Consider the following 57,373-nt stretch of genomic DNA (forward strand, 5'->3'; position numbering starts at 1 on the left):
CGAGAGAAAGCTGGTCGTCCGGCACCACGACCTCGACCCGACTGCGTTCCTCGTCCAGAACAACCTTGGTGACTTCTGCGGGCTGAAGGGCGTTAACAATAAAACCGGCCACATCCGGCGACCAGGGGATGATGTCGATTTTCTCGCCCTGCAATTCATTGACGACCGCCTGAACGCGGCTGCCCCGCATTCCGACACAGGCCCCGACCGGGTCAATCGAGGGGTCATTCGAAATTACGGCAATCTTGGCCCGGCTGCCGGGATCACGCGCCACGGCACGGATTTCGATAATACCGTCGTATATTTCCGGCACTTCCTGCGCGAACAGGGCCGCCATATATTCAGGCTTGGTCCGCGACATGAAAATCTGCGGCCCCCGGTTTTCACGGCGCACATCGTAGATATAGCCGCGAATACGCTCATTCTGGCGGATATGCTCGCGCGGGATGACCTGATCGCGACGCATGATCGATTCCGCCCGGCCAAGATCAACGATCACATTGCCGTATTCGACACGCTTGACCAGTCCGGTCACGACTTCGCCCAGGCGATCCTTGTATTCTTCATACTGGCGCTCGCGCTCGGCATCGCGCACCTTCTGCACAATCACCTGTTTGGCGGTCTGGGCGGCAATGCGTCCGAAGTCCATCGGCGGCAGGGGCGCCGCAAGATAATCGTCGATCACGGCATCGGGCTTGTCATGCCGCGCATCGGCAAGGCTGATTTCCGTTGCCGGGTCTTCGACATCTTCGACCACATGCAAAACACGGAACAAACGGATATCCCCGGTCGTTCGGTCAATCTGCGCACGGATTTCGTTTTCGGCGCCATAACGGGACCGTGCCGCTTTCTGGATCGCGTCTTCCATCGCCTCAAGAACGATATCTTTATCGATTGCCTTTTCGCGCGCGACCAGTTCAGCGATCTGCAGCAGCTCCAAACGGTTTGCACTGACAGCAGCCATATTTTCACTCCGTTATTCGCGGAACAGGCCGATAGCACCCGTTCCGTATCCGTCGATTCACCTGACCATTCACCCTTGTGGCAGGCTTTTCTTACCATTCTTCCAAGGCGAAAATCAGACAGACCCGCCCCGGAAACCTCATCATCCCAGGCCCGTCAATCCATGCCGGGCCATTTCGGAGTGCGCCTTTGCACTCATGCCTCGCTATTCTCACCGGACCGCTGCCCCCCGGATACGGCGCCAGCATTCAGCGGACGCCCCTCCTGTGCCTGCGCGACAGCCACCAGATCGTCGGTCAAGACCAGCTTGGCCTTTATCACGTCCGCATAAGGCAAAACCGCCTCGCCCTCTTCGGTCTCCAGTGTCAAATCATCGTCTGCGAGCGAGACGATCCTGCCACGGAAACGCCGCCGTCCGTCGATCTGTTCGCGCAGCTCGACTTTCGCCTGAAAACCGGCCCAGCGCTCGAAATCCTTGCGGCGGGTCAGGGGGCGGTCGATACCGGGGGAACTGACCTCCAGCATATATTCGCCGTCAATCGGATCTTCCACATCCAGCAGGACGGACAACTCCCGTGACAATCTAGCACAGTCATCGACATTCATCGTGCCATCGGGACGTTCGGCCATAACCTGCAAGGTCGGACGCCGGCCGCCGCCATAGGTCACGCGCACCAACTCAAAGCCAAGTCCTTCAACACTCGGCCCGATCAAGTCCGTTATCCGTGTCGCAACGTCACTCATTCAACCATTCCGCACATCCGCTCCCCACAGCCTGACAGAGGCAGCAACAAAAAAAGCGGGCCAAGACCCACTCCCCAATCAAGCCACCAATAATTAGGAGAACGCGGAGCCTATATACTCCTTTGCACTGCGGTCCGCAAGGCTGAAATCATATGGTTTTCGCCATGTTCGCAGGGGTCGCGGTCGCCGCCGCACACCTGCGGCAGCGACGCCTGTAACGGAAATAGGTTGCCCCGCCCTCAAGCGCCTTTACCTCATATCGTGTCTCGGGCCAGTCCACGGGGCGCGTGCGCCAGTCGTCGGGGCCCTCGGCCAGCCATTCGAAATCGGGATGCGCCGCCATGTGTACCGACGTCCACCGACGATAGACAGGATGATCCGTACCGATGCGAAGCTCGGCCCCGTCCGCCATGACCCGGGCCAGCAGATCAAGATTGTCCGGCCTGACAAAACGCCGCGCGGCATGGCGATTTTTGGGCCATGGGTCGGGATGCAAAAGAAAAACACGGGCAAGACACGCATCCGGAAACCGCCACAACAGATGCCGTGCGTCATCCGCATAGGCCCGGACATTGCCAAGCCCCTTATCCTGTATCTTGTCCAGAAGGCCGACATATCCGTTCAGATACGGTTCGCAGCCGATCAGACCGACATCGGGATTCCGCGCCGCCTGCCAGGCCAGATGCTCTCCCTTGCCGAAACCGATTTCGAACCAGATGTCCGCGCCACCCTCAAGACCGGCAAACAGATCGCGCGGCTCGAGGGCGCCGGGATATTCACCGGATGACACGCCGATGCCGATACGTCTCCCCACCCCGGCAAGCAGGCTCTGCTGGCGGGCGGACAGGGAAGGCCCCTTGCGGCGCCCGAAAAAGCGCCGGGCCGGATCCTTGTGTCCGTCCCGCTCGCCCGGCGGGGCCGCAACCGGTTTTCCGCCGACCGCGATATGGTCTGAACCGTTCATGCCGCCCCTATAGCCCAAAGAACGGTCGCCACAAAGCCAATCATTGACCGGAAATGCATGGGACGAAAGATGGTATGGTGCGCCAGGAACGGGTCCCGCCCCTGACCGACAAGGCGCAAGGGATGCCCCGGAAGACCGTCAGTTCGTATCCACAGCCCCGAGGACGCGCATCAGAGCGAGCAACTGGCCGCGCACGTCGTTACTGTCGATACGGGAAAAAACACGCACCAGTTCGAGTGTTTCACGGCGGGCGTAATTGAGATCCGGCACAGCGCCGTGATTCCGGCCTGCCCCCTTGCCCGCAATCTCTTCCGGCATATCGTCGAAAAAATAGGACGGGTGGACATCCAGTGCACTGGCAATACGCATCAGACGCCCGGCACCGATACGGTTCGTACCCCGTTCATATTTCTGGATCTGTTGAAAGGTCAGACTGAGAGCCTGGCCCAGAGATTGTTGCGACAATCCCATCAGGGTCCGACGCAATCGCACCCGCGACCCCACATGTATATCAATAGGATCTGGCATACCCCACCATTCACCCAAGTAAAAAACTATGTTTCTATACTATTTACTTACGATGAAATGTGACTGGAAACAACACTTTATAATAAAGCACCCTAAGGTAAGAAAATAAATATCATTGATTGTTTTTATTTATTGTTTTTTCCATTAATAATTGTTTAAGAGGTAGTATAATGATTAAAATACTTAAAAGTGCAATTACAAGAATCTTGGTATCCGTTTGAACGGCGGGCGCCGGCAGACTTTGCGGCAGCGGACTTTCCAACACACCGGCCCGGTCCAGTCCAAGGGATGTCACGGTGCGACCCACGGGATCAATCACGGCACTGATCCCGGTGCTTGCACTGCGCACCATGGGCAGCCCTTCCTCAATGGCCCGCATACGGGCCAGCGCAAGATGCTGGTGCGGCCCTTTTGTCAATCCGAACCATCCGTCATTGGTCACATTCAAAAGCCATTCCGGGCGGTTTTCGGTATCCGCCACCGTGCCGGGGAAAATCGCCTCGTAACAGATCAGTGGCGAAAAGGGCGGCACCCCGGGCAAGCTGACCGTCGCAGCCCGGCGCGGCCCCGATGAAAAAGACGCCCCGGTGGCGAGGTGGCGCACCCCCATGGCATGGAACAGATCGGCAAACGGCAGAAACTCGCCAAACGGCACAAGACGGCGTTTATCGTAACGGGCATAGAGATCGCCGCGCGCATTGATCGCGAACAGACTGTTATAATAGTCAAGCTGTCCCGGCATCTGCTCATATCGCGGACCGCCGGTGATGGCGAAGGCCCCGAACTCAAGCAAACGGCTCATACGCCAGCGTGGAATCGACCCCTCGCGGTCGAATGTTTCCCGCTGAACGGACGCCTCGGGCCAGATCAGAAGCTTGACCCCTGTTGCCTTGCCATCGGGATCGCCATTGCGCGACAAACGCAGATGTTTGTCGAAATGATCTTCGATCAGATAGGGGATCCATTTTTCCCGTTGCGCCACATTGGCCTGCACCAGACGCATGGTCATACCCAGATGAAAACGCGTCTCGGTCCTGTCCAGGCGCCAGGCGCCATAGCCGGTCATGAGAATTGCCACAAGCACCGCGCAAACCGCCGCCGTCAGACCGCGCCAATCCCGCCGCCCCGACAGAAGCGGCGTCAGCAGGCCGGCCCCCAAAACGGTTACAAATCCAAGACCGTAAACAGTCAGCCAGTGGGCATTTTGCGCCATGGGCAACCAGTTGGACCAGACAGAGCCGAGAACATGCCATGGAAAGCCTGTGAAAAGGACCCCCCGCGCCAGCTCGAAAAGGGTCCAGATGGCCGCAAAAATCACGATACGCCATAGGCTGTCGCACCACAGAAGACGCGACAGCCAAAACCCAAGCCCGGTGTAAAACGCCAGAAGCCCGGCGAGCGACACAATGGCCGCCGGGGCCAGATAAGGCGACACCGCGCTTTGCTGGGTAAAGGCGACCCCGACCCAGCTCAGACCGACCAGAAAAAACCCGAACCCCAGCCACCATCCCCAGCGAAAGGCCTGTGACGGACTGGTCGCACGGTCCAGCATAAGCACCATCGCCGGCACGCCGAGCAGGATCAGAATAAAGACATCATAAGGGGCAAAGCTGTAGGACAGGGCGATTCCGAGGAAAAAGGCAAAGCCGACCATGACATAACCGCCTCTGGCGACAAGGCGGTCCATCAGCGAGGCCAGGCTTGTCGTTTGTACAGGATCGACCGCCGGTGGGCTCACGCCATGTCCTCCCCGTTTGCGTCAGCGCGCGCGCGCCTGCCCTCTACCGCCCCCCTGATGGGCAGGTCGGTTTCGGGCTCATGGATGCGCAGCTTGTGGATACGGCGCGGATCGGCATCCACCACCTCGAAACGGTAGCCATTGTCATGGGCGATAACCTCGCCGATTTCCGGTACCCTGCCGGCCAGGGTAAAGACAAGGCCGCCGAGGGTGTCGGCATCTTCTTCGCGGTCCTCGGGCAACAGGTCCACATCCAAAACGGATTCCAGATCCTCAATCTCGACGCGCGCATCGGCATCATAGGTTCCATTGCCAAGGGCCTCGAAATGCGGATCCGAATCCGCGGCGTCATGCTCATCCTCGATCTCACCGACGATCTCTTCCACCAGGTCTTCAATCGTCAGCAGCCCGTCAGTGCCCCCATATTCATCCACGACAACTGCCATATGCGTACGGCTGGTGCGCATGCGTGCCAGCAAATCCATCACCTTCATCGACGGCGGGACAAAAAGTACCGGGCGCTGAAGATGCTCAATACGAAAATCGCCGGGCGCTGCCCCTTTGGCCAGGAAAGCCAGCACATCCTTCACATGGACCATGCCAAGGACGTCATCCAGACCGGTTCGATAAACCGGCAGGCGCGAATGCGCGGCATCCGCCATCAGGTTCAAAAGGCCCTGCAGTCCCGTGTCCAGGGCAACGGCGACGATATCGGCTCTCGGTACCATGACATCGCCAACGCGCAGGTCGCCATATTCCAGAATATTGAACAGCATGGTGCGTTCATCGGCGCTGATGGCGGCGCTGCCGCCGGCCTCTTCATGTTCAACGATCGCCTCGGCCACACTGTCCTTCAGGCTTGCGACGGACCCACGGCCGAAAAGCTCGCGCAGATACGCCATGAAACCACCCCGTGACGAGAGCCTGGCCGGGTCGGTCTCGCCGGTTTCATGTCTGTACTGTTCCCGGCTCATGCCATCCGGCTCCCTTCATACGGATTGCCAATGCCGAGAGTGCCCAGAACACGGACCTCAAGCGCTTCCATCCGCTCCGCTTCCACATCGTCCATATGATCATATCCCAGAAGATGCAGCACACCGTGTACCACCAGATGACCCAGATGATCCTCCGGGGTTTTCCCCATGGCTTCGGCTTCGCGCGCCAAGACCCCGCTGGCCAGCACAAGATCGCCCATAAGCACAGGCGGTCCCCCCTTGGCCGCATGGTCCACGGCAACCGGAAGGTCATCGGCGGCGCAGGACGGAAAGGAAAGGATATTTGTCGCCTTGTCCTTGCCGCGATACGTTCTGTTCAACACCCGCACCTCTGCATCGTCCGTCAGACGAACAGACACCTCGAGGGCGGGCATCTCCCCGGAGATTCCCCCGGATACTCCCTCAGACGACACCTCGGGCGCCGCGACAAGCGCCGCAAGGACAGCCGCGGTGACTTTCATATGGTATGACGGCACCAGTTCGGACCAGCTTGCATCCGCAAGCGTGATGTCGACGGCCGGTCCGGCGTCACCGCCAGACCCATCCGTTTTTGTAGTGACCGCAGCCGGGTGGGAGACTTCGGGCCGGCAGGAGGCAGAATTGCCGCTCATGATCCGTTACTCGTCAGCCTTGTCATAAGCATCGACAATTCGGCCGACCAGCGGATGACGGACCACATCCTCGCTTGAAAAGCGGGCAACGGAAATGCCGTCCACAGGTTCCAGAATGTCAAGCGCATGGCTCAGACCCGACTTAGTGCCGCGGGGCAGGTCCACCTGGCTCGGATCACCGCAGATTGCCATGCGGCTGTTTTCTCCGAAACGGGTCAAAAACATCTTCATCTGCATCGGGGTCGTATTCTGTGCCTCATCGAGAATGACAAAGGCATGCGCCAGCGTCCGCCCGCGCATATAGGCCAGTGGCGCGATTTCAATCTGATTGCTGGCCAGCCTGCGCTCCACCTGTTCCGGCGGCAACATGTCATACAGCGCGTCATAAAGCGGCCTCAGATAGGGGTCGACCTTTTCCTTCAGATCACCGGGCAGAAAACCCAGATTCTCCCCTGCCTCGACAGCGGGGCGCGACAGCACGATCCTGTCAATCTCACCCGCCATCATACGGGACACGGCCATGGCGACCGCAAGATAGGTCTTGCCCGTGCCGGCGGGGCCGATGGCAAAAACCATCTCATGGTCCGTCAGTTGGCGGATATAATCAGCCTGCCCCCTGGACCGGGGCAGGATGACGCGGTTACGGGTGGTAATGCGCAACCCGGCCGGACCGGACGCTCCCTTGCCCCTGGCCGCCGCCTCCGGGGCCGACATGGTATCCGCGCCATTCTCCGACAGGCGAATGGCGCCGTCCACTTCGCCGATGGAAATGCTGTGCCCCTTTTTGGCCAGGTCATACAGATGCCGCAAAACCGCGCTGGCTCTGTCCTGCATGCCCTCGCCTTCAACGGCCACCTTGTTGCCGCGATTGATCAGAACCACGCCAAGACTTTGCTCGATCCGGGCAAGATTGCGGTCATGCTGGCCAAAAACCGTGGCCAGAACGCGATTGTCCTCGAATTCAAGGACAAGGCGGCGGCTCTTCGGGCGATCCATGTCGTCCATACGGCTAGGCACCCGGGTAAAGGAAATGGTGGCTTGCGGAGATCACTGCCGTCGGTTCCGGCAACACAATAACAGGGCTGGCCTTGGCTCGTTCGGTCAAAGGATTTTCTGCTCCTGCGGGCTCAGGGGTCCGCAACCGCCCGCCGCATCATGTCCTGCGCTGCACAGAGCCACGACCGCGATTAAGACGGAAGACCCGTCAGTTCGCCTTCAAGGCTGTTTGGACCGGCCGAGGTAATACGGACCGGCACCAGTGTGCCCATCAGACCGTTGTCACTGTTTTCAGTGTATGGACTCGCGCCCATGCCGTCCAGCGTGTAATCGCCTCTCGTGACATCCACATGAACAGCCTGCAAATAGGGACTGCGGCCGACAAGCTGTCGGGCACGCTTGCCCCTGCGTTCGAACAAAACATCGAACACCCGGCCGACAGAAGCGTCATTGAAGGCTTTTTGCTGTGTATTCAGCAAGGCCTGGAGGGCGGCAAGGCGTTCTGTCTTGACCGTCTCATCCACCTGGACTTCCATATCGGCCGCGGGGGTGCCGGGACGGGGGCTGTATTTGAAACTGTACGCCTGCGCATAAGCGACATCCCGCACAAGCCGCATCGTATCTTCAAAATCGGCATCCGTTTCACCGGGAAAGCCGACAATGAAATCCGATGACAGGGCAATATCGGGGCGTGCCGCCCGCAAATCGTCGATGATACGCCGGTACAGATCAGCCGTATGGCGGCGGTTCATGGCATCGAGTATCCGGTCCGATCCGCTTTGCACCGGCAAATGGAGATAGGGCATGCATTGCGGCACATCCCTGTGGGCGGCGATCAACTCGGCATCCATGTCGCGCGGGTGCGAGGTGGTATAGCGGATACGCGCTATGCCGTCGATGTCGCCCAAACGGCGGATCAGGCTGCCAAGGCTGGCGGTGCCGCCATTCAGGTCATCGCCGTGGTAGGCATTCACATTCTGCCCCAAAAGGGTGATATCGCGCACGCCTGCCGCGGACAGGCGCCGTGCTTCCGTCAGGATATCCCTGACAGGGCGGCTGAATTCGGCACCGCGCGTATAGGGCACGACACAGAATGTGCAGAATTTATCGCATCCTTCCTGCACGGTCAGAAACGCGGCGGGGCCCTGCGGGCCCTGCTCTTCCGGCAAGAAGTCAAATTTGCTTTCCACCGGAAAATCCGTGTCGAGCACACGCGGGCGCTGACCTTTCAGCCGGCGGTCATCGACTTCGCGCAGCATATCGGGAAGACGGTGATAGGTTTGCGGCCCCAGAACCAGATCGATCGCGGGCGCGCGGCGCATCATCTCCGGCCCTTCGGCCTGACCGACGCATCCGGCGATGGCGATGGTCATATCTTCTCCGGTATCGGTTTTGCGCGCGTCTTTCAGCTGGCGCAGGCGCCCCACCTCGGAATAGACTTTCTCAGCCGCCTTCTCACGAATATGACACGTGTTGAGAATGACCAGGTCGGCGCTTTCGGGACTGTCCACGGCGTCATACCCGTGCGGCTTCAGCACATCGGCCATACGATTGGAATCATAGACATTCATCTGACATCCATATGTCTTGATGAACAGTTTCTTCGACACGGTCACAAAACTCCTTCAGGCACCGCCGGTCGGCACGGGTCGGATCATGGGGCAAACGCGCGCATCGCCCCTAGCGGCCACACCGGGCGACATCCGCCGTCTGCAAAGGCGGGCGGAGCCTATCACCGGCGATCCGCCTGTCAAGTGTACCTGTCACGGGGAACATGCATTACGGATGCAGCCATGTACCCTTGTTGGCGCGCTCAAGACCAAGGCGAATCCGGTTTTCGCAGTAACGCGCCAGGGCTTTGCGGTCTTCAAAATCGCCCAGACTGACCGGCGGGTGATATTCAATGGTCACCCGCAAACGTGCCTTGGAAAGAAGGTGCCCGACATGGGACACCAGTTCCACATCGCCGAGCCATGCCGCCCACGGTTTCAGCGCCCTGAGCCAGGGCATGCCGTTCACCTCCGTAAAGGCAAGGGTAATGGGCTGAATGGTCAGGGGCTTGCCGCTCAGCGCCTCTTCCCTTTCCGCCACGGAAAACAGGGCCGATTTGAAACGGCCGACACGCATACCGTCAGTGGACGTCCCTTCCGGAAACATGATCAGGCTGTCGCCGCCGGTCAGCCGGTCATGGAGGGCATCCCGCTGACGGGCGCTGTCCAGACGCCGTTCACGGTTCACGAAAACCGTCCGCTGCATCTTTGCCAGAAGGCCCAGCACACCCCATTCCGATATTTCGGCCTTGGCGACGAAACTGGACCTTTTCAGCACCGCGCCCAACACAAGGATATCCAGCCAGGAAATATGGTTGGCCACATACAGGACGCCCTTGTTGCGTACCCTCTTGCCGTGTTCCGTGACCTGTACGCCAAGAATGCGACAGGACAGTCTGTGCCACAGCCCCGGAATGGTCCACCAGACACGTGGCACCCAGACAAGGGAAATCTGCAGGGCCGCCAAGGGCAGCGCTGACAGCAATATTGTCAAAAGACGGGTACGGGACCGCATGGTCCAGGTTTCATGGCGCAGACTGCCATGAAGCCCACCGTATTCCACCGTGCTGTCAGGGTTTCCCGGCTCATCCGCGACAGCGGCCTCGACAGACTGGGTGGCCGCGTCGCTCATGGTCTAGTGATCGCCCTTATCGTCACCACGCCTTTTCAGGGGAACGCCATACAGCTCCATACGATGATCGACCAGTCTGAAACCCAGCTCGCTGGCAATGATTTCCTGAAGGCGCTCGATTTCCGGGTTGTGGAATTCGAGCACCTCACCGGTTTCCAGATTGATCAGGTGATCGTGATGCTCATCCGTCACGGGTTCATAGCGCGACCGCCCGTCGCGAAAATCGTGCCGTTCCAGAATACCGGCTTCCTCAAAAAGCCGCACGGTTCTGTATACGGTGGCGATACTGATCCCTGCATCGACCTGTGTTGACCGGCGATAAACCTCTTCAACATCGGGATGATCGGTCGCGTCTGTCAGAACGCGCGCGATCACGCGACGCTGATCCGTCATGCGCATACCTTTTTCCAGGCACAGCGCTTCAATATCGGGATTGCTGTTCGGCATGTCCTCACCAAAACTCTTGATTTGCGGGGTTTCTGCACGCCTTCGCGTACATCCCGGCACACTAACTGTTTATGAACTTGCCGGTATCACCGACACGGCTACGGACCATCGCACAGGCATGACCTAAAGGGCAAGCCGGATGGATATTGATCCCGGCAAACCCCGCATGTGGTCCTGCGGTTTTCACGAACAGACTGTTTGGAGAAGGCCCATCAAGAGAAAGGGCTGCACCAGCGGCGAAACGGGCAGGCCAAAGTCATGGCAAGACAAAAGGGCTCACGGCGAAAATGCTGCGCCGTCCGCTCAGGGAAGCCTGCAGGGTACGGCACCATGCAGGTCTTTATCTTTTGAATCGGTCACAAACGGTACGACCATTGTCCGGGAAACGTTTTTCAACGCTTGCCGCGCCCCAGACCGATTTTCTTCGCCAGATCGCGTCTCTGCTTGGCATAATTGGGCGCAACCATCGGATAATCAGCCGGCAGACCCCAACGTTCGCGATACTCGTCGGGTGTCATGTCATACCGTGTTTTCAAGTGCCGCTTCAGCATCTTCAGTTTTTTGCCATCCTCTAGGCAGATGATAAAATCAGGCGTCACTGAACGGCGAATCGGAACGGCCGGCTTCGGCCGCTCTTCCTTGACAGGTTCCTCACCATCAAGACCGTTAAGCGTCTTGAAAACCTGCTCAATCAATGTAGGCAGATCACCAACGGCAACCGTATTGTTCGCCACATGCGATGACACGATATCTGCTGTCAGCGTCAACAGTTCTTGCACTTTGTTACTTTTGTCTTCCATATCTTATGTCCGGCATTATCAGCAGTCGCTGAACCGTAACTCCTCGTCTTTTTCATAAAGTGAGTAGCATTTGCCTCTAGGCACACCACAAGACCGCAACCTACCTCAGACACTCTCTACCCTGATGGGCCGTCCACTCTCCGGCTGAGGAATATTGAATGTCATACTCCTATCTCGATCTGCGCGGTGCCATATGCCCGATGGCCTTTGTCAAAACCCGTCTCTTTCTGGACGGTCTGAATACTGAAAGCACGGCAAAGATTCTTTATGAAGCAACGCCGGGCAATGCCCCTTTTGAACGTTCCGTCGCCGCGCTTGGACATGTCATCCTGGCACGACGCCTTGTATCTGCACCGACGGATGAGACTTGGGATCTTTCCACATCCCCGACCGCTCTGACGGCTTCGGTAGACCTAATCGAATTGCTAATACAAGTAAAGAACTAAACCAAACATTATAATATAATGTCTGTCTTTATGTGAGACTGTTCAAGCACAGGGAAAATTGCAGCGCATCTTCACGCTTCCCGTTTTGAAGCTTATAATAGTCTTTCCGTCGTCCGATCATTTGGAAACCGGCTGACATATACAGCCGGCAGGCTGCATGGTTGTTACTACGGGTTTCCAGAAAAAGCGTTTTTACCCCGGCTGACACTAGATCGTCTGCAATATTCGCAATGAAATAGCGCGCCAGTCCCTTCCTGCGGTAACGCGGCAGGATACCGAATGTCACAAGATCGGCCTGATCACAGCCCCATTGGACAAGCGCAAGCCCGGCCGGCGTTCCGGCCGCGCTGAGAATGGAGGCATATCGCCCCGGCTGTTCGAAAAAGACGGCAAAGGAATCCTCGGACCAGGCGTGTTCGCCGTCCTCGCATGCGAAAATATCATGGTGCAGTCTTGCCAGGATAACGGAGGCGTCGGTCCCTTCCGCCCGCTGGCATGTCAGAACAGTGTCGCTGTCCTCCACCGGCCGGGATATGGCAGAAGGCCGCTGTCTCGGGCCTGTCACGATTCCACCGTCACCGGCAGGGGTGGCTTGGCCCTGGCGGCATCGGCCGGGCGCAAATATGCGGGCTCCGGCCTCTGGACAACGGGGTCCAAATCCGCGGCCAGGCGGCCAAGAAGAACCGGATCAAGCGTCGATACCACCGCATCAAACCCCAGAATCTCAGCACCGCTGCCGCAAACCAGTCCGCCATGACGGGCGATCAGCGCACGCGCGACCGACCCGTCCAGACATGCCGCCTCGGTTCTGGCGCGGGGCAGAACCATGGACGGCAGCACATCGAAAGCCTGATGGAAAACCTGGCCGCCGCGTCCTGCCACAACGGCATGAACGCGACCCTCGGCGCCGCCGGCAATGGCCGCCTGAACCGCCAGAACCGGCAGGCTCATGACCCCGATACAGGGTACCGACAGGGCCAGCGCGAGGCCGCGTGCCACGGAAAGCCCCACCCGGACCCCGGTAAAGCTGCCCGGCCCCGTTGTCACGGCAATGCGGGATACATCGGCATAAGCGGTGCAGGCGTCCCGGTGAAGGCTGTCGATCATCGGCAGCAGATGCTCCGCATGTCCCCGGCCGATGGTGTCGCTGCGGGTGGCACGCACAGCCCCGTCCTCGGCAAGGATGGCCGCCGAACAGGTTGCCTCACAGGTGTCTATGGCGAGAAAGGACATGTTTCAGGGCCGTAGCCTAAAATCAAAGCACGGTCGCCGCGTCGTCAAAGTCCAACCGGGGACTGCGCGGAAAAATCCGTTCATCGGAGCCATGCCCCAGGGCACAGAGGAAGTTTGATCTGATATTGGTGCCGGCGAAGAACTCCCTGTCGACACCATCCCTGTCAAAACCGGACATCGGGCCACAGTCAAGGCCGAGGCTGCGCGCCGCCAGCATCAGATACGCCCCCTGCAGGGTCCCGTTGCGGAATGCGGTATCCTCGGCGACGGCAGGGTCCGCGAACCAGTTCGGCGCATCCGGATCATGGGGAAACAATTCGCCCAGACGAGAAGCAAAATCCCTGTCATACCCGATAATAGCCGTTGCCGGTGCGCCCATGACCTTGGCGACATTTCCCGCCATGAGATGCGGCTTCAGGCGGTTTTTGGCCTCATCGCTCATAATGAAAATCAGCCGTGCCGGTGAACAGTTGGCGCTGGTCGGCCCCATTTTCATCAAATCATAAAGGGCACGGATCTTATCTTCGCCCACGGCACGGTCCGTCCAGACATTGATCGACCGGGCAGTCCGGAAAAGCTGATCCAGACTTGCATCATCAAGCGCTTGGCCCATTTCATCGCTCCTTGAATATCTTAAGATTTCGACTTTGCTTTAAGACCCTGAACTAAGATCCCAGAAGGCCCTCAACTAAGATCCCAGAGTATGCGGATGTGCCCATCTTTTAATCGAGCCTGGGACGCTTGACCAGCGGACAACGCATGCGGGATGTGGCAAACGTCGGCATCGCCGCCGCCGACCCAGCGGCCTTTCCGGATAGCCCCCGGCTTTCATGATTTCCTGACGGGGCGAGGACACAGCCCATAGACCCCGGCCAGACCGCACCGCACCCGGCAGATGCAGAACAGGCCCCGTCTTTTGCCCCCCGCTTCACCGATACATCAGGCACCGATATATCAGGGCGCTCTTTTAGGTAAGAGAGCCCCTTGTCAGAAACCGGGCGCCACGCCACACTGCCCGCATGCAAAAATACCGCCCCCGCACCATCCGCCGTCTTGTCCGGACCATTGCCCTTGCAACCGCACTTCTGGCGGCGTTCACACCGGCCTCGGTCATGGCGGACCAGTCCGCCGTGATCCTGATGTATCACCGATTCGGTGAAGATACCTATCCGTCCACCAATATCAGACTTGAACAGTTTGACGCCCATCTGGAGCAATTGCGCCGGGGCGGATATCACGTCATGCCACTGCATGAGGTGATACGCCGTATCCGCACCCGGACGGATCTGCCGGAACGGTCCGTCGCCATCACTGTTGACGATGCATACGCCTCCGTCATGACCGAAGCCTGGCCACGGCTCAAAGCGGCCGGCATGCCCATGACCCTGTTCGTTGCGGCCGATGCGGTGGATTCCGGGTCATCCAATTACATGCGTTGGGATGATATCAGGCGCCTGCGTGACGAGGGGGTCACCATTGCAAATCACGGCGCCGGCCATCTGCATATGCTGTCCGTGCCCACGGCGGACGCCATTGCCGATATTCAGCGCGGCAACAGACGCCTGGAAGAGGAAGTGGGCGCCCCGGCAAAACTGTTTGCCTATCCTTACGGCGAATATGATGAAACGCTCGCGGCGGAAATCGCCACACTGGGATATGAAGCCGCTTTTGCCCAGTATTCCGCACCCGTCGGCTTCGACATGTCTCTGTTTTCCCTGCCACGGTTCGCTTTGAACGAACGGTACGGAACGTCAGACCGCTTCCGTCTCATCAGCCAGACATTGCCGCTGCCGGTCAGCGACCAGGTTCCACGCAACCCTGTGCTGGACGTCAAAGGCAATCCTCCGGCCATAGGGTTCACCGTTGAAGTCGAAGCCGGAAATCTTGCCGGGCTGGCGTGTTATCCAAGCCATCTGGGCAGGGCGGCGGATCTTGTCCAGCTGGGCCGGCGGGTCGAGGTGCGCTTTGACAGGCCCTTTCCGGCAGGCCGCAACCGGCTGAACTGCACCCTGCGCTCGCCCGACGGACGCTGGTACTGGTACGGCAAGATGTTCTATGTACCCGGCGGCATCCTTGACTGATCGGGGCTCACACTCGCGGGCTTCCGCCAATCGGTCAGGCATGAAGGACCGGGAGAAGGCTTAAACGGGACGGACGTCCACCACCTCCGGCACATAATATTTCAGCAAATTCTCGATACCGTGTTTCAACGTCATCGTCGAACTGGGGCAGCCGGAACAGGCGCCCTGCATCTGCAGATAGACAATGCCTTCCCTGAAACCACGGTAAACGATATCACCGCCATCCTGCGCCACGGCAGGCCGCACTTTTTCATCCAGAAGAACCTTGATCTGCTCGATGATGTCGGCGTCGGCCTCGTCTTCTTCAACCGCGACCTCGTCCTCGACTTCAGCGGTTATGACAGGGGCACCTGATGCGAAAAAGGCCATCAGGGCCGCCAGGATTTCAGGCTTCAGGCCGGTCCAGTCGGCGTCGGATGCCTTGGAGACGGACACATAGTCGCTGCCCAGAAACACGCCCGCGACGCCCTCTACACCGAACAGGGCCTGCGCCAACGGCGAATCCTCCGCCCCGTCCGGGCCGGAGAAATGGGCCGATCCGCTCGCCATCACCACCTGCCCGGGTAGGAATTTCAGCGTTTCGGGGTTCGGGGTTGTCTCGGTTTCAATAAACATGACCAAATCCTTCCGGTTTCTTCCCGTCATTTGGGGCATTCCCGCCGCAAGGTCAAGCGTAACAGGCGAAACAAATCCCGAATTTTTGGACTGCCGGCGGCTATGACCAGCGATGACGCAACATATCCAGGGCCTGCTCAAGCGGGCCACGGCCGCCTTCAAGGCGGCAGCGCACCAGGGCACCCTGTATATGATCCAGGGCGGCACGGGCCTCATCCTGCGCGTCACCGGCGGCGAAACGGGTCTCGGCCAGGGCGGCGGCCAGCCCCTGCCGCCAGACTGCCACAGCCGTGCGAATCTGGGGACCGAACAGAAAGGCCCCCTCCCCGAACATGAGGGCATTCATCAGGCAGACCGGCACATGGCCGCCATAATACAGCGCCGTCCCGTCGAGGCTGTTGCGCAGCCGCGCGCCGGCATCTTCCTCTCCATGCAAGGGCGCAAGAACAAGCGTGCGCAGCCGTCCGCCGGCATGGGCCAGAACCTGCCGGGCCATCGTCTTTTTGCCGCCGGGGAAGTGATGATACAATGTCGCCTTCCTCAGGCCGGCGGCCTCGGCCAGTGCGGACAGACTGGCCCCGTCATATCCCCGTGCGGAAAAAACATCGTGAAAGGCCTGCGTCAGGTCCGCCCGGCTCAGGCGCGCGACACGCGGCATCGCTTTCTCCCAAATAACCAATCGATCGGTTGGTTATAATAACCCGCCACAGCGATCGTGTCAGCCTGAAAACACCGCGCCGGTCAGGGTCCGGCCTTGCCGTGGGCCTTGGCATTGCCATATTTGCCGCGCAAAACCCTTAGCGGATACACATACCGGTTAAGGGTTTGCGCATCACTTGACGCTATCCTTGCCAAAATCGTTTCCAAAAACAGTTTCCGGGACATGGCCGCAAACCGACGTACAAAAAAAACATCCGCTCCGGCCAAGGCCCCGAAAACCGGCCCGGCCGTACCGTCCAGGCGCCGTGACAAGGGGGTTCTGGCCCGGCTTATGTACGGGCTGGCGGTGGTTGGGGTTTGGGGTGCGTTCGCCGGTGTTGTCGGGCTTGCCTACCTGGCCCACGATCTGCCCGATCTCGGCAATCTGGCGCCGCCCGGCACAGGCGAACGTGCCATTCTGATCAAAGCCGCCGATGGCTCCACACTGGTCCGCAGTGGCCCCATTTACGGAGACTGGATTGACTTCGAGGCCATGCCGGACACGCTTATCCGCGCCTTTCTGGCCGTGGAAGACCGCAGTTTTTTTGAACATGGTGGTGTGGACGGCAAAGGGCTGGCCCGCGCGGCTTTCACCAACATCAGAGAAGGGCGCGTTCTGTCCGGCGGGTCGACAATCACCCAGCAGCTTGCCAAAAATCTGTTTTTGACCAGCGACCGCACCATCCGGCGCAAAGCACAGGAATTGCTGCTGGCCTTCTGGCTGGAGCAGAAATTCCGCAAGGATCAGATCCTGACCCTGTATCTGAACCGGGTTTATTTCGGTGGGGGCGCCTACGGTATCGATGCGGCCGCGCGCAAATATTTCGGTCACAGCGCGCGCCGTCTGACCATTGGCGAGGCCGCGCTGCTGGCCGGTCTGGTCAAGGCACCGTCACGGCTGGCCCCCCATATCAATCCGGAAGGCGCCTGGGAGCGCGCGCGCGTGGTGCTGAGCGCCATGGTCGATGGCGGCGTCCTGAGCCTGAAGGCGGCGGCGGCGATTTCGGACAAGCCGCCCGCGATCATACCGGACCGGGCAGGGGTGCATGTCCGCTATTTCACCGACTGGATCGAAACGGAATCCATGCGGCTTCTGGGCAAACGGGCCATGGGCCAATCGATGATCATATACACCACGCTGGACCCGGACACCCAACTGAAGGCGGCCCATGCCCTTGAAAGCAGCCTTGCCGATGAAGGCAAAACCCATAACGCAAACCAGGGCGCCCTTGTCGCGACGGACCATGACGGCGCGGTGCGGGCCATGGTGGGCGGGCGGCATTACGGCAGCAGCCAGTTCAATCGCGCGGTCCAGGCACAGCGCCAGCCCGGATCCGCCTTCAAGCTGTTTTCCTATCTTGCGGCCATGGAAATGGGGGTCCGTCCGAGCGATGTCTACCGCGACGAACCTATCCGTGTGGGCACATGGAGCCCCAAGAATTACACAGGACGTTTCGACGGCGAAATGACGGTGCGCGAAGCCTTTGCCCGTTCCATCAACACCATCGCGGTCAAGGTGGCGGAGGAGACCGGCCGCAAGCGGGTGGCCGCCATGGCGAAACGTCTCGGCATCTCAACACCGGTGGAACCGCTGGCCAGCCTGCCCCTGGGGACGGAGGAAGTACGCCTGATCGACCTGACCAGCGCCTATGCGACCGTCGCCAATGGCGGCCATGCCGCCGACCCTTACGGCATTGTCGAGATCACGACGCTGTCCGGCGAAGTGCTGTACCGTTTGCCGCCACGACGTCCCATCACCGTTCTGGCCCGCCCTCTGGCGCGCGACATGGCCGAAATGCTCACAGCGGTCATTGGCTGGGGGTCGGGCAAACAGGCAAAAATAGGCCGCCCCGCCGCCGGAAAATCAGGCACGTCACAAGATAGCCGCGATGCCGTTTTCGTCGGCTTCACCAGCGATCTGACAGCCGCCGTATGGGTGGGCAATGACGACAGCACTGCCATGAAGGGGGTCACAGGCGGCAGTCTGCCCGCCCGCATCTGGGGCCGCTTCATGACAGCGGCGCATCAGGGCCTGCCGCCCCGTCCCCTCCTGATCGACGCGGAGCTGTTCGAGGCCGGCGCACGCGGACAGGATAGACGCGGCCGTGCCACCGCCGGCACCCTGCCCTGATACCAGGCCACCTGTCATATGCCATATGGCGGTCGGTGCGGGTAACCGCCTGCGGGTCACACCGCGGCTAGGCGGACCGCCATCAGCGCACCGCCGTGATGTGTCAGCCAGGACCGGTGCTGGCGCCACTCGGCGCACAGGCGCGCCACATGCGCCCAGAACCGGGGGGAATGGTTCAGTTCCAGAAGGTGCGCCACTTCATGCGCCACCAGATACCGGACCACCGGGGGCGGGGCGAGCATGATACGCCAGTTGAAACGCAGGGTGCCCCTGCTGGAACAACTGCCCCAGCGGGTCCGCATGTCGCCGATGCTGATTCGCGACGGCGCCACATTCAGCCTGTCGCCATATCCGCGCGCAATCGGCGCAATGTGCGCCCGCGCCGATGCCCTCAGCCAGCGCTGCAGGCGGGCCGGCGCCTGATCGGCGGGGCCGCCGACAGTCAGACAGTCTTCTTCCAGCCGGATGGTACGGGGAGATATGTCCGTATAGGCGATCCGGCGCCCGATCCCCAGATACGGCAACATGTCGCCGGGGCCGAGCGGGTGCGGATGACGCGCCCGTTCGTTCAGCATCCAGTCCCTGTGGTCGCGTACGAAGCGTTCCGCCGTACGGGCGCTGACCCCTGCCGGCAGACTGACGCGGAATTCATCGCTGGCCGGATCGTATCTGAGAACCAGACGGCGGGCCTGGGCGTGACGGCGGAAACGGACAGCCATACCGTCCATCTGCAGCAGCGCGACCGTCATGCCGGCCAGTCCACGATATGGTCTTCCAGATCGCCGGCATCGCGCTCGTCCACCACCCTGCCCCGCACGCTGATTCCGGCCGTGTGCACGCTGTCCGGATCCCCGCTGACAAGCGGGTGCCACTCCGGCAGGTCCCTGCCTTCGGCCAGCAGGCGGTAAGCACAGGTGCCGGGCATCCAGCGCATGGTCTCCTCAAGGTCGGGGCTGAGGCGGACACAGGTCGCCACATAGCGGCGTCTCTCGGCATACCGGCGGCAGCGGACGCGGTCCAGGTCCAGCATGCGGCAGGCCACATTGGTATAATGAACCGCACCCGTGTCGGCGTCTTCCAGCTTGTGCAAACAGCATTTCCCGCATCCGTCGCACAGGGATTCCCATTCCGCTTCCGTCATTTCGGAAAGTGATTTTTCCCGCCAGAAAGCCATCGGCCCGGTTCCGGATAAACGGCTCAGGACGCCAGAAGCGGTCTCAGGACGTCCGCCATCGAGGCGGGCGTATCCTTCGATGTGAAGACACGCTCGAACGAGCCGTCCGGCCCCATCAGGAAATCGACCCATAAATGATTGATCAGATAGCCGTCATAGCTGGGGTCTTCGACAACTTCGCGGTACACGCGGTAGGCCTTGACCACGGCATCGACGTCCGCCTCGCTTCCGGTCAGCCCGATCAGGCGCGGATGATACTGGCCGACAAAATCGGCCAGCATTTCCGGCGTGTCGCGCGCCGGATCAAGGGTGATGAACAGGGGCTGCACCGGTGTTGTGTCCAGTCCTTCCTCTTCCAGCAGGTTAAGCGTGGCGGTGATTTTTTCCATCTCGATCGGACAGATGTCGGGGCACAGGGAATAGCCGAAAAAAATCAGCATGTAGCGCCCGCGAAAATCAACGTCCCGCATCCTTTCGCCGGTGTGCGCCGTCAGTTCAAACGGACCGCCGGGGCCGTTCGCCACACTGATGTCATCCCCGCCGTCCGTCGTCACACCGCCCGGCTGTGGCGCGTCCGAAAAAAAGCGGATCGCCACCAGACCGACGGCCACAACCACGACAAGAGCCCAGGCGATCACTCGAACAGCACGCATTTTCATTCTCCATGACGGCGGCACATGCGCACACCCCTTGACGTTTCCACGCCGAAGAGGCACGGCTGGCGTAACGGCCTTGTGATATGGCCGCCATTATACAAATATACAAGGCTACCGTAACAAATACCGGGACCTTATATAAACGCACCCGGCAAGCTCGGCCACCATCCGGGGGCTGGCAAAATGTCGCGGAAAAACGGAGTTTCTGGGAACGGATCATGAGCGTCTTTTATCGTTTTCTTTTCGGCCTTTTCATTCTAGTCGGCATCTCGGGCCTGCCGCTGGCGATGACGGGACCGGCGTCCGCCCAGTCGCCGCAATTCGATCTGCTTCAGGCCATCGACAATGAAGACCTGCAGAAGGTGACGGATCTTCTGTCCAAGGGCGTTTCCGCCAATACGCGGCAAAGGTCGAGCGGCAAGCCCGCCCTGATCATCGCCGCCGAAAAGGGCAACATGGCCATGGTGGAGAAATTGCTCGAATATCGTGCCAGCCCGAATGTCGCCGACCCGGAACGGGGGACGACGGCCCTGATGCTGCGGGCCATCGCCGGCGACGTCGAGATGATCAACCTTCTGGTCACCAAGGGGGCGGACCTGAACAAGGCCGATGTGGGCCTGGAAACCGCCCTGATCAAGGCGGTGCGCGCCCGCAAATTCAGCGCGGTCAGGGCCCTTCTGGATGCCGGCGCCGACCCCAATGTTCAGGATTTGACCGGAAAAACCGCCCTGGAATATGCCCGACTGAACCGGAACCGGCGGGTACAGCGCCTGCTGGAAGAGGCGGGGGCGACCTATTAGGGGCGGGCCTTCAGTCCGCCGCGAAGACGGCCGTCATCAGGGCACGGCATAGCATGGCGGTGCCCTGGTTTTTTCCCATGCTGTCGCTGGCCGGCGCGTCACCGGACCTTGCCGGCGATGTCCCCGTCACCTTCCTGGCGACCTCCCTGACGGTGTCGGAGACGCCGCTTTCCATCCGTCTGGGCCTGATCGTTCTCGCCGTCCTGGTGGACGCGCTGCTGTGCAATCGCAAGCTGGTCAACCGCATTACCAGCCCGGACAGTCTGTTTTACGGCGCCCTTCATTGGCTGTCGGGCAGACTGAACCGCGCGGAGCGATCCCCTGTCACCCGCTTTGTGCGCGGGCTGCTGCTGCTTGTGATCTTTATACCGGCCGCCTACTGGGTCGGGTCACTGCTTGACGAAGTCCTCTTGGGACCGACGGTCGGCCTGGCCGGCGGCGCCCTGGCCCTGATGATCGCCATCCTGTGTTTCGGGCAAAGAGCCAGCTGGGACCTGGCGAATGACATCGCCCAGGCCGTCAATATGACAAACAACCGGGCGCAAACCGCCTATCCCCGGCCGGACCTGCCCCAAAACGGAGGGATCGCGGACGCCCAGCGCCGCGACCCGTTTCATACCGGCCGCCTGACGGTGGAGCGTATGGCCCTGAGATTTTCAGACGGCCTCATCACAAATGCACTGTTGTTCGCCCTCGGCGGGTTTGCCCTGCTTCTGGCCTATCGTCTTGCGGCGATGCAGGTCGCCATTGCGGTGCCCACCGGCCTTGCCCGCCCGGACAGCCCCTATTTTATGCCGGCCGTTATCCTTCAGGAGAGCATCGGCATGATTGGCAGCCTGGTCGGCTCGGCCTTTCTGATCCTGGCCCTGCTTTTCATACCCGGCACATCCGCGGCAAGGGCGGTCCGGGCGTTTGGCACCGCCGTCACGGCGCGGACGTCGGGATACCGCCCCGACCATGCCTGCCTGTACAGCCGCCGTCTGCCCTTGACGGTGATGGCATACGGCCTCGGCCTGTCCTTTCAGATCGCAACAGGGGCCGGCTCCGACAGCGCGGCGAAGGGTCTGGACAACTGGATCGGCGACGAGACCGCGCGCGCCCGTCTGACAGCGGCCGACATAAGGCGGGCGATCGCGGTGGCCTTCACCGCCAATCTTCTGGCTTTGCTTGCGCTTGTCGCTGCCATGGCCGCACTGTTGACCCCATGACCGGCAACACGGCAAGCGATGAACCGTGACCGGATTGCCGGCGCGCTGTTTTGTCATCCGAACAGGCACAGCCACACCCTGGCAAACGATGGAGAAAGTCATGGAAACCGACAACGGGGCAGGTGACACGGCTCCACCGATAGCCGCGCGGCACAGCCTGGACATGCCGTCCTTCACCGGCGAGGCCGGCGGCGTCCGGCTGGGCACCCTGGTCGCCATCCGCTGGATGGCGGTCGCCGGACAGGCCGGCTGTCTGCTTCTGGTGGAAATTCTGTTCGGATTTGAAGTGCGGCCCGGTATCACCCTGCCTGTCGTCATGGTGTCGGCAGCCTTGAACCTGTGGCTGGCACTGACGCGGAACGCCAATCTCAGGCTGACGGACAGACAGGCCACCATACAGCTAGCCTTTGATCTGGTGCATCTGGCCAGTCTGCTGTTCCTCACCGGTGGGCTCGCCAACCCCTTTTCCGTTCTGATGCTGGCCCCCACATGCGTTTCTGCCTCCATCCTGGGCCGGCGCAGCACCTATTTTCTGATCCTGATATCGGTTCTGTCGGTCAGCGCGCTTGCCTTCACGCCATTCAGTCTGCCCTGGCAGGGCCCACCACCGGACTTCAGCCCGCTGTATCTGGCGGGACTGTGGGCGGCCCTGACATTCACGCTGGCCTTTCTGGCCCTGTACATGGCCCGTGTCGGACGGGAGGGGCGCGCCCGCGCCCGCGCGCTGGCGGCCACGCAGATCGCGCTGGAACGGGAGCAACGCCTTGCCGCACTGGGCGGCCTGGCGGCGGCCGCCGCCCATGAACTGGGCACACCGCTCGGCACCATTCTGCTGGCGGTCCGCGAAAGACTGGCGGAAACCAGGCGGCAAAAAGACGCACCCGCCGACCTGATCACCGATCTGGAGCTGATCGCGGATGAAACGGACCGCTGCCGCGCCATTCTGGCCCGGCTGGGCGAACACCGGCAGGCCGGCCCCGAACATCCCTTTGCCGACAGCCGTTTGGAAGCCCTTGTGCGCGAGGCCGCCGCCCCGCACGAGGACCGCAAGGTCCCGATCCGCTATCATGCCTCGGCCGGATTGCAGCCGGTACTGAACCGCACCCCGGAAGCGATCCACGCCATCCGAAACATCGTAGAAAATGCTGTAGGATACGCCAGGGACGCTGTAGATATTCATCTGGCGTGGGATGATGCCTATGTCAGCGTCGCCGTTGACGATGACGGACCCGGCTTCGACCCCCATGTGGAAAGACACTTGGGCGAACCCTATGTGACCACGCGCCAGCCGTCCGCCGGACGGGACGGCGGTCTCGGGCTCGGCCTGTTTATCGCCAAAACGCTTCTTGAGCGGACGGGCGCCGACATCCGCTTCGGGCGGGCGCCGACGGGCGGTGCCAGGGTGCGCATCCGCTGGCCACGCGGGCTTTTGCCGCGCACACCGGACGCAGCGCGCTAGGGTCGCGGCATCATAAAACCCTTGGGGCAAAAATATTCGGGGCAAACAGGATGAACGATAACATCGACAATCAGCCACACGATGAAGGAGGCGCCGGCGCAATCGCACTGGAGGCGGACGACAGCACATTGCTGATCGTCGAGGATGATCGCGCCTTCCGGCAACGTCTGCGCGTCACTCTGGAACGCCGGGGGTTTCAGGTGGTGGAAGCGGAAAGCCTGGAACAGGCCGGCCATCTTTCCGCCATGCACAAGCCCCGTTTCGCCATTGTTGACATGCGCCTTGGCGACGGCAACGGTCTTGATCTGGTGCCGACCCTGCGCCAGGTGCGCGAGGACATGCGGATCGTCATCCTGACCGGATACGGCAATATCGCCAGCGCCGTCTCCGCCGTGAAGGCCGGCGCAGTGGATTATCTGGCAAAGCCGGCCGATGCGGATGAAATCGCCGCCGTACTGCTGACCCCGGAAGGGGCAAGCCCGCCGCCGCCCGACAACCCCATGTCCGCCGACCGCGTCAAATGGGAGCATATCCAGCGCGTATACGAAATGTGTGACCGCAATGTCTCGGAGACGGCCCGGCGTCTGAACATGCACCGGCGCACCCTGCAGCGCATTCTGGCCAAACGGTCACCGCACTAGAAACCGGCCAAGCATCAAGGCTTTGCACGCTGCGGCGTCATCGGGGCACGATACCCGCCTGTCCTGTACGACGCACGGCCCGGCCCCGGCCCTGCGCCAGGACCGCAGCCGTGAACAATGTCAAAACCGGCTGAAACGGCGGACCTGGTGCAGCCACCAGTGGCTTTCATTGATAGAGTACACCGGCCTGTAATGCAGGATCCGCCCGTGGGGCAGAACCGCATCCACCTGATTGTCGAGAATGTAAATCTCGCCGTCCAGCTCAATGGATAAAATGGCGTGGGCCGCCTTCAGATTCTCATCCTGAAGGATGACCAGCCGCATGCTGTCCGGGGCAAAACCGATGCGTTTCAGGGTCACATATTTGCTGATGGCATAATCCTCGCAGTCCCCGTCCCGCAGGAAAAATTCATCCGGCGTCGCCCAGTAATCCGGCATGCCCCAGTTCACCGGATCGACGATATAGGGCGACCGGTTCATATACCGGTTGACCGCGCGCAGGATATCCAGCGGCGGCGTGCCCGCCTGGCTTTCGATCAGGGCATCCCATTCGGCGCGGGCGCAACTCAGCCGTTCCTGCGGGGTGCAGTCCCGGCCGAAGGCGGAGCGTCCCGGTCTTGCCAGGCGGGCGGGCGCCACGGTTTCGGTCCGGGGCAGGGTGTTCCGCCGCCACAAATCGGCCCATTTGGCGAACTTGCTCATATCGCTGGACATGATCTCACGGCTGCCGAACAGACCGTCCGCGCCTTTCTTCTTCCTCTGTCCGCGCCTGTTTTCCTGCGCTGCGGGCAGGCGGACAGACGGCAGGGCCATACAGGCGATGCCGCCGGCCGCAACGGACAGCAGGCGCCGCCGCGAAACCCCGTTCATACCTGTGCGATGCCGTCCGGCGTGTTTCATAAACCGTTTTCCAAAATCCCTGAGCCCATGCAAACCCTGCCCCCGACCCCGGCACGCCCAGGCGGCGCCGGCTGTGGGTCTTGTCCACTTCGGACAGCCAGGGCAGACCGCGCGACAAGAGTGTTGAGCCGGCGTGCAAACTCCGCCAACATGTGTCGCAGTGAAAAATAAAGCCATGGCGTGCGAAAATCGTCCGGGTAGAGACTATCGCCGTCATTTGCGGGTTCCAAGCCACCGTTCCATTCTCACGAAAATTCGCTCGCGAATTGAGCAAAATGAAAACATGCGGGAACGGATCGGGTTAAGACGTTTGCCGGCGGCTAAGGAACGTATCGCAGGCGTGGGGAGACCGGGGTATGACGATGAACAAAGGCACGCTCGCGGCAATCGCCGTGGGCATCGGCGTGATAGCGGCAGGTCTTTTTGCCCTGATCAACGATTTTGCCGCGACAGAAGCCGACCAGCAGCTGGCCCGCTGGCGGGACCGTCTGAAAATTGTCGCCGACAGCCGTGCCATGGATACATCCTCCTGGCTGAACCGGCATCTCGGCGTTGTCGAACAGCTGTCCCGCGATGCGTCGCTGCAACTGTACAGCAGTCTGGCCCTGAGCGGCGATCCGGAAACGGTCGATGCCCAGCGCAGCTTCATCTTCTCGCTGCTGTCGGCGGTGGCGGAACGCCAGGGGTTTCATGAACAGCGCCCCCTGGATACGGTGGCCGCCAACATCACCAGACCGCAGCGGGCCGGGCTGGCCGTCGTCATCGCCGACGGTCCGCCGGTGGCGGTCACGTCCGGCATGCCGCCGCTGGACGGCCCCCATTTGCCGCACAGCGACGACAAAACCCCCTTCATCCGTCTCGGCCCCCGGCTCAGCGACGGGACACCGCTGGCCATTTTCGCCGCCCCGCTCAGCGCCGCCGAGGGCATGATGGACACACATGCCAACACGGCCTGGATCATCGGTGCCCGGCCGCTGGACGGCGCCTTTCTCGACACACTGGTTCAGCCGGGGGCCCTGTCCCGGTCCGCTGAAACCTATCTGGTACGGGTCGACGCGGAGGGACGGGCCCAGGCCCTGACCCCCCTTGCCGGCGGCGGGCGCCCGGAGGCCTGGCGCATCGACCCGGCCGCGCTTTTTGCCGCCACGACGCCGAACGCCATCGCGCAGCAGGCTGACTATGCCGGCAAACAGGTTCTGGTGACCGGGCGGCAACTGTCCGCCCCGGTCGACTGGACACTGGTCCGCACCATCGCGGCCGAGGAAGCCCTGGCGGACGCCCGCGCCAAACGCCAGGGTCTTACGGTCACCCTGTCCCTGGCCGCGCTGGCGGCCCTGATTCTGCTGGTGCTGGCCTGGCGCCACGGTGTGTCCATCCGCCTGCGGCAGGCCTATGAAACCCAGGCCGCCCTCAAGGCCGAAGCCGAAGCCCTCAGCCATTTTCTCGAAACCGTCAGCGACAGCCAGCCGACCGCCATTGCCGTGCTGAACGCCGACCGCAAGATCACCTTCGCCAATGAAGGCATGGCCCGGCTGACACAGCAAAGTGTCGCTTCCCTCAAGGATCAGACGGTGGACGGGGTGTTCCCGCAGGACGCGGCCAGTCTGCTCAAGGCCGGCGTGGATTCCGCCCGTGCCGGGGAAAAAGCCATTCTGACTGTCCGCCCCGATGCCCCCCCGGCTGCCGCCCCCGCTGCCGATGGCGGCGACGGGCCGGCGGACCGCGATCACAGACAGCGCGTCATGCGCGCCCGTCTGGTGCCGATGCGGACGGAAACCGGGCACGGTACATCGGCCCTGCTGGTGATGGAGGATATCAGCGATCTGGTCGCCGCCCGCGACCGCAGCGAGGCCCTCCTGCGTCAGATGATCACGGCCCTGACGCAGATCATCGACGCCCGCGATCCGTGGAGCAAACACCATTCCGCCCGCGTCGCGGAAGTCAGCGTCGCCATCGCCCGCGAACTGCGCTTCAACACCACCATGGTCGAGGCCACGCGGATCGCCGGCCTGCTCGTCAATCTGGGCAAAATTTTCGTGCCGCGCGCGATCCTGACCAAGCAAAGCCCATTGAGCGGGGATGAACTGCAACTGGTCCGGGCCAGCATGCGCAAGGCCGCCTCTCTCCTCGACGGGCTGCATTTCGACGGCCCGGTCAGCGCGGCGCTGGCACAATTGGGCGCGCGCTGGGACGGCAGCGGCGAACCCGCCCTCAAGGGCGCGGATATCGAACCCGTCGCCCGGGTGCTGGCTGTCGCCAATGCCTTTGTCGCCATGGTGTCGGCGCGCGCGCACCGGGCCGGCCTCGGCTTTGACACCGCCATGGAGCATCTGCAGGACGACGCCGGCGGCCGCTTTGAAAAACGGGCCGTCGTGGCGCTGGCGAACATTCTTGAAAACAAGACGGGGCGGCAACGCTGGGCCGGCTTTGCCCTGCCGCCGGAAGACGACGGCACCATCCCCGCATCCTAGGCCGGCACCAAATCCTTTTTTGTCCCGGTGCGGATCAGCCGTCAGCGCGCGCGGTCCCGATACGGGCCGCCGCCAGTCGCAGCGCCCCCTGCCGGGCCATGGACCGGATCACGGTCCGGCGCCGGTTGCCGTTCATGCCGCGCTGCGGAGCCGGGCGGACGATATCGGCGCCGTAGGCATCGGCGACAATGATCCCCACCGTCTCCGGGCGGGTGTCCGGCATATCCAGAACCCCCATGGGAAAGCCGGTATCCACGGCGAAAAAGAAGCGGTCGCAAAAAGGCAGATAGTCGGGCCATTTGCTGTCGGCACGAAAGTCCGCCAGACCGGATTTGATCTCGACCGCCAGCACCCCGCCCTTGTCGTCCACCGCGAGCACATCGGCGCGCCGGCCATTGCCAAGCGCCACCTCCGTCAGCGGCGCATACCCCATATCCACCAGAAGGGCGAGCACGCTGGTGGTGATGCGCTGCGTCAGCACGGGCCGTCCGGCCCCGTCGGCACCGCCGGCGTGGGCGCGGCCCGCAAGGTCCGCGCGGTGTCTATGACCCGTCCTGTTCCGCATTGCCGTATGACTATGCCCCACACGGAACAAAGACGGAACAAGAAACTGTCGCGCCTGAAAGATGTCGTGCCAGGAAATTGCGGTGTCTGAAAAATGCGGTGCCAGAACGTTTTGGCACCTGTCTGGAAAGGCGGCCCCGCACAGGGCGTCAGGCGTGAATGGCGTCGCCGACCAGCTGTTTCAGCCGCGCGATCACCGCCTGCCCCTTCTCGCCGCCCAGGCCGCGTATGTCATTGTCGATCACCACCTCGAACGCCTTCAGGTGCGATGTCACCAGATCCCCGTCATAGGACGTTCCATCCGGCCTTTTCTTCAGATACAGGCACAGCGACGCACCGATTTCGGTCATCAGGCCATAATCGAAACTGGCCCCCATGCCCTTGATGTTGTGGGACAGCCCGTAAAGGGAATCGATCATATCGGCGGGCAGGGCATCCGACGGCTCCGTGGCGATCAGCATCTCATTGATATCGCGCATTTCCACCAGCGCATTTTTCGTCCAGGCGACATATTGTCCCGCCAGTTCGGCATCGTCTCCAAAATCGGTCATCTACTCAGCCCCGCTTCCGGCCCGTATCAGGATCATCACACATCGGCATTGCCGTTCTTTTTATCAACCCGCCATGCCCCTTTTCGCGCGTTTGGAGACACGGCACCCCGGACGGTAGCAAAGGCACCCGCGTCACGCAAAAAAATTGCCGCCTTTTCCGCCCCGTCCGGCAAAGCTTGCGCAGGTCCGACCGGATTGGTTAAACCCTTGGACGGGGACAGCCGCACCATATATGACACATGAACCGGACCAGTCATCCGGGCAGGCGCCCGGATCAGGACAGGCGGATCAAAACGTGCGGGCCAAAAACGGCAGGCCAAAACGACGGGCCTTGCCGGTGAACAGGGAGAACTTCGCGTATGCGTGATATCGAAATCGCCAGATTGCAGAAATATCTGCGTGCAAAATTCGACAACAACCGCATCAAACTGGCCAAACGCCCGAAAACCGACGATTCCGTCGAAGTGCTGCTGGATGACGAATTTCTCGCGGTCGTCTACCGCGACGATGACGAGGGCGAGATTTCCTATCAGATCCACATGTGCGTCATCGAGGAAGACCTGCCGGAAATCTGATACAACCCGAAATCTGATCCAAGCTGAAATCCGACCCGACCGAAAATCCGATTCAGCCGGCAGAAAGGGGACGGCCGCCCGTCCCTCTTCGAGGTCCCCATACCTGACCCCCGGACCTGATCCTCAGGCCTCCCCCCGACTTACATTCAGACCTACAGGGCTGCAATGTGGGCGGGGCTGATCTCCGCCACGGACCGGCATCCAAGCAGGGCCAGGTCCCGTTCCAGTTCGGCGCGGAACAGGCCCAGCATCCGCTCGACCCCGGCCTGCCCGCCGGCGGCCAGCGCATAGAGATAGGGCCGCCCGAACGAACAGGCCGTCGCCCCGAGGCCGAGGGCCTTCAGAACATCGGTGCCCCGCCGCACACCGCCGTCCACGATCAGTTCCAGTTTGTTGCCGATGGCGTCGCGCATGGGCCGGATACAGTCGACCGGCGCCGGCGCGCTGTCGAGCTGGCGCCCTCCGTGATTGGAAATCATGACGGCGGTGGCGCCGATCTCGACCGCCCGCTTGGCATCGTCGGCCGACTGCAACCCCTTGATGACGAAGGGTCCGTCCCACTGTTCGGCCAGCCATGCGGCATCGTCCCACGTGACCGTGCGGTCGAACTGGCTGTTCACATAATCGATCAGCCCCATGGCCCCGCCGCCCAGGGCATCGACACGGTGCATCACATTCGCCAGCCGGAAATCGGGATCGCGCAGGAAATGGAGCGACCAGTGGGGATGCGCCAGAAAGCTCGCCAGGCTTTTCAGGGTCAGGCGCGGCGGCATGACCATGCCGGTGCGGTGGTCCCGTTCCCGGTTGCCGGCCAGCGGCGTGTCGACCGTCAGACACAACGCCTGAAACCCCGCCGCCCTGGACCGTGTGACGAATTCTTTCGTCAGCTCGCGGTCTTTCAGGATGTAAACCTGAAACATCTTCGGCGCCGCCGTCGCCGCCGCGATGTCCTCAATGCTGCTGGTCCCGATTGTCGACAGGCTGTACAAAATATCGAACCGCTGCGCCGCCCTGGCGACGGCGATTTCCTTTTCATGGTGAAACAGGCGCGACATGCCGGTCGGCGACAGGAAAACCGGCATGGATATGCGCGTCCCCAGAAGGGATGTGGACAGGTCGATCTCGTCCACATCAACGAGATAGCGCGGCATCAGCTCGTATTTGGCAAAGGCGGACGCGTTGTTCGCCTTTGTCCATTCGTCGTCCGCCGCCCCGTCGATATAATGGAACAGCGGCGCGGGCAGACGCCGCTGTGCCAGGGCGCGCAAATCCATGACATTGTGACACTGGCCGAGCTTCATATCGCCTCCCCCATATCCGGGCGCCTGACTTGAGGCGCCGCCCATCCCGCATCACACGGGCCGGGCGCGCCAATGCAGGCTCGAGTATGGACGCCGGCACCACCGCGCGGCAAGGGGCTGCGAATAGCTGCGGATAACTGCCGATGACGGCCCACGGCAGCCCCGCAAATCGACCGCCCAGGTCAGGCGGCCAGGTCAGCCGGTCAGATCAGGCGCTCAGGTCACCTGCCGGGATCAGCCGTCAGCGCCGGTGCCGGTCCGGCGGAAATCCACATCGCTGTTGGCGACCATCCACAACAAAACGGCATAGGCGGCCACATTCTGGTCCAGCACCGCCGGATCGATCTTGTCCAGCGTATCGTCCGGCGTGTGATGCAGATCGAAATAATCGGTGCCGTCCTGAACCAGACGCAGCACCGGCATGCCCGCCCGGTTCAGCGGGATCAGGTCGGGGCCGCCGCTTGTGGCATTCTCCGGCCCCGGCGCGATGCCGAGCGGCGCCAGCAGACGGGCAATCCGCGCGGTCAGGGCGCGGCCCTCGTCCGACACAGGTCCGGTGTGCAGTTTCCATATCCGTTCGGCGCCGAAATCGCTTTCCGATCCGGTGACATGATTGGCGATCTCGTCCGCATGCGCCCTGGCATAGGCCTGGGCGCCCAGAAGACCGACTTCCTCCGCTCCCCACAGCACCAGTCGGATGGTCCGTTTCGGGGTCAGCCCAGCATCCCGGATCAGCTTGACCGCGGCCGTGGTGATAGCCACCCCGGCACCGTCGTCCACAGCGCCCGTCCCCAGATCCCAACTGTCCAGGTGGCCGCCGGTGATGACAATCTCGTCCGGGCGCTCGCTGCCTTTCAGGTCGACGATGACATTGCCGGACAGGGTCGTGCCCGCCACACGCGGTGTCAGGGTCAGCGAAACCGTCACCGGCGTGCCCCCGTCGGCGGCCAGCGCCACGATCCGCTCGATCTGGTCGGCATCGGGGTTGGACACGGCGGCCGCCGGGATGGGCGTCTGGCCGTCATTGAACCGGGTGCCGCCGGTGTGGGGAAAGCGCCGGCTGTCCGTCCCGATGGACCGGATCAGAATGGCCGCCGCCCCCTTTGCCGTCGCCATGGCCGGCCCCCGACGGCGCACATTGCCGAAAAAGCCGTAGGACGACCCGTCCTGCGTCTTGTCCATGGCATGGCCGACATAGACAATCTTGCCCGCGACGCTCTCGGCCGGCGCCTCGGCAAAATCCGCCAGCGTGGCGAAGGGAACAAGCGTCCCGGTGATCCCGTCAGGCCCGGTGGCCCCGGAATTGCCCAGCGCCGTCAGCAGCAGCGGCTGGGGATAGGGGCTGACGATGGCGCCCGTCTCCAGCCCGCGCACCCATGTCGTCATCTCAAAGGGCTCCACCCGCACATCGTCAAAGCCGAGCGCCCGCAGTTTCGCCACCGCCCAGTCACGGGCGCGCGCTTCGTCGGGCGTCCCGGCCAGGCGCGGCCCCACTTCCGTCGTCAGGCTCTCGACGATGGCATAGGCCGCACTGCCCTCAAGCGCCCTGTCCCGCAGCAGGGCCGCCTGCCGCTCGGTCTCGGCCAAAGATGTCCGATCAGGCGCGGCCTGATCGTCGGCATTGCCGCCGGTGGCCAACAGAACAGCCGCCGCGATGACGGTAAACAGACGCATGATACTTCTCCCCCAACATTAAATTATTTTCTGCAGTCAGCTCGTTATGGCCGCGCGCACGCTAGCGGGCCGGCGGTACTGACCGCAAGCCCTGTTTTCACGGGGCAAAGGCAGCGCCATGGAACCGGCGCCTCAACAGGAAGCCTGGCTTTGGGCTATCTGACGCTGGACGTTTTACCCTCGACGGCACACTCCGGACACATGGTCTATGGTGTAACGACACGCGATCGTCCCGCTTTTTTTACTGCGTATCCAGTACCACCTGCCTGGACGCGCCCGGCATGCGAAAATCATAAAATGTGATGATATGAACCGGTTTGCCCGGTGCCGCCGCCAGGGGAAAATCGATCGCCGTGGCCTTGACCGTCTGCCCCGTGCTCAGCAGCAGCAGCCCCCGGTTCAACGCCATGGTATTGCCGAGAACGATCTTGCGGATATGTTCCGCCTGGCTGTCGGGCGACACGTCGATCATGTCACCGAATCGCACGCCGCGTTTCAACTGGCCACGATAGAGGAAGGCCACGTCCTCGCCGACAATGCGGGCGATCATGTCGCTGCAGTCGGGCAACACCTCGGCCAGGGTCAGTTTGGCATGCCAGCCCCGCAAATCCTTGAAATCTATATCGTCTTTCCTCGGCGCCGGCGTTCGGGAAATCAGGCCGCGCCACCAGCCGGTCACGGCGTCAAGCGCCCCGAGCGACGGCAGATCGCGGTCAAGCGGACAATAGCGTTCGGCAAAGGTCCTCGACATACGGCTTTCCGGGAAATGGCATGCACCCCATTATAACGCGGTACGCGCCAGAAAAGTACCGTCTTCGTCAGTGCCGGTTTTCCAGTATCGGCATAGATGCTCCACCCGGATGACCCGCTGCCCATGCTGCCGGACAGCAACGCGGAAAATCCTGAAGGTTCAGAGGATCGCCCCGGTTCATGCGGTCTTGCCGGTTCAGGCGGTCTTGTGTTCGATATCGCCGACCTCAAGGATCGGGGCGGCGTCGATATCCTCCGCGTCCATCATCGCCGCCACTCTTTGCAGCGATGCGGTCAACTGGGTGCGTTCCCATTCGTCCAGCTTCCGATATTCGCGCAGGAATCCCGCCTGCAGCAGTTCCGGGGCCGCCAGCAGCTTTTTCTGGCCGCCTTCCGTCAACAGGATTTCAACCACCCGCCGGTCCTTCGCCGACCGCTGTCGCGTCACAAGGCCGTTCTTTTCCAGCCGGTCGACGATCGAGGTGACCGTGGCCTGGCTGAGCACAATATCCCTGGCAATGGTCGACGGCTTGACGCACCCATGCCGCCGCACGCTTTGTAGCACCAGAAGTTGCGGTGCGGTGAGCCCGCTTGTCCGCACCAGCTTTTTGGAGTGCAGGTCGATCGCGCGGGTGATCCGGCGCAGGGCGATCAGAATGTCATCATAGTCTGCCATACACTACCCTTTTGCTCTTGACCTGGCAGGCGTTGGTCTTTCCCTCACCGTACCATACCCGGCTGCATGGACCGCACCGTGCAGGCGTCATGTCAGGCGCGTTCCGTCCGCCACCGCAGCATCGGGCAACACCAGAATGACGTCGCCGTCCTGTCCGGCAAACCCCAGCACCAGCACCTCCGAGCGCCAGGGCCCAATCTGGCGCGGCGGAAAATTGACCACCGCCAGGACCTGCCGTCCTTTCAGGTCATCAAGGCCGTAGCGACGTGTGATCTGCGCCGAGGACTTTTTGACCCCGACCCCCGGGCCGAAATCAATTTTCAGCTTATAGGACGGATTACGGGCCTGCGGAAAGGGCTCCGCCGCGATGATTGTCCCCACCCGGATATCGACTGCGAGGAAATCGGCGAACGAGATCTCGCCCATGGGCGGTTCCGACGGGTCAGTCACCGTGTGCATTGTCGTCTCCCGCTTTTTCAGACGCACCTGCGGCGAGCGGGCCGAGTACCGCCTTCAACGGGTCGAGCCACGGCGCGAACGGTTTCCACGCGTCCAGACCTTTGGTGTTAATCGCCTCGCGTACCTGTTCCGACGACGCGGTGCGAATCGCCCGCTCGGTCTTGTGGAACGCCATGCACCGGCGCTCGAACGGCAGGCCGAGGAAATCGAGGATGCGGCGCACCTGCCCCTCGGTATCCGCGACAACATCCTCATAACGCACACGCAGAACCATGCCCGGCGCCGCGCGGTCGAAATGATCCATCAGGGCAGCATAGTCCCGGTAATACCGCCCAATGTCGGTCAGGTCGTAGGTAAACTCCTGCCCCTCGGCGAACAGCTGCTTGAAGCCGGAAAAGCAACAGGCCATCGCGTCACGCCGGGCGTCGATGATCCTGGCATTGGGCAGGATGCGTTTGATCAACCCGATATGGCGGAAATTGTTGGGCATCTTGTCGGTGAAAAAGGGCGCGCTGCCCCGGTAAAGACGGGTGCCGTCAATATAGGCCGCGCCAAGGGCGCGGGCGTCCTCGTCCGACAGGGCGCCAAGACTGTCCGGATAGCGGTTACGCCCGATCCGCCCCCGCAGCCGGTGGGCGGTCGCCAGGATATGCGGCAGTTCAAGCGTACCGTCGATCAGGCTGTGGCTGGCCAGGATCTGCTCCAACAGGGTAGAGCCGGCGCGCGGCAGACCGACGACAAAGATGGGGTCGGGATCGGGGCAGCCGCCGCCCTCTGCGCAGCGTGACAGGAAATCCGCATCGGCGACGCGGGCCTGGGCCGCCAGCTCCACCGCCATCCGGTCGGCGTCATAGCGGTTGGACCGTTTTTTCAGGGCATTCCCCTCGGCATAGCGGGCAAAGGCCGCCGCATAGTCGCCGTCGTCCTCACAGGCCTTGGCAAGGGCGAAGGACAGATGAACCCGCTCCGCCGGCAGAAGGCCGGGGCCGGCCAGAATATCCTCCATCCGCGCCCGCTCCACCGCTGTAAAGCGAAAGGTTTTGAGGTTGGCAAGCCCGTACCAGGCATCGCCGTGGGCCGGGCGGCGGTCGCAGGCCGCGCGGTAGGCGGCGACGGCCTCCGTCTGCCGGCCATGGGTCTTCAGGGCGTGCCCTTTCGAGGTCAGGGTCGCCGGATCGCCCGGCAGGGTCTCAAGCACCCGGTCGAACAGCGCGAGCGCCGCGTCGAAATCGCCCATATGCATGCTGTTGACCGCATGGTGCGACTGGAACACCGGATTGCCTGGGTCCTGCCCGATCAGCAGGCCGGACTGGGCGTGGGCTCTGTCGAACTTCTGCCGTTTGCGCAGCACATCCATATAATCCAGCCGCACCTGAACATTGTCCGGCTCGAACCCGGCGGCGCTTTCCAGCAGGAATTCCGCGTCGTCGAGAACGCCGAGCCGCACCCCGATATCGGCGAGCAGACGCATGGCCTCCACATGGTGCGGCGTCTTTTTGAGAAAGGCCCGGCAAAGGGTTTCCGCCTTCATCAGCCGTCCCTCGGAGACATGATTGATCACCGCCGCCAGGTCGCGCGGCAGGCGGGTTACACGCGCATGCTGGGCCTCTGCCTGCCGCGCCGCTTCACTCTCGCCGGTGCCCCGGTACAGATCGGCGAGCGCTTTCCAGCTGGCGTCCAGCGCCGGGTTGAACTGCACGGCGGCCCGATAGGCGCGGATAGCCTCCGCCCCATCGCCCCCGGCGCGCAGCAGGTGCCCCTCCTCCTGCCAGGCCCGGCCATATTCGGGCAGTGTCGCCTTCAGCGCCGTCAGCGCCGCCGCCGCCCTGTCGGGCGCCCCCAGATAGCGATGTGCAACCGCGCTCATATACAGGGCGTCGGTCACGGGCTCACCGACTGCGAGAAGCGGCGCCAGCCCCTCAAGCGCGGCGCTGAAACGCCCCGCCATGATGTCCCTTTGGGCCGCCTGCAGAATATCGGCTGTGGTCTCGGTATCCGTCACATCCCTGACCCCGAAATGCTTGTGGCGCCCGCAGGCGCCACAAGCAAGTGTCCTCCACGATCCTTCGCGCGGTCAATACCTATAGCTCAACCGCAAGCCCGCCGTGAAGGGGCGGATGACCGTCACCCGCTCCCGGTCGAAGACGAAATTATTGGCCAGTTCGCCCCGCGTGTCGGTGATATTCTCAAGGAACAGATCGACCGACCAGGCATCGCGCCGGACCCCGGCCGCGAAACCGAACGTGGTCCAGTCGTCGATCTCCGCCGCGTTGATCTCGATGATGTCGCTGCGCTGCGAGCCGGTATGGACGATCTGCGGCTGGATATAAGCCGTCATGTCCCGACCGGCGTCCCATTCGTACCGGGCGCGCAGATTGGCGGAAAAACTCGGCGCAAAGGCAAGCTCGGACCCTTCGATCACATCGTCCGTCGGCACCAGGACATCCGTGATCTCGGTGTCGAGGATCGAGAAGGCACCCGCGAAGGTCAGCCCCTCCACCCCGGCCGGGGCATAGATGAAATCACCCTCGACGCCGTAAATCTCCGCATCCGCCGCATTGGCCGAAAAGAACAGATTGACAATCGACGGGTCGAAAATGGTGGTTTGCAGATTTTGTACATCGACGAAAAAAGCGTTGCCGTTGAAACGGACCTGGCCCTCGAACAGGTCGAGCTTCCAGCCAATCTCATAATTGATGACCTCGTCGGTCTCCAACTCGAACGGCACAACGAAGCCGTCCGGGCCGAGCGCCCCGCCCGGCCGGTTCAACAGGCCGGGGCGGAACCCTTCCGAGAAGGTGGCGTAGAAAAGCGTGTCCTCGGTGGGCGTGATGCTGATATTCGCCTTGAAGATCACGCCGCTGGTCTCGGCCACATCCGGGGCGTTGATGGCGTTGATGATCTGGCCGGCCTGGGCTTCCGATACCCCGATGGCGTCGACAATGCTCTGCACCGTGTCCGACGTGTCGAAGGTCTGGTGCAGCGACGTGTCGCACGATCCCCGGAAGGTCACCTGCCCGTCGCCATTGTAGATATCGCTGATATCGGTGCCGAAAGCATTGGCGTCCGCCTGGAACGAGTTGCAGAAGGAGGCATTGGCGCTGCCCTCGAAATCCACCTCGATATCATAGTAGCGGGCGCCGAATGTGACCGCGATCAGGTCCGGCACCACATCGAACGTGGCTTCGCCGAACACCCCGAACTGCTCGTCGGTGCGCCGCACATCGTTGCGGAAAATCACCCCCGCTGGAAACGGCCCGTCGTCCGAGCGGAACCCGGTCGTAAAGGGAAAATTGGGCGAAAACCCGGGCGAGCCGAAGACATCGGCGACGATAGAGCCCGGATAGGTATAGTCGTTGCGCTCATCCAATTGCAGATCGCTGTAAAACCCGCCGGCGGTCAGGCGCAGGCGGTTTTCAGCCGGCGTGTTGAAACGCAGTTCATGGGTCTGCACCGTCGTGTCGGTGGTCGAATTCACAAACATGTTCGGCGGCTGGCAGGTCCCGCTCGGGGTCGCTTCACCGGGATAGCTGACACTGCTGTCACAGATATAATAGGGCAGATACTGGCCAACGAAGAGATAGTCGGTATAGTCGACGCGCTGATCGGTTTCGCGGTCGGTGAACGCCCCGCTGTAAACCACGTCCAGCGCGCCCAGACGCCCCTCCACCGTCCAGCTGGTGTTGGAGAAATCGTCCTCCAGCCGGTCGTCCTCGAAACGGCTCACCGACAGATCGTCGTCATCGTCGATCTCCGGATCGATGAAGAAGACCCCGTCGGACTCGATGCTCTGGCGCGCGTGCGTCACCGTCAGGCGCCAGTCGGCGTTGAACTCATACAGTGCTCCGAAGCGGAACCCCGTATACTGGGTGTCGTTGAAGTCGTCCTCGGCGATGGCGGAATTGTCCGCGTCCAGGAATGTAACGTCGGACAGGTCCGCCGTGCCCTGGAACCCGGCCCGCTGGGCAGACACGGGCACGCCGTTCGCCCGCATCGTGCCGGCCGGGCGGAACCGCGCACTTTCTCTGGCACTGCGGGTGCCCGCCACATTATCGATATAGCCGCCCTGATCGTCCACATAGGCGACGGCGCGCACCGCCAGTTTCTCGGTCACCGGCAGGTTGATGATGCCTTCGACCTTGGTGCTCATCTCACCGCCCTTGGTGAAGGCGATACCGAAATTGGTGATGGCTTCCGTCTCGTTCAGCCGCGGCTTGTTGGTAATCAGGCGGATGGTCCCGGCCTGGCTGGATGCGCCGAACAGGGTACCCTGGGGACCGGCCAGGACCTCGACGCGTTCAAGGTCGGCGGCATACACATCCAGGTTCCGGCCCGGCTGCGCAAGCGGCTGCTCGTCAAGGTAAAGGGCCACATTGGGGGCAAGGCCAGCCACGCCAGCTGTCGTCAGATTGGGCGTGGTCGACGCCAGGCCGCGAATGTAGATTGTGCTCTGGCCCGGACCCGAGCCGCCGGCGTTGACGCCCGGCAGCTGCTGCAGATAGTCGACAAAGACATCCACATCCAGATCGTCCAGCGCCGCGCCGGTCAGCGCGCTGACGGCAACCGGAATATCCTGGGTGCTTGCCATCCGTTTGGTCGCGGTCACCTGGATTTCTTCAATCCGGTCCTCTTCCCCATGGGCGGGGGCGTTTGTGATACCGCTCGCGGCGGCAAGCGCCACGAGCGAGACGCCAGCGTTGAACCTCATAGATATGTGCCCCTGTTGGTTTGGCTTCTGTTTTTGGCGGCCGTCCGGAATTTTCAGGACTTTCAGGACAGGGCCGGGATGTGACCCGAGCTTATAGGATCACTTTTCTTTGAATTCAAATAATTTGAATACATCAATTCATGCTGCTTGCCATATCGCGTGCCAGATGCAGGAAATGCATGTGCCTGTTATACTGGTTCAGCACTTCGTGGATGATCTGCTCGCGCGTGTATCCGTATATGTCGTAATCCTGCCCGCCCTCGGCCAGAAACACCTCGGCCCTGTAATGCGTCTCGGGACGCGTGACCTCCGGGTCCGTGTCGGCGAAGGTGAACGCCGGCGCGCGGTAGCCCTTGGACTGCACCGCAAACCGGAAATCCGGCTCATTGACATGGCGGATGGTCAGCACCGCCCCCTGGCTGTCCACGAACGCCGTCGCGGTGCAGTCATGCGCCGTCACTTCCCTGGACACCTCCTGCAGGGCGGGCCGGACGGTCTCCGCCAGGAAGGTGTCGACCCGCTCCCGTGTCGGCTGGCTGAGAATGGCGTTAAGCCTTATCTTCCACGGCATGCCGGTGGCCGGCGGTGCGATATCCGGTGCCACTTCCGCCCCGCGAGCCTTGGTCGCCTCGACCAGCAAGCCGCGCATCAGCCCCACAAGCGCGAAGATCAGCACCATCGCGAACGGTAGCGCGGTCGCCACTGCGGCCGCCTGCAGCGCCGCCAGCCCGCCCGCCAGCAACAGGACGGCCGCGACCAGACCCTCGCTTACGGCCCAGAACACCCTCTGCCACACCGGATTGTCCGTACGGCCGCCCGCGGTGATGATATCGATCACCAGACTGCCGCTGTCGCTGGAAGTGACGAAAAAACTGATGACCAGCACGGTGGCGACCAGGGACACGACCTCCGACAGGGGAAACTGTTCCAAAAACACGAAAAGCGCCACCGGCAAATTGTCCGTCACCCTGTCGGCGATCACGGTGGCACCGCCGTCGATCATATCCAGCGCCGTGTTGCCGAAACTCGTCATCCACAGAAAGGTCAGGAGGCTCGGCACCAGCAGGACGCCGAGGACGAATTCCCGGATCGTGCGCCCCCGGCTGACCCGGGCGATGAACATGCCGACAAAGGGCGACCAGCTGATCCACCACCCCCAGTAAAAAATCGTCCAGGTGCCGATCCAGTCTCCGTCGGCACCGTAAATGCCGACCCTGAGCGACCGGTCGATCAGCGTCCATGCATAGCCGCCCAGATTCTCGGCAAAGGCACCGAAGATCAGAACAGTCGGCCCCACCGCGATCACGAACAGCAACAGCGCCAGCGCCAGCACAAGGTTCATTTCCGACAGGCGCTTGATACCGACGTTAAGACCCGAGACGACCGACACCGTGGCCACCGCCGTGATCGCCGCGATCAGCACGATCTGCGTCCCGGTGCTCATCGGCAGGCCGAACAGATGGCTCAGACCGCTGTTCACCTGGGCCACCCCGAAGCCGAGCGAGGTCGCGACCCCGAACAGCGTCCCCAGCACCGCAAACACATCGACCGCATGCCCCACGGGGCCGTAAATCCGCTCGCCGATCAGCGGATACAGCGCCGACCGTATCGTCAGTGGCAATTTGTGGCGATAGCCGAAATAGGCCAGGGTCAGCCCCACGGCCCCGTAAACGGCCCAGCCGTGGACGCCCCAGTGGAAAAAGGTCGCCTGCATCGCCTCGCGCGCCGCCGCGACCGTGCGCGGTGCCGCCGTCGGCGGCAGGGTATAATGCATCACCGGCTCCGCCACCGCGAAGAACATCAGCCCGATGCCCATGCCGGCCGAAAACAGCATGGCGAACCAGCTCGCGAAACTGTAATCGGGCGTCGCATCGTCCGGCCCCAGCCGCGTCGCCCCAAACCGGCTGAAAGCCAGCATCAACGCAAACACCAGAAATCCCGTCACCGCCAGCGCGTAGAACCAGCCCCAGGTGTCCAGAATCCAGGTATTGAGACCGGAAAACGCCGCCCCCGCCGTTTCCGGAAACCCGGCGGCGAACACCACCAGGACAAGGATCAAAAGCGCCGCCGGCAGAAAGACGGCGGGCAGAACCCCGGCCCGCAGCTGCCCCTCGAGGGGATTGTCGCTACCATATATCATGAACATGAACTCATACTGTTTGCCCACTGGATAAGGCCGTCTATGCTTCGAGATCAATTAATTTGTTCTCAAATAATATAGACGCATGCCATAAAGCGGCACACCGGCAACCACACTCTGGCAACAACACTCTGACAACGACCTCTCTCCCTGCGGCCATGAACGACGGGCGGGAAGGGTGAACCTCTGCACATCAAGGATATTAAGAGGGGCCAGGGCAGCGTCCGTTTAAGCGAGGCTTTGGCAAAAGCGGTACCCTTTTGGGGTGTACATCCCAAAAGGGTACCGGCCACAGGGAGCGGTTTTCTCGTCTAGATCAGGATGGTCATATCCGCCAGATCAAGCGGGGTCAGCCCTGCCAGCGTAACGGACTGGGGCACTGCGTCCATGCCCGCGCCAAGATCGATGATCAGGGCCGGATTGCCGTCGCCAGCACATCGTCCGGGGTGTCAAAATCCCTTGCGGCATAGCGCAGGTCGAGAATGTCATCGCTCGTGACAAAATCCGCGATGCGGTCGTTGCCGGCCAGGCGTCCGAAAGTAAAGCTGTCGCTGCCCGTCCCGCCGGTCAGCGTATCGTCGCCGTCGCCGCTGAACAGGATGTCATGGCCCAAACCGCCCCACAGCACATCGTCGCCGTCGGACCCGAACAGCAGGTCACTCCCGGTGCCGCCATTGATTGTGTCATGCCCGATGCTGCCGCCCAGCCTGTCAGCGCCGCCGGCGCCGTGCTTCACATCATTGTCCGCGCGCCCCCAGATGAACTCGTCCCTGTCGCCGCCGATCAGGCTGTCAGACCTCGGCGTCCCGACAAGGGGCGGCAGGCCATCCGGGTCGCTGACCGCGAGGGTGAAGCGCGCGCTGTCCGATATCTGCGGGCTGCCGTCACTGACGCGAAAGACAAAATCCGCGTCCGCCCCGCGCATATGCGACATGTATACCAGCCCACCGGCGGCTATATCGCTCGCCTCGATGGACTGTCCCGCAACGACGGCGTCTCCGTTCAGGCTCAGGATGCCGATCTCCGGCAGGCTGTCGATGATGACGGCATCCAGGGGGTCGCCGTCGGCATCGTCGAAGGGAAAATCTCCGGTGGTGAAGGTGTAGCTCTCGCCCGCGTCCATGTCCGCCGATGTATCGCCCGTCGACGGCCCGCTGTTCGGCGGTGGCGGCGGCGGAACGTTTCCGGCCGTCACCGTGGCCGACAGGCCGGGGTTTGCCGTATCCGTTCCGCGATGATAGTGTTCAGCCTGCTGCTCGCCAAACAGCGTATGTCCTTGCAGATAGATATCCATTATATCGTCTTCGGCTTTGCGGGTAAGCTTGCAGGACATTCAGGATCAGACGTTTTTGGTACGTGCGCGGGCCTCTTTAAGGATGTCATCCATGGATTTGTCGCTGACGCCACTTTCCAGACCTTCGGACACCAGAGCCTGAATATGCGCTATCTTGTCCTTGCGGTCCTGATCTTCACGGATGAGGTCACGCACATAGTCACTGGCGTTACTGTAGCGGCCAGTACGGGTCTGGCTTTCAACCCAGTTTTTCATCTCATCGGGCAGGGAAACGTTCATCGTCGCCATGTCGCCACCTCCATCTTTCATGGAATGCTATGGCATAATTTGGCAAAAATTGTCAATTTTATCTCTATCCGCAACTAATTTTTAATGGCAAAGTGTTCTGCTAGCTCATCCTAAGCTGTTGCAATAACCTGCAATCATCCGTTGAGAGCGGAGAGCGCTTTATCGACGTCGGCTTCAACGGACCCCAATTGGGATACTGCTCGTGCAATACACGATCGAACATCTGAATGGTTCATTCGCCAAGACGACATCACCTGCGTTCCACAGACGCTCATCTCGCGAATGGCTGTTTCAATGGTCTCATCGAGGGCGCGCTCAAGTGAAAATCGGTAGACATCGATTGAACAGTGCTGTGCATATGCTTCAAGGCCATCCAAAATCGGTTTTCGGGCTTGTACAATCCCCATTATGCCGAATTCTGCTGATACGCTCGGCAGATAAGGTGGACTGAAGTTGTTGAGGGCTTCGGGCAAAGCCGCATGTTTCAAACGATCTGCAATGGTTGCGCGAGTGATCGGCCACGTCTTATTCGGGTCGACAAATGTGGCAGCAAGTTCAGACCAAACATCTTCGATGGTTGCAGAAACCTTTTCCTCGAAACAACGCGCGATCTTCTGACGTACCTTGAATTCTTTAGAGTGAATTTCATCACGCCAACCACCAAGATGGATTGCAACGACAATATCCTGAACGCGCACTTGCTGCTGGACCCGCCGCACTTCATCAAGCAAGTCATCCAAATGGTACTCTGCTGCAGACAACACTGAGGCTTTGATTGCTTTGAATTCATGTACACCGGCAGACATGATGTTAGTTATTGAAGTCACTGTGGCTGGTCGTAGCGCTGGGATTGAATCGGAAACGAGTTCACTCCCCTGCGCGGCCAACACTGAAAGGTAGTCACCTCTCTCGCGCACGATTTGAACTATCAACTCAGCAGCCGCTTGAACGCAACTTTTGTTGCCAATGACTAATCGGTCTGGTGCTGTTTTGACGACATCTTCAAACCAATTCGAAAAAGCCTCCGTCTCGGGTTTGAAGGCTGAGAGTACATCATCAGCCACCTCAGAATAAACGCGACGAGTGTCTAAAACGAAGATGGTGTCAGGCGGAACAATGTCTGCGTTCTCGCACGCTAGCACAAACCCTTCACGAAATGCTTCGATGTCTTCGGCAGTCTTTTCGACGGACAGATCATCGATAGAAACATTCACGATCACAGCAGAAACATCAATGGAACGCGCAGCCAAAGTACCCATCAATCGTATCGCCGGACCATGCGCACGTCCCCGCGTCACCACGACAATATCAGCTCCTTCAATCAATCCGGCAGGGGGCGGTTTCGACGAATAACGGTCGTTGACACCTTCAATGCCTGGCAAATCGAGCAATTGGACACCGTGTGGGAGACGTTCTGTTTTGATATCTGCAAAAGCGTAGGCCACGCGGTCGCGCACAAGTGCCGACTTTAGCTGTTTAGCCGACCGTCTCCCGTGCCGCTCTCGACCGCCAAACGGCCAAAGCAAACGCCATAACCAGAATCTCTTTGGTCGAACCGCTCCAAAGTCGACGGAATCTGCCAGCGGTGCGTTATTTTCCCCGCTCGGAAGATCAAATTGAACAATCAATCGAAGGGCCGTTTCCGGTGTCTTGATGTGCACCTCGCCGTCCACATCGACTATCCGCCAATGTGGCTCGCCATTTGCCGCCGCAAAGATAATGGGAACAGCTGTAGACGGCCTTGAGGCATGGGTTGGTGCGTAGGGGCTGCCTAACAACGCATTGACCAAACTTGACTTGCCTACCCCTTCACCACCTACTATGGCGATACGAGGTTGGCTATACACGAAGCGCGTTCGCAATGCGTCTAACGCCTCTTGAATTGCCGATGAGGGTGGCTCAAGTTTGGCTGCAGCCGCATCTAGTTCACTTAGAACCTTGCGAAAAAGGTCCCCCTGAATCATCATGGTTAATCCGCTGGGCTTAAACGCAAAATGGCACTGCGTTCAGCGGATATTTCCGTTAGCCGTGAAGACAATTCAGTTGTCATGTCTTCGAGTCGATCTCGGGCTTGGCCTGGATCGGTAAAGATCGCGTCTATTTCATCGAGTTGGGCTTCGAACAGCTTGAGTTGGGCAGCCACTGCCTCGCCGAGCGCCTCCTGCCAGCGTGTCGCTTCGCCATCAGGATCCGGCAGTTCAAGCAGAGACTTTCCAAGCGCACTCTCTAGGATCTTATGTCCTGCCCCTCTGTCACCTCCACGTATAAGATGTCGAATACCAGAATAAAGACCAGCAACCACGGAGGCAACAGCAGGAATCCACGCCACGCTCAGTCCGATCCCCGTCACCCCCATACTTACGCTGGCTGACGCCATAGATCCCGCGAAGCCGGCTGCAGCGGCAACATCAACCCCCCGATCGATTTCAATACCCGGTGCCGACGAGGCTGAGAAGTCAATATCATTTTCGCTCTGCGTGGGCAGGTCGTCGAAAAAATCGATCTTCGAAAGTACCCGGTTTAGAAGCGCCTGTCGACGTACGATCCGAGGCCTAGCTTCTTGGAGAAGTCTCTTGACACAGAAATTGGTATATTCGGCCGCATGTTTGGAGAACGTAGCCTCTATGCTGCTGCCGAGTATCTCCAGCGCTTCGTTGTCATAATTTTCCCGGGCTTCCCAATCATCCTTCAGCGCCCCGAGTCCGCGAGCTATATCCCCTCTGAGTGTGACTGCCGCCGATGTCACCTCCTTTGCAGCTTCACGATCTCGCTCGAATTGCTCCGGGTCGTTTTCCGCCGCTGTCCACGCATGCACTGCAAGTCTACGCTCGTCATTCAGCGTCCCTCTGGCACGCACGACATCTGCTCCGCCGGTTTCTCCAGAAAGAAGTGCATCCAGCACTGCCTTGCGGCGGCGCACCATGGTTTGGAATTCGTCCACAGCCTGGATTGTGAGTGCAACGCCACGCTTCAACACCACAGTCACCGAGCGTTGTTCGATCACTTGGGCGATCTGAGCCAGCGCTGCCTGGCCCTCGAGATCAAGTGCACTGTCTATCTCATTGGTTGCCCGCTCCCCAGACGAAAGCCGTCGAAGATTTGTGACAAATGTCTTCTTTAGAACGTGTTCAGAAAGCTCACCGGCGACAGCTTCCACAAACCCCTGCCGATACTCTTCAATTCTATCGCGCTCTAATCCGTCTTCCACGTCGTCGAAGGCGGACCTGTTGGTGTTGTAAATCAACACCCCAACCTGATCGAAGATGTCTGCTGAGCCTAGTAAGCGTTTCAAGGCTCCATAACCTGAGCGTTCGCGCGTAACACCGGCAATGGCATGCTCTCTATGGGACAGGAAGAAACTCGTCTGCTCTCTCACCTCAGTTGATACGCCTTCTCCGCCAGGAATATCCACAAGCGTCAGTCCGCCGGCGAGTGTGCCATTATTGATCTCAATCTCCAGCCACTTGACCATCTTTTCATTATTTTTATTAAATTTTTGAAGTGCATATTTCCCAAACTCTTTTTTACTTAGATTTTTGAGAATGCATTCGGTGCCTTCATCGTCAGTCACAACGCGGTATTGCGGCTCATCCTGTTCTCCAAAACTAATGTAGGTTGCTGCGACAGTGCCAGGCTGAGATCTTTCCGTAGGCACAATATCTGAGTATTCGCCGAGAATGGCGTTGATGAGGGTTGATTTTCCAACGCCCTCCGCACCTATCACCCCAAATTGGGCCTGATCAGCAGCCAAAAAGCGGATACACTGGCTCAGACGTGACTTTTGCGCGGTCAATGCGGGACCCAAAAGTTCTGCCATTGTCGACAACCGATCCAATGAGGCCTGCATGCGTTTTCTCGACTCGCCAAACTGTTGCATGACAGTTCGGGGCGACTTGATTTGCGATTGCATATTTTCCCACTCTATTGAAGATCAAATCCAAAATGCGAGCTCAAATAAGTCTTCACTTCCTCTGTTGGGTCCTCACCGTTAACAACTCGCCAACACCGATCCATATTTTTCCAAGCCTATCATGCCGTCGGTGTTTAACGCCTCTAAAAATAGATCTTCTTGACCCGCCACCTACAACATAGCCAGTTTCTGTGTAGTGTTTGCGTGTTGGATTTGGAAGAGCGTCCATCCCCCTTGTTATGGGCCACTTTTCGTGAGGGTTTTTGGGATCGGCGGACGCATCCCTAGTGCCTGATGTGGCAGGATCAAAGGCGTTGAAGATGCTCGAACAGCCATGCGCCAAGAGGTCAAAGGAGTCGATGCAAACGTTCACAAGCTCTCAGACCGTTTGGTCGATGCTGAGAGCACGTCGGTAATTCAAGCGTACGAACGCAGGATCAGAAAATTAGAGCGCGGCACTTAGAATTGACAGAAAAACTCTCAAATGCCCCTAAACCGCAGCATACTTGGGAAGAGTTGTTCGAACACGCTATGGAATTCCTGTCAAGTCCTTGGAAACTCTGGGCCTCTGATAGATACGAGGACAAGCGCGCAGTCCTAAAACTCACGTTTGCGGACCGATTAGCATGAGTTCGAAGGAAAGGGTTTTAACACCAAATATCTCTATGCACTTCAAGGCTTTAAAAGATTTTTGTGGGACAAAAAGGAAATGGCGCGCCGGGGAGGATTCGAACCCCCGACCCCCAGATTCGTAGTCTGGTGCTCTATCCAGCTGAGCTACCGGCGCCAAGCCGTCCTGCGTCATGGGGGTTTGAGGGTCTGTTTCCGCCGCCTGTTCGGCACCGGCCCCATGAGGCGTGCGGCGCAACCTAATCAGCTTGCCCGGCAAATGCAAGCCCCAATTGGTCGTGTACGCGGATGGGCCGCGGATGGGCCATGAGCCCCTGAAAATCGGCCTGGACAGGGCCGGCGGCCTTGCCAAGACCGGGCCGCGCGGTCTAGCGTCACGGCCAAACGACGCCCTGACAAACCCCCACGGATATCCGGACATGACCCGCCGCCCGTTCCCGCCCACATCCCGCCCATCTGCGGCTCGTACAGCAAAGCGGGTGCCCACCCGGCGCGGCCTGGCCGCCCTGATCACGGTGACGGCGGTGACGGCCCTGTCCGCCTGCAGCGGCAGCGACTGGCCGCGTCTGAGCGACCCCCTGCCCAGGGCCGAGGACCGGCAGCGCGTGATCGAGCGCGCCCGGCCGGCGGAACCGCTGCGCGCGCCGGACCCGGTGCCCGCCACCGTGGCGGAGGCCGAAAGCCTTCTGTCCGCAATTGCCGCCGCCCTGCGGGCCGATCGCCAGGCGTTCGAGGCCGCCCTGTCCGCCTTGACGGACAACAGGCCGGAGGACACTGCACCGGTCGGGCGCAGCGACTGGATCGCCGCCCAACTGGCCCTGACGCGGCTGAGCCACACCAGCGAACGCCTGGACCCGCTGGCCGACATGGCCCCCGATACCGAAACGGATGCCGACGCAAACACCGGCGCCATGGCCCCCGTCAGGGACCAGGCCGCCCGCCTGCGCCGCGAAACCGACGCCTATGTGGTCACCGCCCGCAAGCGCCTGGGCCGTCTGCAAAACTGACCCCGTTTTCTTAGGGTCAATTCTCAGGATTAATTCCCAGAGCCCATTCCAAGGGCCAACCCAATCTGCGCGCGCGGTATGACTGTGCGTGAGGCACGGCAGGGCGCAGGCCGTGGCGGCACTCAGGGCGTGGCGGCGGCAACCGCTTTTGCGACGGCGCGGACCACACAGTCCGCCGCCATCACCCCCGCCACGGTCAGGGCCAACGGTACAGGGGTATCAGGGGCATCCAAAGCGCGCGCGCCCGTGGACAGCGCGAACAGCGTATCGCCGTCAAACGGCGTGTGAATGGGCCGGATGGCACGGGCCAGGCCGTCCTGCGCCATAATCGCCAGGCGCCGACACTGCGCCTTGTCCAGGGCCAGATTGGTGGCCACCGCGCCAATGGTGGTGTTGCCGCCAAGCAGCCCGGCCTTGGGCAGCGTCACCCGGCCATGCACGGGAGCGGCGCCCCCGGCGGCATCGGTCACCGCGCCGAAACTGTTGACGGCGATCAGCGCCGCGACCCGGATACCGTCATCGCTGACCAGGCTGGCGCTGCCGATCCCGCCGGCCCGGTCCCCGGCGCGGGCGCCGTAGCCCGCGCCGGCGGTGCCCTGGATAACGGGGCCATCGCTGACTGCCGCCAGAGCGTCCCGGCCCAGGCGGGCATAGGGCGGGGTCTCCCCCCAGTCCTTGTCGCCGCCATTGGCGAGGTCGAACAGAATGGCCGACGGCACCACCGGCACCGCCCGCGCGCCCAGGGGAAGTCCGGTGCCGCGCGCTGACAGGGCGGCGACCACGGCATCCGCCGCGCCGAGGCCGAACACCGACCCGCCCGACAGCACCAGGCCATGAAACCCGTCGACCAGACAGGTCGGGTCCAACGCGTCGGTGTCACGGGTGCCGGGCCCGCCGCCGCGCACATCCACCCCCATGGCGACCGGCCTGTCGGGCAGGATGACGGTAACACCGGTTTTCACATCCGCGTCCGCCGCCTGACCGACGGCGATGCCGTCAATATCCGTCAGACAGTCCTTCGGGCCGGGCCGGGTGATGGTGTCGTGCATGATTTCGTCTCCACACGGGTGGGCTGGGTTTGGGGGTGCATCGCCGGGCAGGCCGGTGGCCCGTCACAGATAGCCCGTCACAGATAGCCCGTCACAGATAGCCCGTCACAGGCCCCAATCACAGGCCAGTTTCACAGGCTGTCATCCTCGCCGGGCAGGCATATGGTGAACACCGTGCCGGTGCCGCCGGTTTCACCGACGGCGATGCGGCCGCCATGGGCGACGACGATATCGCGGGCGATCGACAGGCCCAGGCCCGACCCGCCGGGCCGCCCCGAGGACTGAAACGCCTTGAACAGGGTGGGGCGCAGGCTGTCGGGGATGCCGGGGCCCTCGTCGCGGATGGCGATATGGGCGGTGCCATCCTCGTCCTTGGTGGCGGAAACATGGATGGCGCCGTGATCGTCCTGCACCTCGCGGGCGTTGCGGCACAGATTCATGATCACCCGGTGCAGCTGGTCCGGGTCGCCGTAAACGGTCAGCCCGTCCGCAATGTCGGAGGTAAAGCGGAAATGCGGTTCATCCCGCAGGCCGAGGGCACTCGCCACCTCCACCACAAGGGCGTCCAGGTCGTACCACTGCTTCTCCGGGGCGGGTTCCGCCGCACGGCCGTGGCGGATGGTCCGCTCGCACAGGGCAATGGCGCGGCTGACCGCGTTGACCAATCGGTCCGAGACCCGCTTCACCCCCGGATGGTCCACCCGTTTCAGCGCGCCGGAGGACAGCTGGATGGTGGACAAGATATTGCGCAGGTCATGATTGATCTTGGCCACCGCCTCGCCCAGTTCGGCGAGTCGCGCCTTTTGCTGCATGGACCGGCGCACATCCTGCTGCATGCGCGCCAGCTCCCGCTCGATAATGCCGATTTCATCGCGCCGCCGTGTGTGCGCCTTCAGCTTTGTCGGCCGGGTCGGTTGGCGGCTGAAGGCAACGATGTTGTTTTTCAGGCGGCGCATGGGCCTGACAACCAGCCAGTGCAGTGCCAGATAGACCAGAATACCGGTGAAAATGGACACCAGCAGCGACAACAGCAGAAGGCTGCGGGCATAATCGACCATGGCGTCGTAAAGCGGCGCCTCATCCAGGGTGATTTCCAGAAACCGTGTTGCCGGCAGCAGCGGGCGGCCCATCACCCGGATCACCCGCGTGCCCTTGGCGCCCAGCGCCTCGAACGCATCGCCGATCAGGCCGCCAAGCGTCGGATTGCGCAGGTCGTAACTGGCATTGGCCTCTTCCGGCATGGCGCCGAATCCCAGCATCAGGCTGATATCCTCACGCCGCATGACAACGGCGATCACTCCGGCGGTGGCCAGCAGTTCCTGCTCCAGCGCCGGGCTTACCGCATTGTTGGGCGCCTCCTCCAGGCTGAGGGCGGCGATCTGGGCGGCGACCAGGCGCTCCTCCAGATAGCTCTGGCGAAAGGCCGCCAGCGTCGGCACGAAGATCAGCGCTTCCAGAATGGTGACGAACAAAATCGTCAGCAGAAGCAGCCGGGAACGCAGACTGGATGTAAAAGGTCGGTAATAGTCGGACATCACGGGCCGGATTTGGGAACGGACAGCGTCTATTTAGAAGCGGCCCCGCCGTCCATGCAAGCTGCAATCTCCGTCCACAGGGAACTATTGCCCGGAACAGTTGCCCCAAAACAGGTACTCTGACACACTAACCGGGGATAGTGGTCCGCACCCGCCAACCGGGCCAGCGCCTCAAAGAGCGTTACCCAGGGCCGTGACTTCAGAGCCGACACCCAAACCCGGCACCGGCGGCAATTGACACAGGCAGGCCAAGCCGGTATAGAGCCCGGCTATGTTTTCGCCGGGGCGCCCAACAGGGCCGCGCCGGATATGACACCGTCCGTTCGGGCATGGTTTTCCATTCACCGGACCGGGCAAACAAATCACGCCCCGCGCGCCCGCCGCGCCCGGCGAGTATGGAGAAGACCAGTGAAACGCACTTTTCAGCCCAGCGTCATCGTGCGCAAGCGCCGCCACGGTTTCCGCGCCCGTATGGCCACCGTTGCCGGCCGCAAGATCCTCAATGCGCGGCGCGGCAAGGGCCGCAAGCGCCTGTCCGCATAAGACGGCACCCGGCCCCTGACAGGGCCGGTCCGCGACCGGGCCGCAGGGACAAAGGGCGGGCACCCCCCGCGAAAATCCCGGCCGCACATAAGCCCGGCAACAGACAATTGCAGCCGACCGACGCCCCCCGTCGGTCGGCTTTATTCTGTGATGCCATTTCTGTGACGACAGGACGGACAAAGGACGGATACGGGCACATGACGCAGACGGGGCAAGACAGGCCGAACCCATCGGCACCGCCCGGTACCGCCCCGGCGGTGGACGGGGGCACCATGTCCTCTGCGTCCCACAAGTCTCCAAAACGTCCTGAGTCCTCAAAGCCCCCTGAGTCGCAAACGCCCCGCATACAATACGGCCGGCTAACCCGGCGGGCCGAGTATCTGGCGGTCGCGGCAACGGGGCGCAAATGGATCACCCCGGCCTTTATCCTGCAGGCGAAACCCGGCGGCACCGGGGCCGGAGCGGAAACGGACGTCCGTCCCGAAGATCAAAGTGATAACCCGCCTGATCATCAGGCCGATACCCGGACCGATAGCCAGGCGGACGACAAAGCAGGCACACCCGCCGGCGGCGCACGCATCGGCTTCACCGTCTCGCGCAAGGTGGGCAAGGCCGTGGTGCGCAACCGCGCCCGGCGCCGATTGAAGGACGCCGCCCGCGCCGTGCTGCCGCGTCACGCCGCGCCGGGCTGGGACTATGTTCTGGTGGGCCGACAGGCGGCGGTCGCCTACCCCTTCGACCGTTTGCAAAGTGACCTGAAATGGGCCCTGCGCAAGCTGGCGGCGGGCGCCGATTTGACAAAACCGGCAGGCCGGGGCCGACGCCCCTCCGGCGTGGCCGGCCGCACCGGGGGGCAAAACCCACCGGCCGACAAACGCGCCGCGAAAAAAAGGCCGACGACTGGCAACGGCCCTAAGAAAAACCGGGACACATCCCCCGCAGGTCACGACGCTCCCGGCACCGGGACGGACGATAGGGTCGCTGATAAAGCAGTCGACAAAACGGCGCCCGAAACCGGCAACAGGCATGATGCCTGCTGCTGTCAGGCCGGGCAAAACAGGGCGCGCCCCGCCGGCACCACCGGACCAAACGGACCGGTGGGTGCTGCCGGGGCCGGAAAAAACGACGCACCCCTCAGCCTGGCGGCGCGCGGTGCGGTCCTGCTGATACGCGGCTATCAGCTTGTTTTATCGCCACTTTTGGGACCGAACTGCCGGTTTCAGCCAACCTGCAGTCAATATGCGCTGGAAGCCGTGCGTCTGCACGGTGGACTCAAAGGGTCATGGCTGGCAATAAGGCGCGTCATGCGGTGTCACCCATGGGGGGGACACGGCTACGATCCGGTGACGCCGCGCGGCGTCACCGGGCATAAAAAAACACCAAAAGGCGGGCACGCCGGCAAGCAAGGCCGGCCAGCGCGCGAAAACAACTGACTGTCGGGATGATGTGAGTGATGGGTGAGAACCGCAATCTGCTGGTGGCGCTGGGGCTGTCTCTGCTGGTGATGCTGGCCTATGACCAGCTGTATCTGAAACCGCAAATGGAGGCCGAGCGCCTGCGCTCCGAACAAATAGCCGCCGAAGAGGCCGCCAATCCGGCCGGCACCGATGCCACCCTCGCCCCCCAGGGTCCGGCACCCCAAGGCCCGGCGGCATCGCAGGACCTGACCCCGCGCGGCGCGGCGCCGGCGGCCGGTGCGGACACATCCGACACCCTGACGGCAAATATGGCGGCAAATGCGGCGAACGCCCCGCGCATCGCCATCAAGACCCCGGCGCTGGAGGGCAGCCTGTCCCTGCGCGGCGCGGTGCTGGACGATCTGGTGCTGGTGAACCACCGCGTCAGCGTCGAGGGCGACGCGGACAAGGTGCGCCTGCTGGCCCGGCCCGGCAGCGCCGAAAGCCATTATATCCGCTTCGGCTGGACGGCCCAGACGATGACACAGACGACGGCCCAGGCGACCAATGGCGCCATCACACCGCTGGCCCCCGCCGCCGATACGCTGTGGCGGGCGGACGGGGACACACTTAGCCCCGACAGCCCGGTCACCCTGACCTGGGACAACGGCGCCGGCCAGACCTACACCATGACCATCGCGGTCGACGACCGGTTCCTGTTCACCGTGACGCAGACCGTGCGCAACACGGCGGCGACCACGCTGACGGTGGCCCCTTACGGCCTGATCAGCCGCCGCGACCTGCCGCAAGGCTTTGGCGGCGATGACATGTATATTCTGGACATCGGACCCATCGGCGTGTTCGGCGACAGTTACCGGCACATCAGTTACGAGGACGTGCGCGAGGACGGGTTCGAGGAAACCGGCTCGGTCAGCTGGCTCGGCTTTACCGACAAATACTGGATGACCGCCCTCGTCCCCGACCAGACCACCCCGCTGGCCGAGGCCCATATCCGCCATATCGGCGGCGCGGCGCCGTCCTTCCGCGCCGATTTCGTCAAGAACTGGCAACGTGTCGGCGCCGGCGACAGCGTCACGCTGACCCACCGCGTCTATGCCGGCGCCAAGATCGTCGGCGTCATCGACGACTATGAAACCAAACACGACATCACCCTGTTCGACCGGGCCATCGACTGGGGCTGGTTCTACTTCCTGACCCGGCCGATTTTCGCCGGGCTGGAATTCTTTTTCGGCCTGACGGGCAATTTCGGTGTCGCCATTCTGCTGCTGACGGTGCTGATCAAGCTGGCGCTGTTCCCGCTGGCCAACAAATCCTATGTCTCCATGGCCCACATGAAAAAGGTCCAACCCAAGCTGAAGGCCCTTCAGGAACGCCACAAGGACGACAAGGCCCGCCTGCAACAGGAAATGATGGCCCTGTACCAGAAGGAAAAGATCAACCCGCTGGCCGGCTGTCTGCCGATCGTTGTGCAGATCCCGGTTTTCTTCGCCCTGTACAAGGTGCTGTTCGTCACGATTGAGATGCGCCACCAGCCGTTTTTCGGCTGGATCCGCGACCTGTCGGCGCCGGATCCGCTGACACCGGTCAATCTGTTCGGCCTCATCCCCTGGGACCCGCCCACCTTCATCGCCATCGGCATCTGGCCGATCCTGATGGGCGTGACCATGTGGCTGCAGCAGAAGCTGAACCCGGCCCAGATGGACCCGACCCAGCAGCGCATCATGAACCTGCTGCCGATCATCTTCACCTTCATCCTGGCCAATTTCGCCGCCGGGCTGGTGATTTACTGGACGTGGAACTCGCTGCTCAGCGTGGCACAGCAATGGGTCATCATGCGGCGCGAGGAAGCGCGCTCCGGCACGGACTGAGACCGTGGCGGCCCCCGCTCCCATGACATGCGCCTCCACACACAGGCCCCGGCCGGAGGCCCGGCCATGACCCGCAAGCCGCCTGCCGCCCGCAGTCAGGACAACGGCACCGGGAGGGGCCGTGGCAAGGGCAAGGACTTTGGCGAGGCCTCTGGCAGTCCCGCCGGTGCCCCAATGCCTGCGAGTGCAGACGGGGCTGCGGGGGCAAACGGTGGCGCCGGCGATGACGGCCCCGACGGGGACCGGGACGCCCGGCTCGCCGACATCGGGCGCCGCCTGTTCGCCGGCCAGGCCGATTTCGTCAAGGGGGCCGTTTCGCTGGACACCCTGCCGCCGCCGGACCGGCCCGAAATCGCCTTTGCCGGTCGCTCCAATGTGGGCAAGTCCAGCCTGCTGAACGCGCTCACCGGGCGCAAGGCTCTGGCGCGCACCTCCAACACCCCCGGCCGCACGCAGGAGCTGAACTATTTCCGCCTCGGCGACGGTATGGACCTGCCGCTCTATGTGGTGGACCTGCCCGGATACGGCTATGCCCGGGTCGAACGCAAACAGGTGGAACGGTGGACGCGGCTGGTCAAGACCTATCTGCGCGGCCGGCCCAGCCTGCGCCGGGTCATGCTGCTGATCGATGCGCGGCACGGGCTGAAGGCCAATGACCGTGAGATCATGACCATGCTGGACGAGGCCGCCGTCAACTATCAGCTGGTGCTGACCAAGATGGACAAGCTGAAAGTGTCCGAGCGCGCCGCCATCGCCGCCCGCGTCGCGGCCCAGGCGGCCGGCCATGTGGCCTGCCACCCCGTCATCCTGCCCACCAGCAGCGAAAAGGACTGGGGCCTCGGCGACCTGAAAGCGGACATCGCCGGCCTGCTGGCCTGACGCGCGCCCGCAAATCTCACCCCACAAAAAAAGAACCCCACAACAGGGCTCCTCAGGCGAGCCCCAAAGGCAGAACAGGGCAGACTGGGCATCCATGAGGCGGCTTCAGGCCGGCGAACTGTCCCCACGCGCGCGTCTTGTCAGGGCCGGCACACTGCCGCCTGCGCGCAAATCACTGCCGTGACCGACCCGAACCAGTGTCAGGAAACCCCTACCAGCGCCTTCAGCGTGTCGGCGGCGGTGGCCTCCAGCCGGTCGAAATCATCGGGGCCGAGCGCCGGGCGGCCGGTTTTCGCCGCCAGTTCCATCTGGGCGCACAGCTCCCCCAGCTGCATGGCGCCGAACGAGCGCGCCGCGCTTTTCAGGGCATGGGCCTGCACTTCGACCGTGTGGGGGTCGCCGGCCTCGAACGCGGGGCGCAGCGTGGTCATGCGGCTGGCGATTTCGCCGCGCAGGGCATCCAGCAAGCGCGGCAGCACATCGCCGACCTCGCCCCGCCGCATTTCGATCACAGCCTTGTCCAGCAGGGCGTGGCTCATGACGCCGCCCTCCCATCGTCCATGCCCGGCGCGGACCCGACAGCGGGCGCCGGACCATCGGGGCTTTGCACATCGGGGTCTTGAACACCGGCAGCCGGGATATCGGGGGCCGACCCCCCTGGCAGCGGACCAGTTGACAGCGGACTGTCTGACTGGAGGCTGTCCGACTGGGGACTGTCTGGCCGGGAACTATCGGACGGGTGACCATCCAGCATTGGACCATCCGACATTGGGGCTCGGGGGCCGGCGGCCAGCCGGTAGACGCCCTTCAGGCCCGCCGGGTCCACCGGGCGGCCCTTGCGCAGAAAGACGATGCGGCCCTCGCCCGCCAGGGTTTCGGCCACCCGGCGTATGGCTGGCAACAGCCGGCGCCAGTCCTCCCCGCCCGTCACCAGTGTCAGGGCAACATCACGCGGCGACACGCTGCGGCGCCCAGTGACCAGCTTGGTCAGGGTTTCGGCAATGGCGGCATCCATCCCGCCAGCGGATTTCGTCATGACGCGGTCCCCAATCCTGCCCGGATTTCACACTGTCTGCTTACGGCCCGGCCCTTTTATATGCCCGCAGGTGGCACCGCATGAACCTGTCTCGCCCCGCCTATCCGTCCGCCGGACACGCCCCCTGAAAACGGAGGCGGAATAATGGCTGACAACGGCCGGGACGCACGTTAGGCTCGCGCCCAGTTTAAAAGGGAATTGCGTCATGCCAAGGTCTTCTTTGAAAAAATCAGCCCGTTTGGTTTTCAGCCTCTCGCTGCTGGCCGGCGGACTTGCCGCCTGCGGCTCCGGCCAGGACAGTGACACGGACGAGACGCAGGACCCCGCCGTCCCCCCCACAATCGAAGAAAGTGAAACAATGCCCGCAGACGTCGCCGCGTATAAGGCGGAAAATCTTGCCTTTTTGGAGGAAAACGCCGCCCGCGAGGGGATCACGGCCACCGACAGCGGCCTGCAGTACAAATCCCTGGCCGAAGGGGACGGCGCCACGCCCGAATTGCAGGATTTCGTCGTCGTCCATTATGAGGGCCGGCTGA

General features: G+C 62.0%; 54 protein-coding genes, 1 tRNA gene and 1 pseudogene (2 of these 56 only partly in view). 16 read left to right on the forward strand and 40 right to left on the reverse strand.

The genetic code is table 11. The features are described 5' to 3' along the window. The 12 genes from nusA to BXY39_RS15750 all read right to left on the reverse strand — a co-directional run. Positions 1-964: the 5' portion of a transcription termination factor NusA gene (gene nusA / locus BXY39_RS15695; protein ID WP_121939833.1), read on the reverse strand. 692 nt of this gene lie to the left of the window's left edge; only the first 964 of its 1,656 coding nucleotides appear in the window; its start codon is at positions 962-964; its stop codon lies beyond the left edge, outside the window. A 194-nt stretch (positions 965-1,158) separates the two neighbouring features. Beyond that, the gene (rimP, locus tag BXY39_RS15700; protein WP_121939834.1) at positions 1,159-1,707 is read right to left on the reverse strand and encodes a ribosome maturation factor RimP; all 549 of its coding nucleotides are present in this window, start codon (positions 1,705-1,707) and stop codon (positions 1,159-1,161) included. Positions 1,708-1,855: 148 nt separating this feature from the next. Continuing rightward, positions 1,856-2,671 (reverse strand): tRNA (guanine(46)-N(7))-methyltransferase TrmB, encoded by an 816-nt coding sequence (gene trmB, locus BXY39_RS15705; protein ID WP_121939835.1) that lies wholly within the window; start codon positions 2,669-2,671, stop codon positions 1,856-1,858. Positions 2,672-2,809: 138 nt separating this feature from the next. Further along, entirely contained in the window at positions 2,810-3,163 is a 354-nt protein-coding gene (locus BXY39_RS15710) for a helix-turn-helix domain-containing protein (protein ID WP_245999303.1), read from the reverse strand. Between the two features lie 148 nt (positions 3,164-3,311). After that, positions 3,312-4,937 carry an apolipoprotein N-acyltransferase gene (gene lnt / locus BXY39_RS15715; RefSeq protein WP_121939837.1) on the reverse strand — a complete coding sequence of 542 codons (1,626 nt, stop codon included), beginning with the start codon at positions 4,935-4,937 and terminating at the stop codon, positions 3,312-3,314. After that, positions 4,934-5,911: a hemolysin family protein gene (locus BXY39_RS15720; protein WP_121939838.1), complete on the reverse strand. Its 978-nt coding sequence runs from the start codon at positions 5,909-5,911 to the stop codon at positions 4,934-4,936. Before BXY39_RS15720 ends, lnt begins: the two co-directional genes overlap by 4 nt. Continuing rightward, positions 5,908-6,543: an rRNA maturation RNase YbeY gene (gene ybeY, locus BXY39_RS15725; RefSeq protein WP_211332289.1), complete on the reverse strand. Its 636-nt coding sequence runs from the start codon at positions 6,541-6,543 to the stop codon at positions 5,908-5,910. The genes BXY39_RS15720 and ybeY overlap by 4 nt, the downstream gene beginning before the upstream one ends. Before the next feature lie 6 nt (positions 6,544-6,549). Then, complete coding sequence (locus BXY39_RS15730; protein ID WP_121939839.1) at positions 6,550-7,548, reverse strand: PhoH family protein; 999 nt, start codon at positions 7,546-7,548, stop codon at positions 6,550-6,552. A 182-nt stretch (positions 7,549-7,730) separates the two neighbouring features. Further along, a complete protein-coding gene (gene miaB, locus BXY39_RS15735; protein ID WP_121939941.1) occupies positions 7,731-9,149 on the reverse strand; it encodes a tRNA (N6-isopentenyl adenosine(37)-C2)-methylthiotransferase MiaB in 1,419 nt (472 codons plus the stop codon). A 169-nt stretch (positions 9,150-9,318) separates the two neighbouring features. Beyond that, complete coding sequence (locus BXY39_RS15740) at positions 9,319-10,221, reverse strand: lysophospholipid acyltransferase family protein (protein ID WP_121939840.1); 903 nt, start codon at positions 10,219-10,221, stop codon at positions 9,319-9,321. Positions 10,222-10,224: 3 nt separating this feature from the next. Then, entirely contained in the window at positions 10,225-10,668 is a 444-nt protein-coding gene (locus BXY39_RS15745; protein WP_121939841.1) for a Fur family transcriptional regulator, read from the reverse strand. 392 nt (positions 10,669-11,060) lie between these two features. Continuing rightward, entirely contained in the window at positions 11,061-11,468 is a 408-nt protein-coding gene (locus tag BXY39_RS15750; RefSeq protein ID WP_121939842.1) for a Ros/MucR family transcriptional regulator, read from the reverse strand. A gap of 158 nt (positions 11,469-11,626) precedes the next feature. Here BXY39_RS15750 and BXY39_RS15755 point away from each other — a divergent pair, with 158 nt between their 5' ends. Further along, a complete protein-coding gene (locus BXY39_RS15755) occupies positions 11,627-11,914 on the forward strand; it encodes a sulfurtransferase TusA family protein (protein WP_121939843.1) in 288 nt (95 codons plus the stop codon). Between the two features lie 28 nt (positions 11,915-11,942). On the opposite strand, the gene BXY39_RS15760 is transcribed toward BXY39_RS15755, so the two are convergent. Genes BXY39_RS15760 through BXY39_RS15770 form a run of 3 tightly spaced genes read right to left on the reverse strand, consistent with a single transcriptional unit; the run spans position 11,943 to position 13,760 of the window. Beyond that, positions 11,943-12,479 (reverse strand): GNAT family N-acetyltransferase, encoded by a 537-nt coding sequence (locus BXY39_RS15760; RefSeq protein WP_170163886.1) that lies wholly within the window; start codon positions 12,477-12,479, stop codon positions 11,943-11,945. Further along, on the reverse strand, positions 12,476-13,147 hold the full coding sequence (gene tsaB, locus BXY39_RS15765; protein WP_121939845.1) for a tRNA (adenosine(37)-N6)-threonylcarbamoyltransferase complex dimerization subunit type 1 TsaB: 672 nt from the start codon (positions 13,145-13,147) through the stop codon (positions 12,476-12,478). The genes BXY39_RS15760 and tsaB overlap by 4 nt, the downstream gene beginning before the upstream one ends. A 22-nt stretch (positions 13,148-13,169) precedes the next feature. Continuing rightward, the gene (locus BXY39_RS15770; RefSeq protein WP_121939846.1) at positions 13,170-13,760 is read right to left on the reverse strand and encodes a malonic semialdehyde reductase; all 591 of its coding nucleotides are present in this window, start codon (positions 13,758-13,760) and stop codon (positions 13,170-13,172) included. Positions 13,761-14,166: 406 nt separating this feature from the next. Here BXY39_RS15770 and BXY39_RS15775 point away from each other — a divergent pair, with 406 nt between their 5' ends. Then, positions 14,167-15,228: a polysaccharide deacetylase family protein gene (locus tag BXY39_RS15775; protein WP_121939847.1), complete on the forward strand. Its 1,062-nt coding sequence runs from the start codon at positions 14,167-14,169 to the stop codon at positions 15,226-15,228. A gap of 60 nt (positions 15,229-15,288) precedes the next feature. Here the strand turns inward: BXY39_RS15775 and BXY39_RS15780 are convergent, their stop codons facing one another. Next, a complete protein-coding gene (locus BXY39_RS15780) occupies positions 15,289-15,843 on the reverse strand; it encodes a NifU family protein (protein ID WP_121939848.1) in 555 nt (184 codons plus the stop codon). A 100-nt stretch (positions 15,844-15,943) separates the two neighbouring features. Then, positions 15,944-16,501 (reverse strand): TetR/AcrR family transcriptional regulator, encoded by a 558-nt coding sequence (locus BXY39_RS15785; RefSeq protein ID WP_121939849.1) that lies wholly within the window; start codon positions 16,499-16,501, stop codon positions 15,944-15,946. Between the two features lie 225 nt (positions 16,502-16,726). Between BXY39_RS15785 and BXY39_RS15790 the strand changes: the two genes are divergently transcribed. Beyond that, complete coding sequence (locus BXY39_RS15790; protein WP_121939850.1) at positions 16,727-18,673, forward strand: transglycosylase domain-containing protein; 1,947 nt, start codon at positions 16,727-16,729, stop codon at positions 18,671-18,673. Positions 18,674-18,729: 56 nt separating this feature from the next. Here the strand turns inward: BXY39_RS15790 and BXY39_RS15795 are convergent, their stop codons facing one another. Genes BXY39_RS15795 through BXY39_RS15805 form a run of 3 tightly spaced genes read right to left on the reverse strand, consistent with a single transcriptional unit; the run spans position 18,730 to position 20,500 of the window. Beyond that, positions 18,730-19,422, reverse strand: coding sequence for a M48 family metallopeptidase (locus tag BXY39_RS15795; RefSeq protein WP_121939851.1), 693 nt, complete (start codon positions 19,420-19,422; stop codon positions 18,730-18,732). Further along, a complete protein-coding gene (locus BXY39_RS15800) occupies positions 19,419-19,847 on the reverse strand; it encodes a YcgN family cysteine cluster protein (RefSeq protein WP_121939852.1) in 429 nt (142 codons plus the stop codon). The genes BXY39_RS15795 and BXY39_RS15800 overlap by 4 nt, the downstream gene beginning before the upstream one ends. A gap of 23 nt (positions 19,848-19,870) precedes the next feature. After that, complete coding sequence (locus BXY39_RS15805) at positions 19,871-20,500, reverse strand: SCO family protein (protein ID WP_121939853.1); 630 nt, start codon at positions 20,498-20,500, stop codon at positions 19,871-19,873. Between the two features lie 221 nt (positions 20,501-20,721). Between BXY39_RS15805 and BXY39_RS15810 the strand changes: the two genes are divergently transcribed. From BXY39_RS15810 to BXY39_RS15825, 4 genes are all read left to right on the forward strand, one after another. Then, positions 20,722-21,303: an ankyrin repeat domain-containing protein gene (locus tag BXY39_RS15810; protein WP_170163887.1), complete on the forward strand. Its 582-nt coding sequence runs from the start codon at positions 20,722-20,724 to the stop codon at positions 21,301-21,303. 53 nt (positions 21,304-21,356) lie between these two features. Further along, positions 21,357-22,511 carry a cobalamin biosynthesis protein gene (locus BXY39_RS15815; protein WP_121939855.1) on the forward strand — a complete coding sequence of 385 codons (1,155 nt, stop codon included), beginning with the start codon at positions 21,357-21,359 and terminating at the stop codon, positions 22,509-22,511. Between the two features lie 100 nt (positions 22,512-22,611). Further along, on the forward strand, positions 22,612-23,970 hold the full coding sequence (locus tag BXY39_RS15820; protein ID WP_211332290.1) for an ActS/PrrB/RegB family redox-sensitive histidine kinase: 1,359 nt from the start codon (positions 22,612-22,614) through the stop codon (positions 23,968-23,970). A 50-nt stretch (positions 23,971-24,020) separates the two neighbouring features. Beyond that, complete coding sequence (locus tag BXY39_RS15825) at positions 24,021-24,611, forward strand: ActR/PrrA/RegA family redox response regulator transcription factor (RefSeq protein ID WP_121939856.1); 591 nt, start codon at positions 24,021-24,023, stop codon at positions 24,609-24,611. Between the two features lie 120 nt (positions 24,612-24,731). Here the strand turns inward: BXY39_RS15825 and BXY39_RS15830 are convergent, their stop codons facing one another. Then, entirely contained in the window at positions 24,732-25,511 is a 780-nt protein-coding gene (locus tag BXY39_RS15830; RefSeq protein ID WP_170163888.1) for a transglutaminase-like cysteine peptidase, read from the reverse strand. Positions 25,512-25,867: 356 nt separating this feature from the next. On the opposite strand from BXY39_RS15830, the gene BXY39_RS15835 reads away from it, so the two are divergent. Further along, positions 25,868-27,982: an HD-GYP domain-containing protein gene (locus BXY39_RS15835; protein ID WP_121939858.1), complete on the forward strand. Its 2,115-nt coding sequence runs from the start codon at positions 25,868-25,870 to the stop codon at positions 27,980-27,982. A 34-nt stretch (positions 27,983-28,016) separates the two neighbouring features. Here BXY39_RS15835 and BXY39_RS15840 read toward each other — a convergent pair whose 3' ends face one another. Together BXY39_RS15840 and BXY39_RS15845 are read right to left on the reverse strand one after the other, a co-directional pair. Further along, complete coding sequence (locus tag BXY39_RS15840) at positions 28,017-28,547, reverse strand: MmcB family DNA repair protein (protein WP_121939859.1); 531 nt, start codon at positions 28,545-28,547, stop codon at positions 28,017-28,019. A 148-nt stretch (positions 28,548-28,695) separates the two neighbouring features. Next, positions 28,696-29,097 carry a hypothetical protein gene (locus tag BXY39_RS15845; RefSeq protein WP_121939860.1) on the reverse strand — a complete coding sequence of 134 codons (402 nt, stop codon included), beginning with the start codon at positions 29,095-29,097 and terminating at the stop codon, positions 28,696-28,698. 359 nt (positions 29,098-29,456) lie between these two features. On the opposite strand from BXY39_RS15845, the gene BXY39_RS15855 reads away from it, so the two are divergent. Beyond that, positions 29,457-29,672, forward strand: coding sequence for a DUF3126 family protein (locus tag BXY39_RS15855; protein ID WP_121939862.1), 216 nt, complete (start codon positions 29,457-29,459; stop codon positions 29,670-29,672). Positions 29,673-29,824: 152 nt separating this feature from the next. Here BXY39_RS15855 and BXY39_RS15860 read toward each other — a convergent pair whose 3' ends face one another. The 13 genes from BXY39_RS15860 to BXY39_RS15920 all read right to left on the reverse strand — a co-directional run bounded on the left by BXY39_RS15860 (position 29,825) and on the right by BXY39_RS15920 (position 47,659). Continuing rightward, positions 29,825-30,973, reverse strand: a complete 1,149-nt coding sequence (locus tag BXY39_RS15860) for an alpha-hydroxy acid oxidase (RefSeq protein ID WP_121939943.1) — start codon at positions 30,971-30,973, stop codon at positions 29,825-29,827. Between the two features lie 234 nt (positions 30,974-31,207). After that, positions 31,208-32,647, reverse strand: coding sequence for a M20/M25/M40 family metallo-hydrolase (locus BXY39_RS15865; protein ID WP_121939863.1), 1,440 nt, complete (start codon positions 32,645-32,647; stop codon positions 31,208-31,210). Positions 32,648-32,888: 241 nt separating this feature from the next. Then, on the reverse strand, positions 32,889-33,398 hold the full coding sequence (locus BXY39_RS15870) for a hypothetical protein (protein ID WP_121939864.1): 510 nt from the start codon (positions 33,396-33,398) through the stop codon (positions 32,889-32,891). Between the two features lie 195 nt (positions 33,399-33,593). Further along, positions 33,594-34,073: a MarR family winged helix-turn-helix transcriptional regulator gene (locus BXY39_RS15875; protein ID WP_121939865.1), complete on the reverse strand. Its 480-nt coding sequence runs from the start codon at positions 34,071-34,073 to the stop codon at positions 33,594-33,596. Positions 34,074-34,160: 87 nt separating this feature from the next. Then, positions 34,161-34,532: a tRNA-binding protein gene (locus BXY39_RS15880; RefSeq protein ID WP_121939866.1), complete on the reverse strand. Its 372-nt coding sequence runs from the start codon at positions 34,530-34,532 to the stop codon at positions 34,161-34,163. After that, positions 34,516-36,480: a sulfotransferase gene (locus BXY39_RS15885; RefSeq protein ID WP_121939944.1), complete on the reverse strand. Its 1,965-nt coding sequence runs from the start codon at positions 36,478-36,480 to the stop codon at positions 34,516-34,518. Before BXY39_RS15885 ends, BXY39_RS15880 begins: the two co-directional genes overlap by 17 nt. Before the next feature lie 126 nt (positions 36,481-36,606). Beyond that, entirely contained in the window at positions 36,607-39,240 is a 2,634-nt protein-coding gene (locus BXY39_RS15890) for a TonB-dependent receptor (RefSeq protein ID WP_121939867.1), read from the reverse strand. A 133-nt stretch (positions 39,241-39,373) separates the two neighbouring features. Continuing rightward, entirely contained in the window at positions 39,374-41,380 is a 2,007-nt protein-coding gene (locus BXY39_RS15895; RefSeq protein WP_121939945.1) for a BCCT family transporter, read from the reverse strand. A gap of 409 nt (positions 41,381-41,789) precedes the next feature. Then, positions 41,790-42,674, reverse strand: a complete 885-nt coding sequence (locus tag BXY39_RS15900) for a calcium-binding protein (RefSeq protein WP_170163889.1) — start codon at positions 42,672-42,674, stop codon at positions 41,790-41,792. Positions 42,675-42,719: 45 nt separating this feature from the next. Next, entirely contained in the window at positions 42,720-42,962 is a 243-nt protein-coding gene (locus BXY39_RS15905; protein WP_121939869.1) for a type II toxin-antitoxin system ParD family antitoxin, read from the reverse strand. Between the two features lie 134 nt (positions 42,963-43,096). Next, positions 43,097-44,929 (reverse strand): GTPase, encoded by a 1,833-nt coding sequence (locus tag BXY39_RS15910; protein ID WP_121939870.1) that lies wholly within the window; start codon positions 44,927-44,929, stop codon positions 43,097-43,099. A 2-nt stretch (positions 44,930-44,931) separates the two neighbouring features. Then, positions 44,932-46,872, reverse strand: a complete 1,941-nt coding sequence (locus tag BXY39_RS15915; protein WP_121939871.1) for a dynamin family protein — start codon at positions 46,870-46,872, stop codon at positions 44,932-44,934. Between the two features lie 710 nt (positions 46,873-47,582). Next, positions 47,583-47,659, reverse strand: a tRNA-Arg gene (locus tag BXY39_RS15920). A 142-nt stretch (positions 47,660-47,801) separates the two neighbouring features. Here BXY39_RS15920 and BXY39_RS15925 point away from each other — a divergent pair. Beyond that, entirely contained in the window at positions 47,802-48,509 is a 708-nt protein-coding gene (locus tag BXY39_RS15925) for a hypothetical protein (RefSeq protein ID WP_121939872.1), read from the forward strand. A gap of 122 nt (positions 48,510-48,631) precedes the next feature. Here BXY39_RS15925 and BXY39_RS15930 read toward each other — a convergent pair whose 3' ends face one another. Together BXY39_RS15930 and BXY39_RS15935 are read right to left on the reverse strand one after the other, a co-directional pair. Beyond that, a complete protein-coding gene (locus tag BXY39_RS15930) occupies positions 48,632-49,558 on the reverse strand; it encodes a P1 family peptidase (RefSeq protein ID WP_121939873.1) in 927 nt (308 codons plus the stop codon). Positions 49,559-49,689: 131 nt separating this feature from the next. Next, positions 49,690-51,093, reverse strand: coding sequence for a sensor histidine kinase (locus BXY39_RS15935; protein ID WP_121939874.1), 1,404 nt, complete (start codon positions 51,091-51,093; stop codon positions 49,690-49,692). A 408-nt stretch (positions 51,094-51,501) separates the two neighbouring features. Here BXY39_RS15935 and rpmH point away from each other — a divergent pair, with 408 nt between their 5' ends. From rpmH to yihA, 5 genes and pseudogenes are all read left to right on the forward strand, one after another. Beyond that, entirely contained in the window at positions 51,502-51,636 is a 135-nt protein-coding gene (gene rpmH, locus BXY39_RS15940) for a 50S ribosomal protein L34 (RefSeq protein WP_121939875.1), read from the forward strand. Positions 51,637-51,908: 272 nt separating this feature from the next. Further along, positions 51,909-52,403, forward strand: a pseudogene (rnpA, locus tag BXY39_RS20065) (ribonuclease P protein component); the annotation flags it as partial. A 372-nt stretch (positions 52,404-52,775) separates the two neighbouring features. Next, on the forward strand, positions 52,776-53,069 hold the full coding sequence (yidD, locus tag BXY39_RS20070; RefSeq protein WP_121939946.1) for a membrane protein insertion efficiency factor YidD: 294 nt from the start codon (positions 52,776-52,778) through the stop codon (positions 53,067-53,069). Positions 53,070-53,089: 20 nt separating this feature from the next. Next, positions 53,090-54,922 carry a membrane protein insertase YidC gene (gene yidC, locus BXY39_RS15955; protein ID WP_121939876.1) on the forward strand — a complete coding sequence of 611 codons (1,833 nt, stop codon included), beginning with the start codon at positions 53,090-53,092 and terminating at the stop codon, positions 54,920-54,922. A gap of 174 nt (positions 54,923-55,096) precedes the next feature. Then, positions 55,097-55,801, forward strand: a complete 705-nt coding sequence (gene yihA / locus BXY39_RS15960; protein ID WP_121939947.1) for a ribosome biogenesis GTP-binding protein YihA/YsxC — start codon at positions 55,097-55,099, stop codon at positions 55,799-55,801. A gap of 200 nt (positions 55,802-56,001) precedes the next feature. Here the strand turns inward: yihA and BXY39_RS15965 are convergent, their stop codons facing one another. Both BXY39_RS15965 and BXY39_RS15970 read right to left on the reverse strand, forming a co-directional pair. Beyond that, entirely contained in the window at positions 56,002-56,340 is a 339-nt protein-coding gene (locus BXY39_RS15965; RefSeq protein WP_121939877.1) for an Hpt domain-containing protein, read from the reverse strand. Continuing rightward, positions 56,337-56,837 carry a DUF3253 domain-containing protein gene (locus tag BXY39_RS15970; protein WP_121939878.1) on the reverse strand — a complete coding sequence of 167 codons (501 nt, stop codon included), beginning with the start codon at positions 56,835-56,837 and terminating at the stop codon, positions 56,337-56,339. Before BXY39_RS15970 ends, BXY39_RS15965 begins: the two co-directional genes overlap by 4 nt. Before the next feature lie 205 nt (positions 56,838-57,042). On the opposite strand from BXY39_RS15970, the gene bamJ reads away from it, so the two are divergent. Further along, a protein-coding gene (gene bamJ, locus BXY39_RS19965; protein WP_121939879.1) for a BamJ family beta-barrel-assembly machinery protein crosses the window boundary here: on the forward strand, positions 57,043-57,373 show its beginning. It continues 635 nt past the right edge of the window; only the first 331 of its 966 coding nucleotides appear in the window; its start codon is at positions 57,043-57,045; its stop codon lies beyond the right edge, outside the window.

Source organism: Eilatimonas milleporae, from assembly GCF_003688555.1.
GTDB lineage: Bacteria > Pseudomonadota > Alphaproteobacteria > Sphingomonadales > Kordiimonadaceae > Eilatimonas > Eilatimonas milleporae.

Coding starts and splice junctions, on each gene's coding strand:
- BXY39_RS15870 (WP_121939864.1), bottom strand. CDS start 33,398: ATGTCGAGGACCTTTGCCGAACGCTATTGTCCGCTTGACCGCGATCTG.
- BXY39_RS15865 (WP_121939863.1), bottom strand. CDS start 32,647: ATGCGTCTGTTTACCGTCATCGCGGCGGCTGTTCTGTTGGCCACCGGC.
- BXY39_RS15810 (WP_170163887.1), top strand. CDS start 20,722: ATGAGCGTCTTTTATCGTTTTCTTTTCGGCCTTTTCATTCTAGTCGGC.
- BXY39_RS15930 (WP_121939873.1), bottom strand. CDS start 49,558: ATGCACGACACCATCACCCGGCCCGGCCCGAAGGACTGTCTGACGGAT.
- ybeY (WP_211332289.1), bottom strand. CDS start 6,543: ATGAGCGGCAATTCTGCCTCCTGCCGGCCCGAAGTCTCCCACCCGGCT.
- BXY39_RS15875 (WP_121939865.1), bottom strand. CDS start 34,073: ATGGCAGACTATGATGACATTCTGATCGCCCTGCGCCGGATCACCCGC.
- BXY39_RS15755 (WP_121939843.1), top strand. CDS start 11,627: ATGTCATACTCCTATCTCGATCTGCGCGGTGCCATATGCCCGATGGCC.
- BXY39_RS15840 (WP_121939859.1), bottom strand. CDS start 28,547: ATGCGGAACAGGACGGGTCATAGACACCGCGCGGACCTTGCGGGCCGC.
- BXY39_RS15815 (WP_121939855.1), top strand. CDS start 21,357: ATGGCGGTGCCCTGGTTTTTTCCCATGCTGTCGCTGGCCGGCGCGTCA.
- BXY39_RS15780 (WP_121939848.1), bottom strand. CDS start 15,843: ATGTTTATTGAAACCGAGACAACCCCGAACCCCGAAACGCTGAAATTC.
- BXY39_RS15925 (WP_121939872.1), top strand. CDS start 47,802: ATGGGCCATGAGCCCCTGAAAATCGGCCTGGACAGGGCCGGCGGCCTT.
- BXY39_RS15750 (WP_121939842.1), bottom strand. CDS start 11,468: ATGGAAGACAAAAGTAACAAAGTGCAAGAACTGTTGACGCTGACAGCA.
- BXY39_RS15790 (WP_121939850.1), top strand. CDS start 16,727: ATGGCCGCAAACCGACGTACAAAAAAAACATCCGCTCCGGCCAAGGCC.
- yidC (WP_121939876.1), top strand. CDS start 53,090: ATGGGTGAGAACCGCAATCTGCTGGTGGCGCTGGGGCTGTCTCTGCTG.
- BXY39_RS15785 (WP_121939849.1), bottom strand. CDS start 16,501: ATGCCGCGTGTCGCGCGCCTGAGCCGGGCGGACCTGACGCAGGCCTTT.
- BXY39_RS15745 (WP_121939841.1), bottom strand. CDS start 10,668: ATGCCGAACAGCAATCCCGATATTGAAGCGCTGTGCCTGGAAAAAGGT.
- BXY39_RS15885 (WP_121939944.1), bottom strand. CDS start 36,480: ATGGCGGGGCGTTTCAGCGCCGCGCTTGAGGGGCTGGCGCCGCTTCTC.
- BXY39_RS15895 (WP_121939945.1), bottom strand. CDS start 41,380: ATGATATATGGTAGCGACAATCCCCTCGAGGGGCAGCTGCGGGCCGGG.
- yihA (WP_121939947.1), top strand. CDS start 55,097: ATGCCTGCGAGTGCAGACGGGGCTGCGGGGGCAAACGGTGGCGCCGGC.
- BXY39_RS15905 (WP_121939869.1), bottom strand. CDS start 42,962: ATGGCGACGATGAACGTTTCCCTGCCCGATGAGATGAAAAACTGGGTT.
- BXY39_RS15915 (WP_121939871.1), bottom strand. CDS start 46,872: ATGCAATCGCAAATCAAGTCGCCCCGAACTGTCATGCAACAGTTTGGC.
- BXY39_RS15910 (WP_121939870.1), bottom strand. CDS start 44,929: ATGATGATTCAGGGGGACCTTTTTCGCAAGGTTCTAAGTGAACTAGAT.
- BXY39_RS15855 (WP_121939862.1), top strand. CDS start 29,457: ATGCGTGATATCGAAATCGCCAGATTGCAGAAATATCTGCGTGCAAAA.
- BXY39_RS15900 (WP_170163889.1), bottom strand. CDS start 42,674: ATGGATATCTATCTGCAAGGACATACGCTGTTTGGCGAGCAGCAGGCT.
- BXY39_RS15740 (WP_121939840.1), bottom strand. CDS start 10,221: ATGAGCGACGCGGCCACCCAGTCTGTCGAGGCCGCTGTCGCGGATGAG.
- BXY39_RS15820 (WP_211332290.1), top strand. CDS start 22,612: ATGGAAACCGACAACGGGGCAGGTGACACGGCTCCACCGATAGCCGCG.
- BXY39_RS15845 (WP_121939860.1), bottom strand. CDS start 29,097: ATGACCGATTTTGGAGACGATGCCGAACTGGCGGGACAATATGTCGCC.
- BXY39_RS15800 (WP_121939852.1), bottom strand. CDS start 19,847: ATGGCTTTCTGGCGGGAAAAATCACTTTCCGAAATGACGGAAGCGGAA.
- BXY39_RS15835 (WP_121939858.1), top strand. CDS start 25,868: ATGACGATGAACAAAGGCACGCTCGCGGCAATCGCCGTGGGCATCGGC.
- BXY39_RS15770 (WP_121939846.1), bottom strand. CDS start 13,760: ATGGGCCAAGCGCTTGATGATGCAAGTCTGGATCAGCTTTTCCGGACT.
- BXY39_RS15805 (WP_121939853.1), bottom strand. CDS start 20,500: ATGCGTGCTGTTCGAGTGATCGCCTGGGCTCTTGTCGTGGTTGTGGCC.
- BXY39_RS15890 (WP_121939867.1), bottom strand. CDS start 39,240: ATGAGGTTCAACGCTGGCGTCTCGCTCGTGGCGCTTGCCGCCGCGAGC.
- BXY39_RS15795 (WP_121939851.1), bottom strand. CDS start 19,422: ATGACGGTCGCGCTGCTGCAGATGGACGGTATGGCTGTCCGTTTCCGC.
- BXY39_RS15880 (WP_121939866.1), bottom strand. CDS start 34,532: ATGCACACGGTGACTGACCCGTCGGAACCGCCCATGGGCGAGATCTCG.
- BXY39_RS15965 (WP_121939877.1), bottom strand. CDS start 56,340: ATGAGCCACGCCCTGCTGGACAAGGCTGTGATCGAAATGCGGCGGGGC.
- rimP (WP_121939834.1), bottom strand. CDS start 1,707: ATGAGTGACGTTGCGACACGGATAACGGACTTGATCGGGCCGAGTGTT.
- BXY39_RS15720 (WP_121939838.1), bottom strand. CDS start 5,911: ATGAGCCGGGAACAGTACAGACATGAAACCGGCGAGACCGACCCGGCC.
- BXY39_RS15860 (WP_121939943.1), bottom strand. CDS start 30,973: ATGAAGCTCGGCCAGTGTCACAATGTCATGGATTTGCGCGCCCTGGCA.
- trmB (WP_121939835.1), bottom strand. CDS start 2,671: ATGAACGGTTCAGACCATATCGCGGTCGGCGGAAAACCGGTTGCGGCC.
- BXY39_RS15730 (WP_121939839.1), bottom strand. CDS start 7,548: ATGGACGACATGGATCGCCCGAAGAGCCGCCGCCTTGTCCTTGAATTC.
- BXY39_RS15825 (WP_121939856.1), top strand. CDS start 24,021: ATGAACGATAACATCGACAATCAGCCACACGATGAAGGAGGCGCCGGC.
- BXY39_RS15775 (WP_121939847.1), top strand. CDS start 14,167: ATGCAAAAATACCGCCCCCGCACCATCCGCCGTCTTGTCCGGACCATT.
- BXY39_RS15935 (WP_121939874.1), bottom strand. CDS start 51,093: ATGTCCGACTATTACCGACCTTTTACATCCAGTCTGCGTTCCCGGCTG.
- tsaB (WP_121939845.1), bottom strand. CDS start 13,147: ATGTCCTTTCTCGCCATAGACACCTGTGAGGCAACCTGTTCGGCGGCC.
- BXY39_RS15830 (WP_170163888.1), bottom strand. CDS start 25,511: ATGAAACACGCCGGACGGCATCGCACAGGTATGAACGGGGTTTCGCGG.
- BXY39_RS15970 (WP_121939878.1), bottom strand. CDS start 56,837: ATGACGAAATCCGCTGGCGGGATGGATGCCGCCATTGCCGAAACCCTG.